At 69.4% G+C, this 56,887-nt stretch carries 50 protein-coding genes (2 of these 50 only partly in view); 22 read left to right on the top strand and 28 right to left on the bottom strand.

Features of this window, described 5'->3' with window-relative positions:
- On the top strand, nt 1-311 hold the final stretch of the coding sequence (locus tag ACUYTF_RS11875; RefSeq protein WP_434143442.1) for a S8 family serine peptidase. 1,006 nt of this gene lie to the left of the window's left edge; the window shows 311 of its 1,317 coding nt (coding positions 1,007-1,317); its start codon lies off the left edge, out of view; the stop codon is at nt 309-311.
- 471 nt (nt 312-782) lie between these two features.
- Here the strand turns inward: ACUYTF_RS11875 and ACUYTF_RS11870 are convergent, their stop codons facing one another.
- The 3 genes from ACUYTF_RS11870 to ACUYTF_RS11860 form a co-directional block, all read right to left on the bottom strand.
- Nucleotides 783-1,541: a hypothetical protein gene (locus ACUYTF_RS11870; RefSeq protein ID WP_449279852.1), complete on the bottom strand. Its 759-nt coding sequence runs from the start codon at nt 1,539-1,541 to the stop codon at nt 783-785.
- Nucleotides 1,538-2,608 carry a DUF1266 domain-containing protein gene (locus ACUYTF_RS11865; RefSeq protein ID WP_434143438.1) on the bottom strand — a complete coding sequence of 357 codons (1,071 nt, stop codon included), beginning with the start codon at nt 2,606-2,608 and terminating at the stop codon, nt 1,538-1,540. Before ACUYTF_RS11865 ends, ACUYTF_RS11870 begins: the two co-directional genes overlap by 4 nt.
- 147 nt (nt 2,609-2,755) lie before the next feature.
- Nucleotides 2,756-3,025, bottom strand: coding sequence for an antitoxin (locus ACUYTF_RS11860; protein ID WP_434143436.1), 270 nt, complete (start codon nt 3,023-3,025; stop codon nt 2,756-2,758).
- Nucleotides 3,026-3,091: 66 nt separating this feature from the next.
- Here ACUYTF_RS11860 and ACUYTF_RS11855 point away from each other — a divergent pair, with 66 nt between their 5' ends.
- Nucleotides 3,092-3,811, top strand: coding sequence for a DUF1345 domain-containing protein (locus tag ACUYTF_RS11855; RefSeq protein ID WP_434143435.1), 720 nt, complete (start codon nt 3,092-3,094; stop codon nt 3,809-3,811).
- A 47-nt stretch (nt 3,812-3,858) separates the two neighbouring features.
- Here the strand turns inward: ACUYTF_RS11855 and ACUYTF_RS11850 are convergent, their stop codons facing one another.
- The 3 genes from ACUYTF_RS11850 to ACUYTF_RS11840 are packed head-to-tail and all read right to left on the bottom strand — an operon-like array spanning nt 3,859 to nt 6,768.
- Nucleotides 3,859-4,476: a type II toxin-antitoxin system PemK/MazF family toxin gene (locus ACUYTF_RS11850; RefSeq protein WP_434143433.1), complete on the bottom strand. Its 618-nt coding sequence runs from the start codon at nt 4,474-4,476 to the stop codon at nt 3,859-3,861.
- Between the two features lie 2 nt (nt 4,477-4,478).
- The gene (gene zapE, locus ACUYTF_RS11845) at nt 4,479-5,570 is read right to left on the bottom strand and encodes a cell division protein ZapE (RefSeq protein ID WP_434143431.1); all 1,092 of its coding nucleotides are present in this window, start codon (nt 5,568-5,570) and stop codon (nt 4,479-4,481) included.
- A gap of 10 nt (nt 5,571-5,580) precedes the next feature.
- Entirely contained in the window at nt 5,581-6,768 is a 1,188-nt protein-coding gene (locus ACUYTF_RS11840; RefSeq protein ID WP_449279851.1) for an alpha/beta hydrolase family protein, read from the bottom strand.
- A gap of 73 nt (nt 6,769-6,841) precedes the next feature.
- Between ACUYTF_RS11840 and ACUYTF_RS11835 the strand changes: the two genes are divergently transcribed.
- The 4 genes from ACUYTF_RS11835 (at nt 6,842) to ACUYTF_RS11820 (ending at nt 12,105) form a co-directional block, all read left to right on the top strand.
- On the top strand, nt 6,842-7,450 hold the full coding sequence (locus ACUYTF_RS11835) for a DUF3000 domain-containing protein (protein WP_434143427.1): 609 nt from the start codon (nt 6,842-6,844) through the stop codon (nt 7,448-7,450).
- Between the two features lie 6 nt (nt 7,451-7,456).
- Nucleotides 7,457-8,647, top strand: coding sequence for an HRDC domain-containing protein (locus ACUYTF_RS11830; RefSeq protein ID WP_434143425.1), 1,191 nt, complete (start codon nt 7,457-7,459; stop codon nt 8,645-8,647).
- Between the two features lie 121 nt (nt 8,648-8,768).
- Nucleotides 8,769-9,965 carry an acetyl-CoA C-acyltransferase gene (locus tag ACUYTF_RS11825; RefSeq protein WP_434143623.1) on the top strand — a complete coding sequence of 399 codons (1,197 nt, stop codon included), beginning with the start codon at nt 8,769-8,771 and terminating at the stop codon, nt 9,963-9,965.
- A gap of 4 nt (nt 9,966-9,969) precedes the next feature.
- Entirely contained in the window at nt 9,970-12,105 is a 2,136-nt protein-coding gene (locus tag ACUYTF_RS11820) for a 3-hydroxyacyl-CoA dehydrogenase NAD-binding domain-containing protein (protein ID WP_434143423.1), read from the top strand.
- 66 nt (nt 12,106-12,171) lie between these two features.
- On the opposite strand, the gene ACUYTF_RS11815 is transcribed toward ACUYTF_RS11820, so the two are convergent.
- From ACUYTF_RS11815 to ACUYTF_RS11795, 5 genes are all read right to left on the bottom strand, one after another.
- A complete protein-coding gene (locus ACUYTF_RS11815) occupies nt 12,172-14,916 on the bottom strand; it encodes a metallophosphoesterase family protein (protein WP_449279850.1) in 2,745 nt (914 codons plus the stop codon).
- Between the two features lie 116 nt (nt 14,917-15,032).
- A complete protein-coding gene (phnE, locus tag ACUYTF_RS11810; protein WP_434143419.1) occupies nt 15,033-15,917 on the bottom strand; it encodes a phosphonate ABC transporter, permease protein PhnE in 885 nt (294 codons plus the stop codon).
- A 10-nt stretch (nt 15,918-15,927) separates the two neighbouring features.
- Complete coding sequence (locus ACUYTF_RS11805) at nt 15,928-16,722, bottom strand: ATP-binding cassette domain-containing protein (protein ID WP_434143417.1); 795 nt, start codon at nt 16,720-16,722, stop codon at nt 15,928-15,930.
- Entirely contained in the window at nt 16,722-17,645 is a 924-nt protein-coding gene (locus ACUYTF_RS11800) for a phosphate/phosphite/phosphonate ABC transporter substrate-binding protein (protein ID WP_434143415.1), read from the bottom strand. The genes ACUYTF_RS11805 and ACUYTF_RS11800 overlap by 1 nt, the downstream gene beginning before the upstream one ends.
- 54 nt (nt 17,646-17,699) lie before the next feature.
- Nucleotides 17,700-18,827 (bottom strand): TIGR03364 family FAD-dependent oxidoreductase, encoded by a 1,128-nt coding sequence (locus tag ACUYTF_RS11795; RefSeq protein ID WP_434143413.1) that lies wholly within the window; start codon nt 18,825-18,827, stop codon nt 17,700-17,702.
- A 163-nt stretch (nt 18,828-18,990) separates the two neighbouring features.
- Between ACUYTF_RS11795 and ACUYTF_RS11790 the strand changes: the two genes are divergently transcribed.
- Complete coding sequence (locus ACUYTF_RS11790; protein WP_434143411.1) at nt 18,991-19,815, top strand: UTRA domain-containing protein; 825 nt, start codon at nt 18,991-18,993, stop codon at nt 19,813-19,815.
- On the top strand, nt 19,812-20,522 hold the full coding sequence (locus ACUYTF_RS11785; RefSeq protein ID WP_449279849.1) for a phosphonatase-like hydrolase: 711 nt from the start codon (nt 19,812-19,814) through the stop codon (nt 20,520-20,522). Before ACUYTF_RS11790 ends, ACUYTF_RS11785 begins: the two co-directional genes overlap by 4 nt.
- 13 nt (nt 20,523-20,535) lie before the next feature.
- Here the strand turns inward: ACUYTF_RS11785 and ACUYTF_RS11780 are convergent, their stop codons facing one another.
- The 8 genes from ACUYTF_RS11780 to dut all read right to left on the bottom strand — a co-directional run bounded on the left by ACUYTF_RS11780 (nt 20,536) and on the right by dut (nt 31,529).
- Complete coding sequence (locus ACUYTF_RS11780) at nt 20,536-21,747, bottom strand: acyl-CoA dehydrogenase family protein (protein ID WP_434143408.1); 1,212 nt, start codon at nt 21,745-21,747, stop codon at nt 20,536-20,538.
- A complete protein-coding gene (locus tag ACUYTF_RS11775) occupies nt 21,744-23,084 on the bottom strand; it encodes a beta-ketoacyl-ACP synthase II (RefSeq protein WP_434143406.1) in 1,341 nt (446 codons plus the stop codon). Before ACUYTF_RS11775 ends, ACUYTF_RS11780 begins: the two co-directional genes overlap by 4 nt.
- On the bottom strand, nt 23,081-24,652 hold the full coding sequence (locus tag ACUYTF_RS11770; protein WP_434143404.1) for an AMP-binding protein: 1,572 nt from the start codon (nt 24,650-24,652) through the stop codon (nt 23,081-23,083). The genes ACUYTF_RS11775 and ACUYTF_RS11770 overlap by 4 nt, the downstream gene beginning before the upstream one ends.
- A gap of 33 nt (nt 24,653-24,685) precedes the next feature.
- Nucleotides 24,686-26,647, bottom strand: a complete 1,962-nt coding sequence (dxs, locus tag ACUYTF_RS11765) for a 1-deoxy-D-xylulose-5-phosphate synthase (protein ID WP_434143402.1) — start codon at nt 26,645-26,647, stop codon at nt 24,686-24,688.
- A 111-nt stretch (nt 26,648-26,758) separates the two neighbouring features.
- Complete coding sequence (acnA, locus tag ACUYTF_RS11760) at nt 26,759-29,428, bottom strand: aconitate hydratase AcnA (RefSeq protein ID WP_434143400.1); 2,670 nt, start codon at nt 29,426-29,428, stop codon at nt 26,759-26,761.
- 106 nt (nt 29,429-29,534) lie between these two features.
- Nucleotides 29,535-30,359, bottom strand: coding sequence for a DUF3159 domain-containing protein (locus ACUYTF_RS11755; RefSeq protein ID WP_434143398.1), 825 nt, complete (start codon nt 30,357-30,359; stop codon nt 29,535-29,537).
- On the bottom strand, nt 30,356-31,018 hold the full coding sequence (locus ACUYTF_RS11750; protein WP_434143622.1) for a DUF3710 domain-containing protein: 663 nt from the start codon (nt 31,016-31,018) through the stop codon (nt 30,356-30,358). The genes ACUYTF_RS11755 and ACUYTF_RS11750 overlap by 4 nt, the downstream gene beginning before the upstream one ends.
- A 73-nt stretch (nt 31,019-31,091) precedes the next feature.
- Nucleotides 31,092-31,529: a dUTP diphosphatase gene (gene dut / locus ACUYTF_RS11745; RefSeq protein WP_434143396.1), complete on the bottom strand. Its 438-nt coding sequence runs from the start codon at nt 31,527-31,529 to the stop codon at nt 31,092-31,094.
- Between the two features lie 135 nt (nt 31,530-31,664).
- On the opposite strand from dut, the gene ACUYTF_RS11740 reads away from it, so the two are divergent.
- Nucleotides 31,665-32,129 carry a DUF3093 domain-containing protein gene (locus ACUYTF_RS11740; protein WP_434143395.1) on the top strand — a complete coding sequence of 155 codons (465 nt, stop codon included), beginning with the start codon at nt 31,665-31,667 and terminating at the stop codon, nt 32,127-32,129.
- Nucleotides 32,130-32,313: 184 nt separating this feature from the next.
- Here ACUYTF_RS11740 and ACUYTF_RS11735 read toward each other — a convergent pair whose 3' ends face one another.
- Nucleotides 32,314-32,604: a DUF4193 domain-containing protein gene (locus ACUYTF_RS11735; protein WP_434143393.1), complete on the bottom strand. Its 291-nt coding sequence runs from the start codon at nt 32,602-32,604 to the stop codon at nt 32,314-32,316.
- Between the two features lie 350 nt (nt 32,605-32,954).
- Here ACUYTF_RS11735 and sepH point away from each other — a divergent pair, with 350 nt between their 5' ends.
- Nucleotides 32,955-34,331, top strand: coding sequence for a septation protein SepH (gene sepH, locus ACUYTF_RS11730; RefSeq protein ID WP_434143391.1), 1,377 nt, complete (start codon nt 32,955-32,957; stop codon nt 34,329-34,331).
- Here sepH and ACUYTF_RS11725 read toward each other — a convergent pair whose 3' ends face one another.
- Nucleotides 34,332-35,534: an alkaline phosphatase family protein gene (locus ACUYTF_RS11725; protein ID WP_434143390.1), complete on the bottom strand. Its 1,203-nt coding sequence runs from the start codon at nt 35,532-35,534 to the stop codon at nt 34,332-34,334.
- A gap of 10 nt (nt 35,535-35,544) precedes the next feature.
- On the opposite strand from ACUYTF_RS11725, the gene ACUYTF_RS11720 reads away from it, so the two are divergent.
- On the top strand, nt 35,545-38,064 hold the full coding sequence (locus ACUYTF_RS11720; protein WP_449279862.1) for a DNA gyrase/topoisomerase IV subunit A: 2,520 nt from the start codon (nt 35,545-35,547) through the stop codon (nt 38,062-38,064).
- 116 nt (nt 38,065-38,180) lie between these two features.
- On the opposite strand, the gene ACUYTF_RS11715 is transcribed toward ACUYTF_RS11720, so the two are convergent.
- The 3 genes from ACUYTF_RS11715 to ACUYTF_RS11705 form a co-directional block, all read right to left on the bottom strand.
- Nucleotides 38,181-39,167 (bottom strand): hypothetical protein, encoded by a 987-nt coding sequence (locus ACUYTF_RS11715; protein WP_434143388.1) that lies wholly within the window; start codon nt 39,165-39,167, stop codon nt 38,181-38,183.
- A 114-nt stretch (nt 39,168-39,281) separates the two neighbouring features.
- Nucleotides 39,282-40,190 (bottom strand): ankyrin repeat domain-containing protein, encoded by a 909-nt coding sequence (locus ACUYTF_RS11710; RefSeq protein ID WP_434143386.1) that lies wholly within the window; start codon nt 40,188-40,190, stop codon nt 39,282-39,284.
- Nucleotides 40,191-40,328: 138 nt separating this feature from the next.
- Complete coding sequence (locus ACUYTF_RS11705) at nt 40,329-42,422, bottom strand: DNA gyrase subunit B (RefSeq protein WP_434143384.1); 2,094 nt, start codon at nt 42,420-42,422, stop codon at nt 40,329-40,331.
- 215 nt (nt 42,423-42,637) lie between these two features.
- On the opposite strand from ACUYTF_RS11705, the gene ACUYTF_RS11700 reads away from it, so the two are divergent.
- Entirely contained in the window at nt 42,638-42,865 is a 228-nt protein-coding gene (locus ACUYTF_RS11700; protein ID WP_434143382.1) for a DUF7455 domain-containing protein, read from the top strand.
- Between the two features lie 118 nt (nt 42,866-42,983).
- Here the strand turns inward: ACUYTF_RS11700 and ACUYTF_RS11695 are convergent, their stop codons facing one another.
- On the bottom strand, nt 42,984-44,285 hold the full coding sequence (locus ACUYTF_RS11695) for an RNA polymerase sigma factor (RefSeq protein ID WP_434143380.1): 1,302 nt from the start codon (nt 44,283-44,285) through the stop codon (nt 42,984-42,986).
- Nucleotides 44,286-44,510: 225 nt separating this feature from the next.
- Nucleotides 44,511-45,452 (bottom strand): proteasome assembly chaperone family protein, encoded by a 942-nt coding sequence (locus ACUYTF_RS11690; RefSeq protein WP_434143379.1) that lies wholly within the window; start codon nt 45,450-45,452, stop codon nt 44,511-44,513.
- Between the two features lie 173 nt (nt 45,453-45,625).
- On the opposite strand from ACUYTF_RS11690, the gene lpdA reads away from it, so the two are divergent.
- The gene (gene lpdA / locus ACUYTF_RS11685) at nt 45,626-46,999 is read left to right on the top strand and encodes a dihydrolipoyl dehydrogenase (RefSeq protein WP_434143377.1); all 1,374 of its coding nucleotides are present in this window, start codon (nt 45,626-45,628) and stop codon (nt 46,997-46,999) included.
- Nucleotides 47,000-47,039: 40 nt separating this feature from the next.
- Entirely contained in the window at nt 47,040-48,812 is a 1,773-nt protein-coding gene (gene sucB / locus ACUYTF_RS11680) for a 2-oxoglutarate dehydrogenase, E2 component, dihydrolipoamide succinyltransferase (protein ID WP_434143376.1), read from the top strand.
- A gap of 123 nt (nt 48,813-48,935) precedes the next feature.
- On the opposite strand, the gene ACUYTF_RS11675 is transcribed toward sucB, so the two are convergent.
- Nucleotides 48,936-49,445: a hypothetical protein gene (locus ACUYTF_RS11675; RefSeq protein ID WP_434143374.1), complete on the bottom strand. Its 510-nt coding sequence runs from the start codon at nt 49,443-49,445 to the stop codon at nt 48,936-48,938.
- Nucleotides 49,446-49,645: 200 nt separating this feature from the next.
- Between ACUYTF_RS11675 and ACUYTF_RS11670 the strand changes: the two genes are divergently transcribed.
- The 8 genes from ACUYTF_RS11670 (at nt 49,646) to ACUYTF_RS11635 (ending at nt 56,292) form a co-directional block, all read left to right on the top strand.
- Complete coding sequence (locus ACUYTF_RS11670) at nt 49,646-50,332, top strand: DUF4191 domain-containing protein (protein WP_434143373.1); 687 nt, start codon at nt 49,646-49,648, stop codon at nt 50,330-50,332.
- A gap of 5 nt (nt 50,333-50,337) precedes the next feature.
- Nucleotides 50,338-50,769 carry an RDD family protein gene (locus ACUYTF_RS11665; RefSeq protein WP_434143371.1) on the top strand — a complete coding sequence of 144 codons (432 nt, stop codon included), beginning with the start codon at nt 50,338-50,340 and terminating at the stop codon, nt 50,767-50,769.
- Between the two features lie 119 nt (nt 50,770-50,888).
- Nucleotides 50,889-52,313 (top strand): type I glutamate--ammonia ligase, encoded by a 1,425-nt coding sequence (gene glnA, locus ACUYTF_RS11660; RefSeq protein ID WP_434143369.1) that lies wholly within the window; start codon nt 50,889-50,891, stop codon nt 52,311-52,313.
- A 391-nt stretch (nt 52,314-52,704) separates the two neighbouring features.
- Entirely contained in the window at nt 52,705-53,310 is a 606-nt protein-coding gene (locus tag ACUYTF_RS11655) for a cupin domain-containing protein (RefSeq protein WP_434143367.1), read from the top strand.
- A complete protein-coding gene (locus ACUYTF_RS11650) occupies nt 53,303-54,028 on the top strand; it encodes a phenylalanine--tRNA ligase beta subunit-related protein (RefSeq protein ID WP_434143365.1) in 726 nt (241 codons plus the stop codon). The genes ACUYTF_RS11655 and ACUYTF_RS11650 overlap by 8 nt, the downstream gene beginning before the upstream one ends.
- The gene (locus ACUYTF_RS11645; protein WP_434143364.1) at nt 54,025-54,195 is read left to right on the top strand and encodes a hypothetical protein; all 171 of its coding nucleotides are present in this window, start codon (nt 54,025-54,027) and stop codon (nt 54,193-54,195) included. Before ACUYTF_RS11650 ends, ACUYTF_RS11645 begins: the two co-directional genes overlap by 4 nt.
- Nucleotides 54,196-54,385: 190 nt before the next feature.
- Nucleotides 54,386-55,339 carry a MerR family transcriptional regulator gene (locus ACUYTF_RS11640; RefSeq protein ID WP_434143362.1) on the top strand — a complete coding sequence of 318 codons (954 nt, stop codon included), beginning with the start codon at nt 54,386-54,388 and terminating at the stop codon, nt 55,337-55,339.
- Complete coding sequence (locus ACUYTF_RS11635; protein ID WP_434143360.1) at nt 55,336-56,292, top strand: dihydrodipicolinate synthase family protein; 957 nt, start codon at nt 55,336-55,338, stop codon at nt 56,290-56,292. The genes ACUYTF_RS11640 and ACUYTF_RS11635 overlap by 4 nt, the downstream gene beginning before the upstream one ends.
- Nucleotides 56,293-56,614: 322 nt before the next feature.
- Here the strand turns inward: ACUYTF_RS11635 and ACUYTF_RS11630 are convergent, their stop codons facing one another.
- A protein-coding gene (locus ACUYTF_RS11630; protein ID WP_434143620.1) for a bifunctional [glutamine synthetase] adenylyltransferase/[glutamine synthetase]-adenylyl-L-tyrosine phosphorylase crosses the window boundary here: on the bottom strand, nt 56,615-56,887 show its 3' portion. The gene runs 2,763 nt beyond the window's last position; 273 of the gene's 3,036 nt are visible here — the last part of the coding sequence; its start codon lies beyond the right edge, outside the window; it ends in the stop codon at nt 56,615-56,617.

The following is a 56,887-nucleotide window of genomic DNA, read 5'->3' as shown; positions in this document are numbered from 1 at the left end:
ACGACGCTGTCGGGTACGGCGTTATCGATCTGCTGGCGATGATCGCGACGGATCCGTCGCAGTATCCGGATGAGTACCCGCTGTTCCGCGACGATCAAGAGCTCTCCTATGACGAAGTCTTCGCGGAGCCGGAACCAGAGCCTACGCCTTCTTCGGAACCGGCCGCTTCGGGTGCGGATTCCGTGATGTGGATGCTCGCTCCTGTCATCGCGGTTCTCGTGCTCGGTGCGATTCTCGTACTCGCCCTCGTGGTCATCGTCGTCATCGTCGTGATACGTCGACGACGACGGAGAACTGGCGATGGAACGTGATGGTCTGAACGAGACGTGTGCGCAGGTCTGCGTATAGCAGTGGAGTTCTCCATAGAGGACCTCCCATCGGTCGTTGAATCCATGCACCAGAACGCGCTACCAAGGTTCGCGGTGCGAGGGATTGATATCAGTCCAACTCCCACGCCATCACCGCGTCTTTGCCCATACGGTGCCCCGGTGAACACCGAACCGCTTCGCGAGCGTTTTCACGCTGACACCGTGCTCGCGGGCTGTTCGCATAGCGTCCACTTCGGTGCCGGTGAGTCGTGTTCGAGGTCGTTTCTTTGGTTCCGCCGATGCCCCGATCAGTGCGTCGTCAGCCTCGCCTACTGCATCGCCGCCGCGCTGAGACCCTTGATTCCATGCGGAAACAAGCTTCTGAACCCGTTGTCGGCTGTTCCCGCAACGCTCCATTGCTTCCACCGATCAGAAATCCCCCGCTCTCAGAACGGGGGATTTTGTTGTGAGAACTTAGCGCTTTTCGGCGAGCGGCCACTGGACTTCGTGCCACGGGCCACCGGGTGCGTAGAGCATGCGCATGTCGGCCCGGAGATCGAGTGCGCCGCGCGAGCTCGCCCGGGTTTCGGCCTCGATGAGCGCGGTGCCAAAGCCGAGCCAGTCTCCGCAATCCTCTCGCAGCGGTGCGGCAGCAGTCGCGAGTCTACGACGGGCCTGGCCGGCGCTGACGTGCCGCGCGGCGACGCCGAGGCGCAGCAGCATCGCGAGCCTGGCGACCAGCATGGGCCGCGCGTCGACATCCGGCGCGGCTGCCGCAACGCCTGAGGATTCGGCGCTCTGCGTCCGTCCTGCTGCGGACAGGCGGTTCAGCTGCTGCTCGAGAGCGGCGACCGAACCGCGCCATTCGTTCCCGCGCACCGCATCCCAGCTCTGGGCAACGCCGAGCAACCGCCGACGCCAGTCGTCGCCGCAGAACGCAGGCACGAGGCTCCAACGATCATGCAGCAGGCCCGCCTGCTCGACATACAGGGCGGCGAGACCGAGCAGCCATGCCTCATACGGATCGACCACCGTAAACGCCCGGGCCGATCCTCGCAGATCGGCAGGCGAATACCCGTGGGTCTGCGCGACGTTCACAAGCCCCGGCCTCCAATCTCCACGGCGCTCCCTGCGCCGGGACCACCACACGATCGCGAGAAGGATCATTGCAAGAGCGATGATCACGATGACCCACGGCGTCCATTCGCCGCGGGCGAAGCGGACCGGGTTCACGGGCGCTGCTCGAGTCTGGCTGCGACGGCATCGTCGATGAGTACGGCGAGCGCTGTCGCGGAAAAGGGATCGACCTCGAGCGCGCTCTCGTCGAGGAGATCCTCGGCGACCAGCGCATCAGCGATCAGCACCCGACTCGGTGTGATCCGCTGGCTCCAGGGCACGTGCGCCCAGGGCCCGCGCTCGGGGTCGAGCAGCGCCGCCTGGCGGCTTGCGTCGTGCGCGTCCGACTGCTTCGCTTCGAGTCCGGTGACGCCTTCCCAGAACCAGCGGGCGGTCACGAAGTGCTCGCCGAGTTCTTGCCAACTCGAATAGCTCTGCTGCAGCTGCGCCGACACGAGATTGAGGGTATCGACGGCCTCGGCTTCGCTCAGCCATCCGAGCGAATACCCGGCGCGGGTCAGCATGGCAGCGCGCACCAGATCCCACGCTTCGAAGTTCGCATCGCGAATGCCCCGCGCATTGCCGCGCAGCTGCAGCACCCGCCAGCCCTGCTCTTGAGTCCTCTCATTCGAGTCCGCGGCGGCTCTCCGGGAGAACTCCGCAGCTTCCGCGTCGCTGAGGCTTTCGGCCTGCGCGATCTCGAACTCGAACTCGACGCGGTGTCCCTCGCGCAGAATCCAATGCAGACGACTCAGCAGCTGCGGGCGCGATCGAATGCCCCAGGCCTCCTGCAGTCCCGAAGCGGCGTTCTCGAGATCGCGAAATGCCAGGCGATCCCACGGGTCACCGGTGCAGATGCCGAACACGGCTGCGACTGCGAGCGGCCAGTGCAGGTCGTTCGGCGAGAGTGTCGTCGGATCCTCGCTCCATTCGACGCGGTGATGTTCTGCGTAGTCTTCGGGCCGAGTCCAGGTCTTCGACTGTTTCGCTGATGCGCCGGATCTGCCGGGCTTGCCGGGCCTGCGCATGTCGGCCGCGGAAGTGCCCCCGGGTTTCGACCTGCGCAGCATCGCCCAGACGATCGTCGCGAGCAGGAGCGCGAGGACGGCCCAGAAGATGTATGGACCGATTCGTTCGCCGAGCGGTTCGTCGGTGATGGCCAGCAGAGGCGTCATCGCGTTCATGGCACCAACTTAGCCCGACGCGGGCGCAGGCGGTGCGAACGCCGGGCGTGTCAGCGGCAGACGCAAAAGCCCCGCACGATTCACCGTGCGGGGCTCTGCAGCGGATCGCCGACGTTCACCGGCGGCGACCCCTGGACTCTCGAGCCGTTACTCGTTGCCGATCTGGCCGTCGATGTTCTTGCGGACGTCCTCGACCTGGTCGGCGAACTTGCCGCCGGTGACCTTGTTCGCGAGGTCAGCGGCGCCGCCGAGAATCTTGTCGCTGATGCCTTCAGCCTGCTCGCTCTTCAGCGCATCGTTGACCTTGTCCGCGTTGTCCCGCGCCAGGTCCGCGGCCTTCTTGCCCAGATCCTCAATACCCATGTTCTGCGTCCTTTCGAATGAATCGAGACTTGCCGAGCGGTACTGCGTGCTCACTGGTCATTATTCCGGTTCGACGGTGCAACCGGAAGAGCCGGTGCCGCTGACCGTAAAATGTTGACCATGCCTGCTCGCCCTTCTCGCGTCGTTCCGCTGCGCTACGACGACGGCTTCCGCGCCGCGATCACGATGCTCGTCTCGACGCCGCTGCCCTTCGCCGTGCTGCTCATCGCCGTGCTGCAGCGCGGCCTCGAAGGCGCGACGGCGCTCCCCTACGCCTTCGCGGCGATCTGCTTCATGTACTCCGGCTTCTCGGTCATGTACCTGATCTGGACCCACCGCGCCTTCACGCGCACCGATCCCGGCACAGTGAACCGTATCGCGGCGATCCAGCATCGCCGGGGCCCGAGCCGTCTCGCCCGCACCCTCGGGTTCGCGCGCGCCGAGGATTGGGCCGTGTTCGCCGCCAGCACGGCGCTCATCATCTCGATCGGCGCGACGACGGTGAGCGCCGGCACCCGCGGCATCTGGCTGCCCGCGCTCGTGCTCGTCACGGCCGCGACGGCCTGGGCGACGATGGTCTACGCCTTCGCCCTGCGCTACTTCCGTCTGCACGCGGGCGGAGAGGAGATCGTCTTCGACATCAGGGAGACGCCCGAGTTCATCGACTTCGTCTCCATGTCGGTGATGGTCTCATCGGTCGGGGCGCTCTCGGCGGGGTCGCCGCGCACTCGGGCGGGGCTCGCCGTGGTGCGCACGCACACCTTCATCGCCTTCGCCTTCAACGCGCTCGTCGTCGCGATGATCGTGTCGCTCGTGAGCGGCCTCGTCACGGCCGGTTAGGGCCGCGCCCGAAGCCCGGGCCGTGGTCCCGCCTGAAAGACGGCGCGTCAGCCGCGGATGCCGTGCAGCGCCGAGATCGCCGCGACCGCCGCATCGAACGGCCCCCGTGCCAGCACATGCCCCTCGCGCCGCATGCCCTCGTCCGAGATGCGCAGCACGCGCTCGGGCGAGAGGAAGCTCTCGCGCCCCTGCGGGTCCCAGCCGCCCGAACCGATCGGCACGAACCCCCGGTGCTGCTTCGTGCTCAGGTAGCAGCCGGCGGTCGTGTGCGCGTCGAGGCGCGCGATGATGAGCACGGGGCGATCCTTGCCCCGCCCATCGTTCTCGACGTACGGCACCCAGGTCCAGACGATCTCGCCCGGGTCGGGGTTGCCGTCGGGCGCCGGCGCGTAGCTCGGCTTCAGGCCGCGCACCGCCGCGGGATCGAGTTCGCGCGTCGCCGTGCCGCCCGACCGCCCGGGGCTGTCGAGCACTGCGGAGGCGCCGCTCGCTCCCGCGCCTGCCGCGACCGTCTGGGTGCGCAGCCGCGGCTTCGGACCGGACGACCTCGGAGCGGGCTGCGATGCGCTCTTCGTGCTGCGTCGCACCTCGCGCCGCGCCTCTTTCGCGAGACCCGCGACCAGCACCGACACGATCGAGCGGATGATGCCCTGCCCCTTGCCCATGCCTACTGCACTCCGTTCGCGGTGAGCGCGTTCAGGCGCGACATGCATCGCTGATACTTCTTGCGGTAGCCGCCCTCGAGCATGCCTCCGCCGAAGATGGAGGTGAGGGGCGTGCCGGTCGCATAGATCGGGATCTGCGCATCGTAGACGCGGTCGATGAACGCCACGAACCTGAGCGCCGCCGACTGGTCGGTGAGCTCGTGCACATCGCGCAGGCCGATCGCGCGCACGCCCGAGATGAGCCCGATGTAGCTCGAGGGATGCACTGTCGCCAGATGGGCGATGAGTTCGGAGAAGTCGTCGTCGGTCATGCGGTCGCCCGCGGCCGCCACATCCGCGAGCGCGAAGCGGTATGCGTCGTCGGAGAGCGCGACGGCCTCGCCCTCGATGTCGCGCTGGCGGTAGTCGACGCCGTCGATGCGCACGGTCGCGAATCGATCGGACATGGCCTGGATCTCGCGCATGAAGTCGGCCGCGGCGAAGCGGCCCTCGCCGAGGGCGTTCGGGGGCGTGTTCGAGGTCGCCACGAAGCGCGACCCCGATGCCGTGAGCTCGCCGATCAGACGGGTCATGAGCATCGTGTCGCCCGGGTCGTCGAGTTCGAACTCGTCGATGCAGATGAGCTTCGCGCCCTGCAGCACGCCCACGGCGCCGGTGTAGCCGAGCGCGCCGACGAGCGCCGTGAACTGGATGAAGGTGCCGAAGTATTTGCGCCCGGGCGTCGCGTGCCACGTCGCGGCCAGCAGGTGGGTCTTGCCGACGCCGAATCCGCCGTCGAGGTAGATGCCCGGCTTGTCCGTACCGACTGCGGGAGTCTCGGCCTGCTGCTTCCTGCGCCCGAAGCCGAAGAGCCCGCCGCGCGGAGCGGCCGGTGCCGGCTTGCCGAACGCGCGCAGCAGATCGCGGGCCTCGGCCTGCGACGGGTACTGCGGGTCGGGCCGGTACGAATCGAACGAGGCGTGGTCGAACTGCGGCGGCGGCACCAGCGAGGCGACGAGGTCGGCGCCCGAGATGCTGGGCCTCCGATCGACGAGTCGCGACGAGCTGTGCTGCTGGGCTGGGAGCGCTGTGGGTGCGGTGTTGTCTGCGGGCATCAGCGCTATTCTAGCCGCGCCACGCCGGTCTCGAGAGGGATCGCGCGAAGGCCTCGGTCACCCGCTCCCAGGCCTCCGGCTCGGTATTCCACAGCTTGACGTGCTCTCCGGTCGGCTGCAGGCGCACCTGCACGGTGTCGGGCCGCAGCCGCGCGAGCTCGAGCGCGGGGCCGCTCGGCACGAAGGTGTCGTGCTCGCCGGCGTGGATGAGCACGGGAACCGCGAGCTCACGGGCGAACGTCGCCGGCGCGAGGGTCTCGAAAGCCAGGCCCCCGGGTTCGCCTCCGCGCACGTAGCCGCGACCGAGCAGCCCGATGCCGATGTCGGCGAAGGGGCCGGGCATGCGCTTGCCGCCGGCCTGATGGCGCAGGAGCGCGGGCCAGTCGACCGCGGGCGAGTCGAGGATCAGCCCGTCGATCGCCTCGCGGTGCCCGCCCCGCGTCGCCGCGACCAGGCAGGCAGTGCCGCCCATCGACCAGCCGAAGAGCGTGACGCGCTCGCCGCGGCGCGCGAGCGCCTCCGCGATGGCGGCGTCGACGTCGCGGCTCTCGGAGAGGCCCATGCCGTAGCGGCCGTTCTCGCCGGCGGGGGCTCCGGCGTCGTTGCGGTAGCTGATCACGAGGCTCGTGATACCGGCGCGCGCGAGCGGGGCGACACCGCGCAGCGTCTCCTCGGGCCGCGCGCCGCGACCGTGCACGTGCACCGCCCAGCGCTTCTTCCGGGCGACGCGGGGGTGCACGATCCAGGCCTCGGCTGCGCCGAGCTCGGTCTCGTAGGTGATGCGCTCGGTGCGGAAGCCGAGCTCCTCCGGCGAGGTGTACCACCACCCGGTGATGCGACCGCGCGCGCCCGGGCGCAGCTGCCCGCGATCGACGGCGAGCACCGGCCGCGCGACCGAACCGCCGGAGCGCTGGACGATGTCGCCGAGTCGGGCGTGCCCCGATCCCTGGTCGAAGAGCAGCGAATAGCGGCCCGGCAGCGCGACGTCGTCGCCGTGCAGCCATACGAGCGCGCTGCCCTCGCCCCGCTCGACGCGCTCGACCAGCACGGGCTCCTGCGTCCGCTCCGCCGGTGTCACGGCCATCCGCGCGAGCAGGGTGCCGAGCGCCACTGCTCCGACCGCGCCGAGCGCGACCACGGCGGCGGCTCCCCCGGCCGCGCCGAGCGCGGCCGCGCCAGAGATTCGTTTCGCCACCATCGACCTCCCCGATATCGCCTTTCACCGGCGAGCCTACCGGCCGCACCACACAGCAAACTCTAATGTCCGTGGTGTGAGGGACACCACGGCGGGAGCACCCGCGGAATTCACCGAAGCCGTCGAGCAGATCCGCGGCGCGCGGTTGCGCAGCGAATTGAGCGTCCGCGAGATCCCTGCCCCCGAACGCATCGCCCCGCACTCGTTCGCACTGGCCGCGGGCATCGCGAACGGCAGCGATGGCGACGACGACGCCATCGACTCGCCCTTCGGGGCCGGGCGCTTCGTGCTCATGCACGACCCCGCGTCGGCCGACGAATGGGGCGGCCCGTTCCGCATCGTCTGCTTCGCGCAGGCGCCGCTCGAGATGGAGATCGGCGTCGATCCCTTCATCACCGAGGTCACCCGCTCCTGGCTGACCGATGCGCTCGACACCCGCGTCGCCGACTATGATGCTCTCTCGGGCACCGTCACGAAGACGCTGTCGAGCGGCTTCGGCTCGCTCGCGGCGCGCGGCGATGCCGCCCAGATCGAATTGCGCGCATCCTGGACCCCGCACGGACCCGGCTTCGACGCGCATGCGGCCGCATGGTCGGAGCTGCTCTGCATGCTCGCTGGCCTGCCCGCGGAGGGCGTAGACTCGCTCGCCGCGCGCCGCGCACGCAATCCCCTCGCAGGAGCCTGACCCGACATGATTGACCAGACGGACCTCGACACTTCGTGGACGATGATCGAAGACGACGAGGGTCTGCGCCGCGCCGCCGATCGGCTCTCGGCCGGCACGGGACCGATCGGGATCGATGCGGAGCGCGCCTCCGGCTTCACGTACGGCTCCGAGGCCTATCTGGTGCAGGCCTACCGCCGCGGCGGCGGGGAGGCGATGCTCTTCGACCCGACAGGGATCACCGACTTCGCTCCGCTCGCCGAAGCGCTGGCGGGCGAGGAATGGGTGCTGCACGCAGCCAGCCAGGACATCCCGTGCCTGGATCAGCTCGGCCTGCACCCGGACCGTCTGTTCGACACCGAGCTCGCCGCCCGCCTGCTCGGGTTCGAACGCGTCGGGCTCGGCTCGATCGTGGAGTCCCTCCTCGGGGTGCACCTCGAGAAGGCGCATTCGGCGGCGGACTGGTCGCGCCGGCCGCTCCCGGAGTCCTGGCTCGAATACGCCGCGCTCGACGTGACGCTGCTGCCCGATCTGCGCGATGCGGTGCATGCGGAGCTCGTCTCGCAGCAGAAGCTCGATTTCGCGGAGCAGGAGTTCGCCGCGGTGATGAACCGGCCGGCGAAGCCGCCGCGCTCGGAGCCGTGGCGCAAGGTCTCCGGCAGCAGCAAGCTCCGCACTCCCCGACAGGCCGCGATGGTGCGGGAGCTCTGGACGGCCCGCGATGAGCTCGCCCGCGTACGCGATGTCGCCCCGGGGCGGCTCATTCCCGACTCCTCGATCGTCGCCGCCGTCACGGCGAATCCGCGCTCGGCCGACGATCTCGCGCGCCTGCCGAATTTCAAGGGCCGTGCGAGCCGTTCGGAGCTCTCGCGCTGGTGGCGCGCGATCCTGCGCGGGAAGACCACGAGCGAACTGCCCGGCCCGCCCGCGAAGGACCCGGATGCGATTCCGCACCATCGGGGCTGGTCGCAGCGCTACCCCGAGGCCGCGGCGCGCCTCGCCGATGCCCGCGCGGTCGTGGAGGCGGAGGCCGAACGCCAGCGCATGCCGGTGGAGAATCTGCTGACCCCCGACACACTGCGCCGTCTCGTCTGGCGACCGCCGTTGCCCGCCACGACCGCTACAGTTGCACTCCGTCTCACGGAGCTCGGCGCCCGGGAATGGCAGGTTGCGCTTACTGCACCAATCCTCGCGCCCGTTTTTGTAGAGAATAACTAAACGCGTCACGGCGACTGGGGCGCAGTCCCAACGATTTCTTGCAGAGCTACCGTCGCCTGAGACTGAGTCCCTATGATGGGGGCAACGCACGTTCGAAGTCGATGGAGGCGCAGTGGTCGCAATGAGAGAAGTCGTGTTCGTAGACGGGGTTCGCACTCCGTTCGGTCGCGCCGGCGAAAAAGGCATGTACGCCGGCACCCGTTCCGATGATCTAGCCGTGAAGGCGCTGCAGGGGCTCATCGAGCGCAACCCTGCGCTGCCGGTCGAGCAGATCGACGACGTGGGCGTCGCGGCGACCACGCAGCAGGGCGATCAGGGTCTGACACTCGGTCGCACCGTATCGATGCTCGCGGGGCTCCCCGTCACCGTTCCGGGGTTCGCGCTCGATCGCATGTGCGCCGGCGCGATGACCGTCGCCTCGTTCATGGGCGCCGCGATCGGTTCGGGGCAGTACGACCTCGCGATCGCCGGCGGCGTCGAGCACATGGGCCGGCACCCGATCGGCCTCGACGCCGACCCGAACCCCCGCTTCGTCGCGGAGAAGCTCGTCAGCGCGGACGCCCTCAACATGGGCGTCACCGCCGAGCGCCTGCACGACCGGTTCCCGCAGCTCACGAAGGAGCGCGCCGACCGCTTCGGCATGCTCAGCCAGCACAAGGTGCAGGCCGCCTATGACCGCGGAGACATCCAGCACGACCTCATCCCGGTCGCGACCCGCTCCGCCGCCGGCTGGGGTCTCGCCACCGAAGACGAGGGCCGTCGCCCCCAGACCACCATGGAGGGCCTCGCCGGGCTGAAGACCCCCTTCCGCCCCCACGGCCGGGTCACCGCGGGCAACGCGTCGCCCCTCACCGATGGCGCGACGATGTCGATCCTGGCCGGCGCCGACACCGCGGCCGAGCTCGGTCTCGAGGCGAAGATGAAGCTCGTCTCGTTCGGCTACGCCGGCGTGCAGCCCGAGGTGATGGGCCTCGGCCCGGTCCCCTCGACCGAGAAGGCGCTGGAGCGCGCCGGTCTCGATATCTCGGATATCGGGCTGTTCGAACTCAACGAGGCCTTCGCCGTGCAGGTGCTCTCGTTCACCGACCACTTCGGCATCGCCGACGACGACCCCCGGGTGAACCCGTGGGGCGGCGCGATCGCCATCGGCCACCCGCTGGCCGCCACCGGCGTCCGGCTCATGATCCAGCTCGCACGCCAGTTCGCCGAGCGCCCCGACGTGCAGTACGGGGTGACCGCCATGTGCGTCGGCCTCGGCCAGGGCGGCACCATGATCTGGGAGAACCCCCACTTCGACGGCAAGAAGCGCAGGAAGTAGAGCCATGACCGATTACAGCACCATCGATTTCTCGCCGCTGATCGCAGCATCCGCCGACGAGGTCATCACCGAATCGTACGTCCGCGACGTCGCGCTCCCCTCGGGTGGAGTGCTCGCGCTCATCACGCTCGACAACGGACGCGACCACACCCGCCCGAACACACTCGGTCCCCGTACGCTCGAGGCGCTCTCCAACATCCTCGACGCCCAGGCGGCGCGCGCGGCAGCGGGCGAGATCGCCGCGGTCGGCATCACGGGCAAGCCCTTCATCTTCGCCGCCGGCGCCGATCTCTCGAAGGTGTCGACGCTCGCGACCGAGCAGAACGCTCGTCTCATGGCGCAGTACGGGCACTACGTGCTCGGCAAGCTCGGGAGGCTCGGGGTCCCGTCGTTCGCCTTCGTGAACGGCCTCGCCCTCGGCGGCGCCATGGAGATCGCGCTGCACTGCACCTACCGCACCCTCGATTCGTCGGCCGCAGCGCTCGCCTTCCCCGAGGTCTTCCTCGGCATCATCCCGGGCTGGGGCGGCGCGACGATCGTGCCGAACCTCATCGGCATCGAGAAGGCGCTCGAGATCATCGTCTCGAATCCGTTGAAGAACAACCGCATGCTCAAGCCGCAGCAGGCCTACGAGCTCGGACTGTTCGACGCGCTCTTCGGCTCGGCCTCGTACCTCGAGCAGTCGATCGCGTGGGCCGACGGCGTGCTCGCAGGCAGCATCACGGTCGAACGGAGGCACGTGCCGGGCAAGCTGGAGCGCCTCACCAAGTGGCCGGCGGCGATCAAGATCGCCCGCGACCAGCTCAAGGCCCGCATCGGTACCGCTGCGAAATCGCCGTACGTCGCCCTCGACCTGCTCGCAGCGGCGAAGGACGGCGACATCGAACGCGGCTTCGAGCGCGAGGACGAGGCGCTCGCGCAGCTCATTCCGGGCGAGCAGTTCGCCGCCTCCATCTACGCGTTCGATCTCGTGCAGAAGCGCGCCAAGCGACCCGCCGGCGCTCCCGACAAGGCCCTCGCGAAGAAGGTCGAGAAGGTCGGCGTCATCGGGGCCGGCCTCATGGCCAGCCAGTTCGCCCTGCTCTTCGCGCGCAAGCTGCGGGTGCCGGTGCTCATCACCGACCTCGATCAGGCGCGCGTCGACAAGGGCCTCGACTACATCCGCGGCGAGATCGACAAGATGCAGGAGAAGGGCCGCCTCTCGGCAGATGATGCCAACCAGGTGCGCGAGCTCATCAGCGGCACGACCGACAAGGCCCTCTACGCCGACTGCGATTGGGTGATCGAGGCGGTGTTCGAGGAGACCGCGGTGAAGCAGCAGGTCTTCGCCGAGATCGAACCGATCATCTCGGAGAGCGCGATCATCGCGACCAACACCTCCTCGCTCTCGGTCGAGGAGATCGGCGCGAAGCTGCAGCACCCGGAGCGTCTCGTCGGGTTCCACTTCTTCAACCCGGTCGCCATCATGCCGCTCATCGAGGTCGTCAGGACCCCGACGACCGACGACGCGTCGCTCGCGACGGCGATGCAGGTCGCACGGAAGCTCGGCAAGAGCGCCGTCATCACGGCGGACCGCCCCGGATTCGTCGTGAACCGTCTGCTCGCGAAGTTCATGGGCGAGGCCGCGCGCGCGCTCGACGAGGGCACGCCGCTGCCGGTGGTCGAACGCGCCTTCGCTCCCATCGGCTTGCCGATGGGCCCGTTCGAGCTCATCGACCTCGTCGGGTGGAAGGTCGCCGCGCACGTGCAGGACACGATGGTGCGCCACTTCCCCGAGCGCTTCTACGCCTCCGAGAATCTGCACCGGCTCGCAGAAGTCGACGGCCCGCTCTCGAAGAACAAGATCGGCAAGGTCGAGGAGCTGTCGAAGACCGGCCGCAAGGCGATCACCGTCGGCAGCACGCCCTCCACGGAAGCGGAGATCCTGCGCCGTGCCGAGGACACGATGGCAGAGGAGATCCGCATCATGCTCGACGAGGGCGTGGTCGCGGCCGCGGAGGACATCGACCTCTGCATGATCCTCGGAGCCGGCTGGCCGTTCCAGGCCGGCGGCGTCACTCCGTACCTCGATCGCGTCGGCGCCAGCGAACGCGCCACGGGCCGCGCCTTCCACGACCCGAGGATCGCCGGCGCGAAGTAGCCCCTCGATCGCACAGCGATGCCCCGCGCGCCATCACCGGCGCACGGGGCATCGCTGGTTCTGCGCCTATGGCCGCGGTCGTGCGGACGCGCTGCGGCGCCTCATCGTGATCGCAGCGCCCGCGGCGATCAACGCCACCGCAGCAGCTGCGAGGACTCCGGGCGCTGCGGCGCCCGTCATCGCCAGCCCGCCGCCGTTCGCCGCAGTGGCGCCGCCACCCGCACTCGACGCTCCGGCGCCGGCAGCCCCGCCTGCGGCGGCCGCATCCGCGCCGTTCGCCGTGCCTCCGCCGGAGGCGGTCGCGCCCGACTCCGCACCATTCGCATCGGCGTCCGCTCCCACTTCGGCGTCGGCATCCGCCCCGGTGCCGTCGGCGTCGGCACCGTTCGCATCGGCACCGCCCTCGCCCGGATCGGTCGGCTCCGAGGTCGGGAGTGCGATATCGATGCTCTTGATCTCGGTCGGCTGCGCCTCGGCGTCGAAGCCGTAGACGGTCGCGCGCAGGCGATCCTCGTAGAGCGCTACGCGCATCCCCGCCGGATCCGCACCGCCGACCCCGGCCTCGCCCCAGTCGCCGCTGGGGCCGTACTGAGTGGTCACCGCAGCGGTGTTGATGATCGTCGGCGCCTGCTCGGTCGTGGGCACGAAGCGCTGCTCCACGCTCCAGTCGTTGAGCTCCGGGTTCCAATGCGTGTGCGACGACATCACGGTCACGTTCGGGTTGCCCGCGAGCAGGCGCTCGATCCGCTCCTGGTCATCGCCGAACTCGCGCTTGTAGAGATTCGCGTACGACCCCGAAACCGAGTTCTCGAATACGTGGTGAACGCTCAGCAGCACCGGCGTGTTCGTCTCCCGGTAGTGGTCGAGTCGGTCGCGCAGCCAGTTGTACTGCTCGTCCCAGATCTCCACGAACGGCCCCGAGCCTCCGTGGTACTCGTGGCTCTCGCTGCCGATCCACAGCACCGGCAGCCTGCCGTCGACGACGGTCTCGCCCCACAGCCCCCGGTTCGGGGAGCCGGATCCTGCGACGCCGAGGTCGCGCATGCCGGTGCGGTCGAGGAATCGCTCGATATAGGCCGCGGCACCGTCGTAACCATAGAACTCGTGGTTGCCGATCGTCGAGATGCGCGTGCCGTAGTCGGGGCCGCCGCCCGCGTCGTAGGCGTTGAAATAGGCATCGTACTGAGCCGGGGTGCCGTTGCTCGTCAGGTCGCCGTTCGAGATGAGCACGTCGGCACGGCCGCCGGGAAGGTTGCGGAAGCCCGGCAGCACCTGGTTCTGCAGTTTGCCGTTCGCGCCCTGCACGTCGCTGAAGACGTCGACGATGGCCTCGGGCGCTGCCCCGTCGGCGAGCGGCGCGAGCGGACGCACGAACTTCACGTCGTCGATCATCCATGACCCTGCCGCAGCCGGCGCCGCGTAGTCGAAGACGACCCGTGCGGTCGTAGCGCCCTCGGGCACGGTGAAGGAGAGGCGCGGCTGTGCCGATTCCTCTTCGTCGGTCATACGGCGCAGCTCGATCGCTTCTCCTTCGTCGAACTCGACGGTGACGGTGCCGATGTGCTCGCCGCCGCCGCGCACGCGGAAGTGGCTGTCGAAGCGCAGCTCGAGGTCATCCCCCTCGGTCACGGCGGCCGGCGCAGAGGCGAGAGTGCCGTCGAATGCCCCGGCAGCGGTCTCGGCGACCGCGATCTCGCCCGAAGCGCGAGTGAAGGTGTGCCGCCGATCGAGCCCGTATGCGTCGACCGCTTCTGCCCGCGTCATGAACTCCCAGGCGCCGTCGACCGCCCACCCCTCTGCGGTGCCGTCGAAACCGTCCCACCACAGTTGCGGTTCGGTGGTGTTCGCGGCCTCGCCCGGGTCGTTCAGCACGGTCACGGTGAGCGATGTCGGTTCGATGCCCTCGCCCGTGAGGGTCAACGGCAATGTCGCGGGCACCTGGTCGGCGGGGATCGCGACGTCGAAGGCGACCGTGCCGTCGGCCGCAGCCGCCGGCACGCCCGGCACCTCGACCGTCGCTTCGCCCTCACCGAGCCGCGCCACGACCTGCTGTCCCGCGCGCAGACCGCCGAGCGACACGGAGGTGGTCGCCCCCGGGGCGACCACGGGTTTGCGCGGCGAGGTGATCTCGGGGGTCACGACGGCCGGGGCCGATTCCGCGATCTCGACGTTGTCGATCATCCAGAACCAGTTGTTGCTGCTCTGCAGATACGACCAGCCGAACTGAGCCGTCGTCGCGCCCGCAGGCACGTCGACGGTGTAGTGGGCGCTCTCGTTCAGGCGATGGCTATCGAAGTTCGCGACCGGCTGCGCTTCTGCTGCGTCGAAGCGCACGACGAGCTTCGCGTTCTGCGGCGCCTGCCCCTGCTTGTAGTGGCTGGCGAACCTCACGGAGACCGCGTCGGCCCCGTCGAGCGCGTATTCCGGCGCCCAGAGCGTCGAGTCGAAGACGCCCGACTCCGGCCGATTCGTGTCGGAGTGGACGACGGCCGCGATCCCTTCGGCCAGATCGAAGGCGCTCCGGTCGCCTCCGCCGCCGAACTCGTCGATGACCTCATCGGTGGTGTGGAAAGTCCATCCTGCCCAGCCGGCCCGCATTCCGGTGGTGTTCGCGCTCTCGACGGTCCACCCGTCGGGTGCTGCGGCGGGCCCGGCTGCCGTACTGAAATCTTGCGAATACGGCGCTGCGGCCTGCGCGGGGGCCGCGAGGCCCGGTGCCATGGTGAGACCGCCGATGAGCACCGCGAGGGCGCCTCCGGCGAGCAGGCGACCGGCGCGATGGTCGGCGCGTCGACTCGAACAGTGAGACATAGGGGGTGTGCACTCCTTCTGATCAGGGGGGTTCATGCGGGTTGTCTGGGAATCGAGTCTGCACGGCGGCAGCGAAGCACCCCGGATCGTGCGACCCGGGGTGCACCTGCGACGGGCTACTGCAGTCTCTTGCGGATCCAGGCGGATGCCAGATCCACCGCGACGATCACGATCAGGATGATGATCAGGTACGTGAGCATCTCGTCGAACTGGAACGTCTTGATCGACTTGTTGATGAGCAGCCCGATGCCGCCGGCGCCCACGAGGCCGAGCACGAGCGACGAGCGCACATTCACGTCGAAGCGGTACAGGAGCAGGCCGGTGAGCTGCGGCAGCACGCTCGGGATCGTCGCGTTCGCGACGACCTGCCAGCGCGACGCGCCCGCGGTGCGCAGCGCCTGCTCGGGGCCGGGGTCGATATCCTCCATCGCCTCCGACCAGAGCTTGCCCATGACGCCCGTATTGTGGCAGATCAGGGCGAGCACGCCCGCGAAGGGGCCCAGGCCGACCGCGGTCACGAAGATCAGGGCGAACACGATGTCGGGCACCGCGCGGAAGAACGACAGGATCGCGCGGGCGATCTGGTAGACGAAGGTGTTCGGGGCCGTCGTGCGCGCGCCGAACACGGCGAGCAGCAGAGCGGTCGGGATCGACACGGTCGTACCGAGCAGACCGACCCAGAGGGTGGTCAGGGCGCCTGAGACGCCCTTGACGAGCACCTCGGAACTGAGATCGGGCGGGAAGGCCTCGGCGAGGAAGTTCGCCATTCCGTTCGCCCCGGACACGAGCTTCGCGGGATGGAACTCGGTCGCTCCGAAGGCGAGCAGGTGCAGCACGACGAGCACGCCGATGATGACGGCCCAGGAGCCCGCGCGATAGGGAACGCGGGGGTCGCGGGGCACCGCTATGCGGTGCTTCGAGGGCTCGGCGCCCGGCGCGGGCGCGTCCGCGCGGCCGGTGTGCCGGCCGGCGCCGTCGGTGCGGGAGATCGTGTCGGTCATGGTCGGCTCCTCAGAGGTAGAGCGACGCCAGCTCGACGTCATCGAGTTCGGTGGTGGGCGCATCGAAGACGAGGCTGCCGCCGCGCAGTCCGATGATGCGGTGCGAGTACGCACGCGCGAGCTGCGGCTGGTGCAGCACCGCCGCGACACCGAGCCCCTCGTTCACCGCGAGGTCGTAGAGCAGCCGCATCACGTCGTCTGCGGCTTTCGGGTCGAGCGCCGAGACGGGCTCGTCCGCGAGGATCATGCGGGGGCGCTGGCAAAGGGCGCGCGCGATCGCGACGCGCTGCTGCTGCCCGCCCGATAGGCTGCCGGCGCGATCGTGCGCCCGGTCGGCGAGACCGACCCGTTCGAGGCAGGCCATGGCCTCCTCCTTCAGCTCACGGCCGAAGAGCGGAGGGACGGAGCGCCAGGCGGGCAGGCGGGAGAAGCCGCCCGCGCACACGTTCTGCAGTACCGTGCGGCGCTGCACCAGATGGATCTTCTGGAAGACGGTGGCGGCGCTGCGGCGGGCCTCGGCCCGGCGCCCGGCGCTCGCCTCGTTGAGGCGGACCCCGGCGATCGTGATGTCGCCGGAATCCGCCTCGATGAGGCCGTTCACCGCGCGCAGCGTCGTCGACTTCCCGGAGCCGTTGGCCCCGAGGAACGCGACGACCTCGCCCGCGTGCACACGCATGCTCATGTCCCGGAGCACGACGCGGTCGCCGAAGCTCTTGGAGATGGCTCGGACGTCGAGCAGCACTTCGCCCTCGGCCTCGCCGGCCCGATCCGCTGCGGGATCGGTGTGCGCGGTGACGATGCTCATCAGACGTCTTCCTCGCTGAGACCCATGGTCTGCGCGAGATCGAACAGCGGCTGGTAGGTCGAGTTGTCGACCTCGATGAGCGGGCCGGCGGGGTCGACGCCGAGGAACGCGCCGACCTTCTCGACGTCGGCGGTGTCGAGGCTCAGCAGCGCCTCCTTCACGGCGTCCTGGAACTCCTGCGGCATGTTGCCGCGCACGGTCACCGGGTCGTTCGGAATCTCCTCCGACTTCCAGATCTGGCGGAACTTCGCCTGATCGAAGGTTCCTTCGGCGGTCGCCGTCGCGAGCGTCTGCGAGTTGATCTGCGCGGCGTCGACGGTGCCGTTCACGAGCGCCAGCAGCGCCTCGGGGTGGCCGCCCGCGTAGTCCGCCGTGACCTCGTCGGTGATCCCTGCGTCTTCGAGTGCGGAAGCGGGCAGCGCATCGCCCGAGGTCGAGCCCGGGCTGCCGAGCGCGAGGGTGTGGCCCGCGAGGTCGTCGATGGTCTGGATCTTCGAATCGGCCGGCACCCAGATGCCGCCGGTGTAGGTCGTCGGCTTGCCCTCGGCATCGCCGAAGGAGACGAGGGCCGTGGCGTCGGCGCGCTCGTTCGCGAAAACGAAACCGAGCGGGCCGAACTGGGCGATCTCGAGCTGGTCGTTCTCCATCGCGAGCACCTCGGCGGCGTAATCCTCGGTGATCGTCACCTCGACCGGGCAGTCGAGCTTCTCGGAGAGCGCTTCGGCGAGCACCCGGTATGCGGGCTCGAGGGCTTCGGGATCCTCGTAGGGCAGGATGCCGAAGCGGATCTTGCCGTCCGGGCAGGTGATCGCGTCCCCACCGGAGGCGGCGGAGGCGGACTCCTCCCCGGTGCCCGAGCAGGCTGTCAGGCCGAGCCCGAGCAGAGCGACCGCCGAGGCGGCCAGCACGATGTTCTTCTTCACGATTCTCCTTGGTTGTGTTGTTGTGAGAAGGTCTTCAGAGAGAGTTCCGGGCGCCTACAGCGCGGCGATCGTGCGCGCGCCGAGCGCGAGCCCGACCGTCATGCCGACGCCGGTGGTGATACTGACGACGCTCACCCCGGGCATGGGCTGCGCGCGGAGGATGTCCTGCCGGCCGCTCGTCGCGTAGAGTCCCTGCCAGCGCTCGAGCACTTCGAGGCGCGCCGTTCCGAGCAGCGCGGCGATCTCGTCGATCAGTATCCGCGACCAGCGCTCGTCCATGAACGGCGGCGCCGTGTCGTGCACAGCGTGCGAATCGCCGACGAGCAGCGTGCCGTCGGCCTGCTGCGTGAGCATGACGTTCGCGTCGATCTCGAGCAGTTCGGGTCGATCGCGTGCGATCTCGGCCCGCAGCGCATCGGCCGCGGGGCCGGCGAAGGCGCCGTAGCGCAGCATCGACGTGCCCGTCAGCACTGCGGGGCCGAGCCCCATCGGGTGCGGCGCGCGCACGCGCGCCATCTGCAGAGCGCACTGGCGCACCTCTGCGTCGTCGGCGAGGTCGGCGAACAGCTCTCCGACGAGATGTCCCGCGGCGACCACGATGTGATCGGCCGCGAAGCGCCCGCGATTGGTGTCGACGGCCCCTGTCTCGATGCCGCGCACGTTCGCCCCGAAGCGCACCTCGCCCCGCTCGTGGGCGTGCACCCATGCGGCGAGGCGCGCGACGACCGTGCGCGGGTTCGCCGTGAGGTCTGCGGGCAGCATCGCCCCGACGAAGATCGGCGCGGCCTGCGTCGAATCCAGCCCGAGCAGTTCGGCCGTCTCGGCGATCGAGACGAGGCGGGCGCCCTCGGGGGCCCGCTCGTCGATGAGTTCGTGCAGCACCGCTTCTTCGGCGTGCGATCGGGCGACCGCGAGCGTGCCTGACCTGCGGGCTTCGACTCCCGCGCGCTCGACGAGCGAGCGCCAGATCGGCAACGCCTCCTGTGCGAGCTCGGCGAGCTCGCCGCTCTGGACCGATGCGCCCACGTGGCCGAAGTTGCGGATGCTCGCGAGCGATGCGGCGGCGTCGCGTTCGAGCACGGTCACACGGTAACCGGCATCGAGCGCGGCCACGGCGTGGGCCAGGCCGATGATGCCGGCGCCGACGACGACGATGCGCGGTGCATGGGGAGAAGAGGTCATGCTTCGATCCTGCGGTCCGAAAAGTAGTCAGTACAACTTTCTCGAGCACTGTTCGTCGACCGTTCACCGGAGTCACCGAACGCACGTACTTCTTCAGAGATCGTTCACCTGGCGGCCATGAGAACAACTCTCGAGTAATCAAGACAACTTATAGGCTGTGGCCATGAACGAGAACTCGCCGCTGCATGCGCAGCTGTATGCCGAGATGGTGCGCCGCATCCGCACCGGCGTGTGGCAGCCCGGGCAGAAGGTGCCGAGCGAGAAGTCGCTCGTCGCCGAGTTCGGCACCTCGCGCGGCCCCGTGCGCCAGGCGCTCGCCGCCCTGCGCGCGGAGGGGATGATCATCGGCGGCCGCGGGGCGCCCCCGCGGGTGCAGCGCACGACGCCGACGCAGTCGTTCGACACCTTCCTCTCGTTCACGGAGTGGGCCCGGGAGCTCGGGTTCGTGCCCGGCCAGCGCGTCATCGAGGTGAGTCGCAGGCCCGCGACCGAGACCGTCGCGCAAGAGCTCCAGATCGCACCCGACTCCCCCGTGGTCGAGATTCTGCGCGTACGCCTGCTCGACGAGAAGCCCGCCATGCTCGAACGCTCGATGATGCCCTTCGAGATCGGCCGGCACCTGCTCACGGCGAACCTCGACGGCAACAGCATCTACCACGTGCTCCGCAGCGTCGGCATCGTCCCCGTGCGCGCCCGGCACGTCATCAGCGCCATCTCGGCCCACCCGCTCGAGATCGAACAGCTGGGCGTCGCACCCGGGTCGCCGCTGCTGCGCGTGCGGCGCCTCGCCTACAGCGACCTCGGCACCGTGATCGAGACCGCCGATGACCGCTATCTGCCGACGATGGCGTCGTTCGTCATCGAGAACAGCGCCGAGCACTCGGCGAGCAGCTTCAAGCGCGACAGCACGTCGCCCGAGGCGAGCACCCCGTTCCCACCCCAACCGGTCGGCTCCCCCGACCACGACCTCGTACAGGAGCACGCATGATCTCCCTCGCCGTATTCGACATGGCCGGCACCACCATCGACGACGGAGGCGCCGTCTACGAAGCCCTGCGGCGCGCGGTCGAGGAGACCGGAGTCTCCGTGGCCGATGAGGATCTGCAGACGTGGATGGGCGCCGAGAAGCGCGCCGCCATCACCGCGCTCATCGAGCTCGGAGGCGGCGAGCCGGCGCAGCCCGCGCATCGGGTCGACGATGCGTTCGCCCGTTTCCGCGAGATCCTCGCCGAGCTCTACACCGCGACCCCGCCCATGCCGATCGCCGGAGTGCCCGAGGCGATCGCGGCGCTGCAGCAGCAGGGAGTCAAGGTGGCGCTCACCACCGGGTTCTCGCGCGACATCGCCGAGCCGATCCTGCGCAGCCTCGGATGGGCGGTCGCGGGCGAGCCCGAAGCCGCCGCCGCGAATCTGGTCGTCGATGCGCTGAGCTGCGGCGACGAGGTCGCGCAGGGGCGCCCCGCGCCGTTCATGATCCACCGGGTCATGGAGCGCACGGGCGTCATCGACACCGGCGCGGTGCTCGTCGCCGGCGACACGGTCGTCGACGTGCAGGCCGGCGCGAACTCGGGCGCCGCGATCACGATCGGCGTGCTCTCGGGCAAACTCGGAAGCGACGCCTTCACGGGCCAGCCGCACACGACGCTGCTCGGCTCGGTCGCGGAGATTCCGGCCTATCTCGGTTCGCCGGCGTAGCGCCGGCACCCCGCTAATCGTCGAGCAGGGCGGCGGCGAACATCGGGCGGGCCGCATCCGCGCTCGGCGGATGGAAGAGCGACGCCGTAGCATCGCGCATCAGCCGGCTCGCCTCGTGGGAGTTGCTGTAGCCCGCGCCTCCCGCGCAGGCCAGCGCGGTCTCGGCGCATGCGCGGGCGACGCGGCCGGCGTGCAGGCGCGCGCTCACGAGGCGCAGCGGCCAGCCGGCTCCGTGGTCGACGAGCTCGTCGAGGTCTCGCGAATAGCTGTCGAGCTGCGCGGGCACCGGAAGGTAGTCGAAGTGCGCATCGGCCAGGCGGGTTCGATGCTCGGGCACGTCGGCGAGGGTCGTCCCGGCCTTCTCCGAACGCCGACGGTGCAGCCCCTCCGCCGCGATATCGAGGGCGCGCGCGGCGACGCCCGCGTACACGGAGCCGACGAGCAGCTGGAAATTGCTCGTGATCGCGAAGACCAGCAGATCGGGGTGGCGGCCGGGCGGCAGGCGGCGCACGACCCGATCGGCGCGCAGGCGGGCCTCCTCGAGCACGGTCGCCCGGCTGTGCGAGGCGCGCATGCCGAGCACGTCCCACTCGCCCGCGGTCGAGATGCCGTTCCCGGAGCCTTCCGCACCCTGAGGCCCCTCGCCGGAGACGCCGTCGCGCTCGAGGAAGCCGTAGACGAGCTGCGGCTCGTCGCCGTTCGAGACATCGAGGCCGTGCACGATGAGGCGCGTCCACACGGGCGACAGCGAGGTGAAGATCTTGACGCCGGAGAGCAGGTAGTCGCCGTTCGGCTGCGGCACGGCGGCCGTGCCCGATCCCTGCAGCACCCAGTCGTTGCCGGGCTCGCTGATGCCGAAGGCGAAGACTTCGCCGGCCATCGCCTCGGTGAAGACCCGTTCGAGCGACCGGTCGCCGCGCAGGTGCAGGGTGCGGGCGACGCCGACGCACAGCAGATGCATGTTGATCGCGAGCGCCGTGGCCGGGGCCGCGCCCGCGAGCCGCTGCTGGAGCCGCTGCACCTGATTCAGCGTCAGGCCCGGCCCGCCGAAATCTTCGGGCACGAGGGTCGTCAGATAGCCGTGCTCGCGCAGCTCGGCCAGATCGGCATCGAAGAAGGCGTTCTCGCGGTCGCTGGCCGCGGCGCGATCGCGCAGGCGCTCGAGCAGTTCGTCGGGCAGGTAGCGGGCCGCGATCTCGGCGTGCAGTGCTTCGCGGTCGGTCATGGGTGCTCCTTCGTCGGTGCGGGCCGGGGGTGCGTCTCGGGCGAGTCCATCGGTGCGGTCGGGCCGGCCTCGAGCGGCGTTCTCAGCAGCACGGCGCCGTTGTGCCCGCCGAAGCCGAACGAGGTCGACAGTACGGCGCGCAGACGCGCGGGCCGCGCAGCGCCCGAGACGAAGTCCCAGCCCGCGAACTCGGGGTCGTCGAGATTCAACGTCGGCGGCACGATGCCATCGCGCATCGACATCACGGCGAGGATCGCCTCGACGATGCCCGCCGCGCCCAGCAGATGACCGGTGCTCGACTTCGTCGCCGTGATCGGCACCCGGCGCGCACGGTCTCCGAGGGCGGTTTCGAGCGCGCGCAGCTCGACCGGGTCGCCGGCGGGAGTGCCGGTGCCGTGCGCGTTGATGTGGTCGATGTCGGCAGGGACCGCTCCGGCATCGGCGAGGCATGCGCCGACCGCTTCGGCCGCACCGCGGCCGTCAGGATGCGGCGCGGTCGCGTGGAAGGCATCGCTCGACGCCCCGAAACCGGCGAGCTCGGCGAGAGCGGTCGCGCCGCGCCGACGGGCGCTCTCTGCCGATTCGACGATGACGGCCGCCGCGCCCTGGGACATCACGAACCCGGCGCGTGCGCGGTCGAAGGGGCGGCTGGCCGCGGTCGGTTCGCTCTCGTACCCGGCTGCCAGGGATCGCAGGTTCGCGTTCGCCGAGAGGTTGATCTCGTTCAGGCAGTCCTCCATGCCGACGACGATGACGGCATCGACGTAGCCGTGCCGCACCCGTCTGAGCGCCTCGCCGAGTGCGATGGCGCCGCTCGCGCAGGTCGCGGAGACGGCCTGGGCCGGTCCGTGCACGCCGTACCGCTGGCTCATCAGGGCCGCTGCGGCATCGGGTGCCCCGTAGACGGAGAGGCTCAGCGGCACGGCCCGGGAGCCGCGCTCATCGAACGCGCGGGTCGCGCGCTGCTGGGCGTCGACCGGGCCGGATCCGCTCGCGACGATCACGGAGGTGCGATGCGCGGGCCACGGCAGCGGCTGTCCGTTCGAGGCGGCGTCCGGGCGTGCGACGCCGGCCTGCGCGAGCGCCTCGTCGGCGGCGGCGATCGCCCAGTGCTGCACGGGGCTCAGGCGGCGCGCGAGCGCGGCGGGCAGCACCCGCTCGACATCGAAGCCGCGCACCCGGCCGCCGATGCGCACCGGGAGCTGTGCGAACTCGGGCCCGTCGAGTACGTCGATCGCGCTTCGGCCGTCGCGTACCGCACGCCAGAGCGATCGCACGTCGAGACCGCTCGGAACGATGGCCCCGAGACCTGTGATGACCGCCCGCCCGGAAGTCACAGCCGCACCGCTTCTCCGGATCCGACGGCGGCGGCGGTCTCGCTGCGACGGATCTTGCCGCCGACCGTGCGCGGCAGCCGATCCATGCGGTACCAGCGCGTCGGCACGAACTGCGGGGCGAGCCGCTCCGATGCGAGGCGCTTCAGCCGCGATTTGTCGAGCGCGGCGCCCCCAGCGTTGTCGCTGTTCGACGCGCCATCGGCGGCTGCCTCGACGACCAGCGCGATCACGGTGCCGAGCCGCGGGTGCGGCAGTGCGACCGCGCATACCGCGGCGATGCCCGTCGCCCCGTCGAAGGCGCGCTCGACCTCGGGGAGCGCGACCTTGTGCCCGCCGGTGATGGCGATATCGCCCTCGCGGCCGAGCAGCTGCAGTCGGCCGCCGACGAGGCGCGCCTGGTCGCCGACGCTCGCCCAGCCGTCGGGGCCGCGCAGCACGGCATCGGTCGTGCCCGCGACGTAGCCGTCCGAGCAGGCGGCCGCGCGCGCCCAGAGCGTTCCGGGTTCACCTTCGGGCACCTCGGCGCCCGCATCGTCGCGCACGCTGACGCCGATCGTCGGGTAGACGTCGAGCAGCGTGCCGTCGCCACCGCGGCTGTCTCCGATGAAGCCGATCTCGGCAGCGCCGTAGTAGCTGATGAGCCGCACCTGCGGCAGCGCCTCGGCGAGGCCGTCGCGCAACGATGCGGGCAGGTTCGCGCCGCCGGTGACGACGAGCCCGAGGGTCGCGAGACGTGCGGGGTCGCGACGCGCGGCATCGATCAGGGCCTGCACCACGGCCGGCACCGCGACCAGGCGGGTGATGCGCTCCTCGGCGACCCGGCGCGCCATCTCGACGGCGGAGAAGCCGTCGCCGAGGTGCGCGGAGCCGCCGGTCGCAAGGCACTCGATGAGCGCGTAGAGCGTGAGGCTGTACGACAGCGGCCCGGGCGCGAGCGTCGCGACCCCGGGGAGGGGTTCGAGATGGGCGCTCGATACCGCCACGTTCTCGCGGTACTGCTGCCGCGTCTTCACGAAGGCTTTGGGATCGCTCGTCGTGCCGGACGAGAAGAGCAGCAGGAACGCTTCCGCGCCGTCGCGCACCGCGGGGGCGGGCGCCGGCACGAGATCGGCGCCGTGCTCGAGGGCGATGAAGTCGGCGAGGCCGATAACCGTGCCCGTCCAACCGCGCGATCCGAGCTCGCGCGCGAGCGCGCGATCGTCGCTGATGAGCAGGCCGATGCCCGTGACGAGCACGACACGGGCGCGATGCGCGAGCGGCCAGTGCGGATCCATCGTCGCGGAGACGGCGCGGTATCCGCCGAGCCCGGCGACGATGCGGGCCGCATGGTAGGCCGACTCGACGCTCACAGCGGTGATCGGAATGCCTCCGGTCTCGGCCGCCGGCCGCGGCGCCGAGCGCTGCGCTCGGTGCAGCCGGTCCACGACCGCGAACATGCGGCGCGAATCCTCGACCAGCTCCGCGTAGCTCAGACTCGGAGCTTCCGTCGCCTCTGCACCGCTGCCGACGATCGCGAGCTGTTCGGGGTCGGCGGCGGCCGTAGCGAGCACCGCAGATGTGAACGGCATGTCACTCCGAATCGTGTTGATGGATCGGGTCGATTATATCGTTTCGGGCTCGTGATCGGTCGGTCGGGCGACGGGGATGCGGGTGCCCCGCACCTGCTCCCCCACTTGCTGGGCGATGAGCTCCGCGGTGAGCCCGGCGTCCTCGAGCAGCTCCTCGCGCGTCGCGTGATCGGGGAACTCGTCGGGCGCCCCGAGCTCGCGTACCGCCGTGTCCACCCCGGCATCGCGCAGCGCCTGCCTGATCCGGGTGCCGATACCGCCCACGCGGATGCCGTCTTCGATGCTGATGAGCAACCGGTGCCCCCGCGCGGCATCGGTCACCGATCGAGCAACCGGCACCACCCAGCGCGGGTCGACGACGGTCGAGGTGATGCCCTGCGCCTCGAGCATGGCGGCGGCATCGAGCGCGATCTGCGCCATGGGGCCGACCGTCACGAAGAGCACATCGGCCTGAGGCAGGGCCGCGGCATCCTGCCCGGAAGCCTCGTGCAGCACGTCGACGCCATCGGCGGTGCGCCGCAGTGCGGGTATCTCGGCTCCGATCGCGCCCTTCGGGTAGCGGATCACAGTCGGGGCGTCGTCGACGGACACCGCCTCCGCGAGCTGTTCGCGCAGCGACGCCGCGTCGCGGGGCGCGGCGATGCGGATGCCGGGCACGACCTGCAGCGTCGCGAGATCCCAGACGCCGTTGTGGCTCGGCCCGTCGGGCCCCGTGATGCCCGCCCGGTCGAGCACGAACGTGACCCCCGCGCGGTGCAGCGCGACATCCATCAGCAGCTGGTCGAACGCCCGGTTCATGAAGGTCGCGTAGATCGCGACGACGGGATGCAGGCCGCCGTAGGCGAGGCCCGCGGCGCTGGTCACCGCATGCTGCTCCGCGATGCCGACATCGAACACGCGCTCGGGAAAGCGCTCGGCGAGGCCGTCGAGGCCGGTCGGGGCGAGCATCGCGGCGGTGATGCCGACGATGCGCTCGTCTCTCTCGGCGAGCTCCACGAGGCGTGCGCGGAAGACGCCCGTCCAGCCGAGCACCGACGGTGCCTGGACGGGGCGGCCGCTGCCGGGGTCGATCTTGCCGATGGCGTGGAACTGATCGGCGATGTCGTTCTCGGCGGGTGCGTACCCGCGCCCCTTCTCGGTGATGACGTGCACGAGCGTCGGGCGCACGTATCCCTTCGCCTGGCGCAGCGCGTGCTCGACGGCTTCGAGGTCGTGGCCGTCGATCGGACCGATGTATTTGATGTCGAGGTTCGAGTAGAGATCCTGGTTGCCCGATGCCCGGCTGACGAACCCGCGCATCGCGCCGCGGGTCGCCCGGTAGACGGTGCGACCGGGGGCGCCGAATGCGGAGAAGAGCTTCTCGCTGCCCTCCTGCAGGTCGCGGTACCCCGACGAGACGCGCACACTGTTCAGGAAGCGCGCCATGCCCCCGATCGTCGGCGCGTACGAGCGCCCGTTGTCGTTGACGACGATGACGAGGTTGCGATCGTTGTCGTCGGTGATGTTGTTGAGCGCCTCCCACGTCATCCCGCCCGTGAGCGCACCGTCGCCGACCACGGCGACCACGTGCCGGTCGCGCTGCGCCGGGTCGCTCTGGGCGCGACGCGCGAACGCCCGGGAGATGCCGTCGGCCCAGCTCAGCGAACTCGAGGCGTGCGAACTCTCGACGATGTCGTGCTCGGATTCCGAACGCTGGGGGTAGCCGGCGAGGCCGCCGCGCTGCCGCAAACCCGAGAAGTCGCGTCGCCCCGTCAGGATCTTGTGCACGTAGCTCTGGTGGCCGGTGTCGAACACGATCGGATCCCTGGGCGAATCGAACACGCGGTGCAGCGCGATCGTCAGCTCCACTACTCCGAGGTTCGGCCCCAGATGCCCGCCCGTTTTCGCGACCTCGGCGATGAGGAACTCGCGGATCTCCGCGGCCAGCTGCGCGCACTCCTCGACGCTGAGCGCATCGAGGTCCCGGGGCTGCTCGATTCTCTCCAGGATCGTCACGCAGGCACCTCGATTCTCGGCCCGGCCGGTCTGCCCGGGCATCTCTCCATACTAGTGAGACGACGACGGGCCCGGCCGCCGAAGCGACCGGGCCCGTCGTGCCGACCGGTACTAGACCAGCGAACGCAGCACGTACTGCAGGATGCCGCCGTTGCGGTAGTAGTCCGCTTCGCCCGGGGTGTCGATGCGCACGACGGCGTCGAACTCGACGATCGAGCCGTCGGCCTTCGTCGCCTGCACCGCGACCGTCTTCGGCGTGGTGCCCGCGTTGAGCTGCTCGACGCCCGAGATGTCGAAGCTCTCGGTGCCGTCGAGGCCCAGCGAGTCGGCGCTCTCGCCGGCGGGGAACTGCAGCGGCAGTACTCCCATGCCGATGAGGTTCGAGCGGTGGATGCGCTCGAAGCTCTCGGCGATGACCGCCTTGACGCCGAGGAGGCTGGTGCCCTTCGCCGCCCAGTCGCGCGACGAGCCCGAGCCGTACTCCTTGCCGCCGAGCACGACGAGCGGAACACCGTTCGCGATGTAGTTCTGCGCCGCGTCGTAGACGTACGCCTGGGGGCCGCCCTCCTGCGTGAAGTCGCGGGTGAAGCCGCCCTCGACGTTGTCGAGCAGCTGGTTGCGGATGCGGATGTTCGCGAAGGTACCGCGGATCATGACCTCGTGGTTGCCGCGGCGCGAGCCGTAGGTGTTGAAGTCCTTCGGCGCGATGCCGTTGGCGACGAGGTACTGGCCGGCCGGGGTCTCGGCCTTGAAGCTGCCCGCCGGGCTGATGTGGTCGGTGGTGACCGAATCGCCGAGCTTCAGCAGCACGCGGGCGCCGGTGATGTCGGAGACCGGCGAGGTCTCGAGCGACATGCCATCGAAGTAGGGGGCCTTCCGCACGTAGGTCGACTGCTCGTCCCACGCGAAGGTGTTGCCCTCGGGCACCGGAAGCGAGGTCCAGTGCTCATCGCCGTCGAACACCGTCGCGTACTTCTCGCGGAACATGTCGGAGTCGATCGACTCGTTCGCGATCTTCTCGACCTCGGTCGGGTCCGGCCAGATGTCCTTGAGGAACACGTCGTTGCCCTCGGAATCCTGGCCGAGCGCCTGGTTCTCGAAGTCGAAGTCCATGCTGCCGGCGAGGGAGTACGCCACCACGAGCGGCGGGCTCGCGAGGTAGTTCATCTTGATGTCGGGGTTGATGCGACCCTCGAAGTTGCGGTTGCCCGAGAGCACCGCAGTGACCGCGAGGTCGTTATCGTTGACCGCCTGCGAGATCTCGTCGTTCAGCGGGCCGGAGTTGCCGATGCAGGTCATGCAGCCGTAACCGACCAGGAAGAAGCCGAGCGCCTCGAGGTCGCCGGTGAGCCCGGACTTCTCGTAGTAGTCGGTGACGACCTTCGAGCCGGGCGCGAGGGTGGTCTTCACCCACGGCTTCGCCTTCAGACCCTTCGCCACGGCGTTGCGCGCGAGGACACCGGCCGCGAGCATCACGGAGGGGTTCGAGGTGTTCGTGCAGGAGGTGATCGAGGCGAGGGTCACCGCGCCGTGATCGAGCTCGAACTCGTTTCCCGCCTGATCCTTGACCTTCGCAGGGTTGGAGGCCTGCGCGTAGTTCTTCAAGTCGGTCTCGAACTGGTTCTTCGCGTTCGTGAGCTCGATGCGGTCCTGCGGGCGCTTCGGGCCCGCGATCGAGGAGACCACGGTGCCGAGGTCGAGCTCGAGGTACTCCGAGAACTCGGGCTCGCGCGCCGGATCGTGCCACATGCCCTGGGTCTGCGTGTAGGCCTTGACCAGCTCGACCTGCTCGTCGCTGCGGCCGGTGAGGCGCATGTAGTCGAGCGTGACATCGTCGACCGGGAACATGGCAGCGGTGGAGCCGAACTCGGGGCTCATGTTGCCGATGGTGGCGCGGTTCGCGAGCGGCACCGAGCCGACGCCCTCGCCGTAGAATTCGACGAACTTGCCGACGACGCCGTGCTTGCGGAGCATCTGGGTGATGGTGAGCACCACATCGGTCGCGGTGACGCCGGCCGGGATCTGGCCCGAGAGCTTGAAGCCGACGACGCGCGGGATGAGCATCGAGATGGGCTGACCGAGCATCGCGGCCTCCGCCTCGATACCGCCGACGCCCCAGCCGAGCACGCCGAGGCCGTTCTGCATCGTGGTGTGCGAGTCGGTGCCGACGGAGGTGTCGGGGTACGCGAGAGTCTTGCCGTCGACCTCGCGGGTGAAGGTGACGCGAGCGAGGTGCTCGATGTTCACCTGGTGCACGATGCCGGTCCCCGGGGGGACGACCTTGAAGTCCGCGAAGGCTCCCTGACCCCAGCGGAGGAACTGGTAGCGCTCGCCGTTGCGCTGGTACTCGATCTCGACGTTCTTCTGCAGCGCGTTGGCCGCTCCGTAGACGTCGGAGATGACCGAGTGGTCGATCACGAGCTCCGCCGGAGCCAGCGGGTTGATCTTCGAAGGGTCGCCGCCGAGGTCGGTGACGGCCTCGCGCATGGTGGCGAGGTCGACGACGCAGGGCACGCCGGTGAAGTCCTGCATGATGACGCGGGCCGGGGTGAACTGGATCTCGGTGTCGGGCTCCGCGCTCGGATCCCAGCCGCCGAGGGCCTTGATGTGCTCCTGGGTGACGTTCGCGCCGTCCTCCGTGCGAAGCAGGTTCTCGAGCAGCACCTTCAGGCTGTAAGGGAGGCGCTCATGGCCTTCGACCTGATCGATCCTGAAGATCTCGTACTCGTTGTCTCCCACCGCAAGGGTGCTCTTCGCACCAAAGCTGTTGACCGCGGCCATAGCAGTTCCTCCACTCGTCGCCCAGCGGGACACACTGACATCTCCGCCGAGCAGGCACTTGTCTCGATGTCGAGATAATTCTACACGTTTCGAACGGTCGGGGCACTCAGGCGGAAGGGTCGTTCTCCCCAGTGCTGGCAACGTTTTCGCCCGGCGTATCATCAGATGAAGGTGCGGCGTCGCCCGCGGTGTCGCCGTCGGCGTTATGGGAGTTCGCCTCGTCGACCGCGCTCGCGACACGGCTCAGCACCACCCAGGTGAAGAGAACCGCCAGCGCGAAGAGCGGAATGCCCATGAACAGCCGGGCGAGTCCCAGCGCATCGACCGCCGCTTCGTCGCCTCCGCGCGCCGCGAAGAAGAGCGGAAGCTGCACCGCCAGACGCGCGCCGAACACGGCGATCCAGACGAAGGTGCACGCTCGTGCGGCCACGCGCAGCGCGCGCTCCTTGCGCCACTCCGTCAACGAGCCGCGCAGGAAGCCGAGCAGCAGCCCGATGATCGGCCAGCCCACGATCAGCGAGACGGCGTGGGCGAGCACCCAGGCGCCGTTGATCCAGAAGCCCGGCAGGTAGTAGTCCTCGCCCCGACCGGTGAACAGCGTCACCGCGACGCACACGACGGCGCCGAGCAGACCGGCGAGCGCCGACTGCACGGTCTGCCGGCGCAGCAGACGCAGGGCGAAGAAGACGAGCGCCACCGCGAGGGGGGCGATCGCCGACATCCGCGCATCGCGCGTGACGAGGTACATGCCGAGGTAGAGCGTCGCCGGCACGAAGGTCTCGACGACGCCCCACCAGCCGCCGATCGCGGCGAGCACGCCTCGGGCCGATACGGCTTCGCCGCTGAGACCGGCCTCGACCACGCCGCCGAGACCCGCACGGGTCTTCGGGGCGGCTTCGTCGGGAGCGCTCTCGGAGTTCGACTCGCTCACGCCTGGGTCGTGCCCTGCCCCTGCGCGCCCTGCTGCTGCACGCCGGCGGGCACCCGCAACGGCAGCAGCTCGCTCGGCGGCATCGGCTGCTCGCCGCGCACGACGACCAGCTCGCGGAACAGGTCGTTCACGCCCGCGCGCGCCTCCGCATCGGTCGCGGCCTTGCCCATGATGACGCCGCGCAGCATCCAGCGCGGGCCGTCCACTGCGATGAATCGGGCCACGCGCGCCCCGCCGCCCTGCTCGGCAGGGACCTGCGTGGTCACGACGAGCTCGGGGCCGAAGGCGCCGTCCTCCTCCGCGACCTGCGCGCCCTGGGCCTGCATCTGCTGCTGGATGTCGTGGCGCACGCCGTGCCAGAGACCGGTCGACTTCGGCGCCGAGAACGCCTGCACCTGCAGCAGCGATCCCTGATAATCGAGCGAGACCGCGACGACCCGCTTCGAGCGGTCGTCGACTTCGAGACGCAGCTGCAGCCCCTCGCGCGGCGCCACCTTGATGCCGCCCATATCCACGTACGGGCGCATCGTCGGCACCTCGGCCGCGTCGAACGGACCAGCCGTCGCCCGGTCCTCGGGCGCCGACTTCGCATCGTCGATCGGAGCCTCGGCCCCGTCGTGCACCTCAACCGCGTCGGCGCTCTGCGCGTCCTCGCTCATCTCCACCATCCCCTTCATCAATTCTTCAGCTGTGCCGCGGCCGCGAATCGGCCGGAGCGCATGTCGCGGGGCGTCAGCCCCGCACGCCCGTCGATCCGAACCCGCCGGTTCCGCGGGTGCTGTCGGGCAGCACGTCCACGGGCACGAACACGGCGCGGGACACGGGCATCACGATCATCTGCGCAATGCGATCGCCCGGCTCGATGCTGAACGAGTTCTCGGAGTCCGTATTGAGCAGGGACACCTTGATCTCGCCGCGGTACCCCGCATCGACGGTGCCGGGCGAGTTCACCACGGTGATGCCGTGCTTGGCGGCGAGGCCGCTGCGCGGCACGACGAAGGCCGCGTAGCCCTCGGGCAGCGCGATCGACACGCCCGTACCCACGAGGGCGCGCTCGCCGGGAGCGAGCTCCACGGCATCGGTCGAACGCAGATCGGCGCCCGCATCATCATCATGCGCATACACCGGCAGGGCGCCGGCGAGCGCGGGAATCTCTACGACATCAGTCACCCGGACAGGCTACCGGATCAATCCGGCAACCCCCACCCGGCGGCCGCGCGCATCCCCCTCCCATCGCGCCGCCCGCCGAGCCGCCGCGGCGACGCTCCACGCGACCTCCAAGGAGCGGCACGGGATAATGAGGGTATGAACACCGCTGCCGCCGCGACCGCCTACCGTGAACGACTCGTGCCGGGCGTCGGCCTCTTCGCCGCCGTGCTGCTCGTGGCTCCGGCCGTCGCGATGGTGCTCGTGCCGATCGCAATCGAGGCCTCCATCCCCGCAGGGATCATCGCCTACCTCGTCATCGCCGGATTCCTCTTCGCGACGAGCCCCACGATCAGGGTCGCCGATGGCCGTCTGCACGCGGGGCGCGCGCAGATCGCGCTCGAGCACTTGGGAGCGGTCGAGCTGCTCGGCTCCGAAGCGCTCCGGCGCGCCATCGGCCCCGAGCTCGACGCGCGCAACTACCTCCTGGTGCGCGGCTGGGTGCGCACCGGCGTGCGCATCGCGAACATCGACCCCGCAGACCCTGCGCCGTACTGGATCATCACGACGCGCCGACCGCAGGCGCTCGCCGATGCGATCGCCGGAGCCCGCGCGAACGGCTGAGCCCGGCCCGCGGGCTCCATGACTCGCACGAGCTCGAACAGGCTCGAAAGGCGAGATATCGGGCGATCCCGCGGCGGCGGCCGCAAAGTTTCGCCCTTCGACGGCAAGGCTCGGCGCAGGGCGCCGAGCTCACTGAGCAGCCGCCGTGGGCGGCTCCGCGGAGTGCTAAAAATCGCGATGCGATTTACGCAGCGCACTCCGCGCAGATCGGGCCGAGATCGGTCTGGTGGTCCATCTGCGAGCGGTGGCGCACAAGGAAGCAGCTCACGCAGGTGAACTCGTCGTCCTGCTGCGGCAGCACGACGACGTCGAGCTCGACATCGGACAGATCGGAACCGCCGATGTTGAAACTCGGGTTGTCGGCGTCCTCCGAGTCGATCGAGGAGGCACCCTTCGCCGAACCGCGTTCCTTCAGAGCCTCGATCGACTCTGCTTCTTCATCAGACTTACGCGGTGCGTCGTAATCGGTAGCCATGCGCTTGTGAGTCCCCTTGCGATTCGGTGCTCCGACGAGCACCTGAGTTTCCTGCGAGCGGCCATAGTCTGCCCTACGATTCCCCCCTGATGCAAACCGGGGCGTTCAGAGTTCTCTGAGCGCGGAACGAACGGCCCGGGCAGCTCCTGCCCGGAGCGCCGCTTCCCCGACGTGTCGGGCAGATACGGCGATCTTCGAGAGGCCCCGCGTCCCGAGACCGCTACGCCGTCGGGCACTGGTTTTCATACGCGCCCGGCTCAATGCGCGCGCGAACGCACCGACTGTGCCACCCTAGGATGCGCAAGCCGGGTTACGGATGGATGACGGTGCGGAGAGAAGGAAGCAGCAGTATGGACGAATTGCGCTTTGTGCGCCGCGAAGAGGCCGCCCTGATCGTCGCGACCGACTCCGGCACCGAGTTCAGGCTGATCGTCGACGACACCGTGCTCGGGGAGCTCCGGCATATCGGCCGCCGCGAGCGCGACGGCGTGAAGATCCGTCCGCGCGAGATCCAGTCGCTGATCCGTTCGGGCAAGAACCGCGCCCAGGTCGCGAAGATCACCGGGCTCGACGAAGTCGACATCGAACGCTACGAGGAGCCGGTGCTCGCCGAACGCCGCTACATCCTCGAGCGCGCGCATGCCGTCGCCGTGCAGGCCGACGCCCACGACGAGGACGATCAGAACTTCGGCTCCGTCATCGGTGCGCGTCTCGTCTCTCTCGGCGCCGAGGCCCCCGAGTGGACCGCCTGGAAGGAAGACGAGGGCGGCTGGATGGTCGGCCTCGAGTTCATCTCGCACGACACCGCGCACCGCGCCGTGTGGTCGTTCGAGCACCGCAAGGGCGCCCTCGCCCCGATCACTCCGGACGCCACCAACCTCTCGAAGCAGGGCGAGGTCGGCGACCGTCTGATCCCGAAGCTCCGCGCGGTCGACGACGGGGATCGCCGCGGCCGTTTCGACTCCGGCGCCTTCGATCGCGAGCAGATCGCAGACGGCATCGCCGTCGGCGTGACGGGCGAGCAGCCCGCTGTCGATGCCGCCGAGCCCGCCGCCTCGTCGCCCGAGACGCAGGCCGGGCCTGCGAGCACGACCGCACCGCGCACCGCGGAGCAGCGCCAGGAGGACGACGCGGACTCCGACGCCGAGTACGAGCGCCGCCGCGAGATCGACCAGCGCGCCGTAAAGACCACCGCGCAGCCCGGAGCCGACCTCAGCCAGACCGCAGATCTGCTCGACGCGCTGCGCAAGCGACGGGGCGAACGCGAACGCTCCTCGCAGGCGGCCGCCCCGGCCGCGCCCGAGTCCACGGCCTCGGAGACCTCCCCGAACGTCGATGACAGCGCGCCGACCGCGCCGCACCCGACGCTGCCCGCCGCGCCTCCGGCGGCGCCGCAGACCTCGGATCCGCTGCCTCCCGTCGATCGGAACGCCCCGGTCGACGATACGGAGACCGCGCCGCGGCCCCGCAGCATCTGGGCGGCCGGCGGCGTCTCCCGTGAAGCCGGGGCGCCGAAGAAGCGCGGCATCCCGAGCTTCCTCCGCGAGGCCGGCGACGAGGTCGGCGATGATGCGACGGATGCGCCGCGCCCCGATGCGGATCCTGCTCCGAAGCCGGGACCGAAACCCGCCCCGAAGCCGGAGGCTCGCAAGGGGCGCGCGTCGATCCCGAGCTGGGACGACATCCTCTTCGGCACCCGCAGCGACGAGGACCCGTCGGGGCGCTAGTCAGAGCGCGCCGGCGACGCCCGCGGCCGTCTCCGCCACGGCGGCAGCGAATGCGGTCCCCGCGAGGGCGCCCGCGAGTACCAGGGGCACGCCCCGCTCGTCCTCGCTGAACGAGCCGTGCTGCCCGACCATGTCGAGCGACCGCGGGTCGTCCGAGCCGCTGTAGTAGGCGACCTGCTTGCGCGCCGCGATGACGACGTCGCCGAGCCGCGGCGCGACTTCCGGCGCGACGGCGCCGAACAGTCCGCTGGCGATCGCCTCGTCTCGGGTCGCCACCCAGGCCCGCGCCCCCTCGGCCTCGGCCCAGGCGCGCGCCGTCGCGGTCGCATCGACGCCGTCGTCGAGGTAGAGCGAGCGGAATCGGGGCTCTCCCCCGATCTCGGCGACTCCCTCGAGCATCGCCGGGTCGGCATCGAGCATGATCCGCTGGTGGGCGCCGACGTCGACCATGCCGTGGTCGGCCGTCACGACGACGCCGACATCGCCCGGCAGTGTGCGCAGGAAATCGGTCAGCGCGGCGTCGAAGCGCTCGAGCCGCTCGGCCCAGGCCTCGCTCTGCCAGCCCGACGCGTGCGCGGCGCGGTCGAGCTCGTCGACGTAGAGGTAGGCGACGACCGGGTCCCCTTCGCGGAGCAGCCTCGATGCGACGGCGAAGCGATCCTCGATGCGCTGCCCGGAGCGGTACTCGGCGCCGTTGAGGATCGCCTCGGTCAGCCCGCCGACGGCGTGCGCGGGCCGCCCGATCGCGACCGGACGGGCGCCGATTCCGGCGGCGGCGCCGAACAGCGGCTCGGCGCGCTGCCATGCGCGGCGGTCGGCGATGCCCGACCACTCGCTCAGCGTCGTCACGAGCCCGAGCTCGGGGTGGCGGATGCGGTAGCCGATGAGCCCGTGCTCCCCCGGCAGCGCCCCCGTCGTCAGCGTCGTCAGCGCCGCTCCCGTCGTCGACGGCGCGACCGTCTCGATGCGCTTGCGGGGCAGCCGCGCGAGCGTCGGCGCATGCCCCTTCCTCGCCCCGAGGTTCGCATGCCCGAGCCCGTCGACCACGATCATCACGAACGAGCGGATCGCGGGCAGGCCCGCGGAGGCCGCATGGGAGATGGCCGGCGGCACGGCCGCGCCGATCCCTGCCGCGACCGCGGCGATGCCGCTTGGCAGAAGTGCGGCAAGCCTCGCACCGTTGTCGGCGGCAATCGGTAGCATGAGGTCCATTATGACCGATGCGCCCAGTGCCTCTGCGAACAGCGATTCCTCCGAGCTCGAGACCGCGCCGGATTCACCGGTGCTCGCCCATGAGATCGCCGGCGAGAAGATCGACGATGTCGACATCTCGAGCGAGATGGAGGGCTCGTTCCTCGAGTACGCCTACTCGGTGATCTACTCGCGCGCACTGCCCGATGCCCGTGACGGCCTGAAGCCTGTGCAGCGCCGCATCCTCTACATGATGCAGGACATGGGGCTGCGCCCGGAGAAGGGCCATGTGAAGTCGGCGCGCGTCGTCGGCGAGGTCATGGGCAAGCTGCACCCGCACGGCGACTCGTCGATCTACGACGCGCTCGTGCGCCTCGCGCAGGGCTTCGCGATGCGCCTGCCGCTCGTCGACGGCCACGGCAACTTCGGCTCGCTCGACGACGGCCCCGCCGCCTCCCGCTACACCGAGGCCCGTCTCGCCGGCGCCGCGCTCGCGATGACCGAATCGCTCGACGAAGACGTCGTCGACTTCGTGCCGAACTACGACAATCAGATCATGCAGCCCGCCGTGCTGCCCTCCGCCGTGCCGAACCTGCTCGTGAACGGCGCGAGCGGCATCGCCGTCGGCATGGCCACGAATCTCGCCCCGCACAACCTCCTCGAGGTGGTCGAGGGCGCCAAGCACCTGCTGCACCACCCCGAGGCGACCGTCGACGAGCTCATGGAGTTCATCCCGGGCCCCGACCTGCCGGGCGGCGGCATCATCGTCGGCCTCGACGGTGTGAAGGATGCCTATCGATCGGGCCGCGGCGCCTTCCGCACCCGCGCGAAGGTGTCGGTCGAGCAGCTCGGCCCGCGCCGCACCGGCCTCGTCGTCACCGAACTGCCGCATCTCATCGGCCCCGAGCGCGTCATCGAGAAGATCAAGCAGGGCGTCGACGCAAAGAAGATCTCCGGCATCACCGATGTCGTCGATCTCACGGACCGCAAGAACGGTCTGAAGCTCGTCGTCAGTCTCAAGACCGGCTTCTCGCCCGAGGCGGTGCTCGAGCAGCTCTACCGGGCGACCCCGCTCGAGGATTCGTTCAGCATCAACTCGGTCGCGCTCGTCGACGGCCAGCCGCAGACGCTCGGCCTGCGCGAGATGCTGCGCGTCTTCCTCGACCACCGCCTGTCTGTCGTCACGCGCCGTTCCGAGTACCGTCTGCGCAAGCGCCGCGAACGCCTGCACCTCGTCGAGGGCCTGCTCATCGCGATCCTCGACATCGATGAGGTCATCCAGCTGATCCGCACGAGCGACGATGCCGAGTCGGCCCGCGCCCGCCTGATGCAGGTCTTCGACCTCTCCGAAGCGCAGGCCGAGTACATCCTCGAGCTGCGGCTGCGCCGCCTCACGAAGTTCTCGCGGGTCGAGCTCGAGGCCGAGCGCGACGAACTGCAGGCCGAGATCGAGCGTCTGCTCGAGATCCTCGGCAGCGAGGAGCGTCTGCGCGAGGTCGTCTCGACCGAGATGGACGCGGCCGCAGAAGCCTACGGCACGCCGCGCCGCACCGTGCTCACCGGCGCGGTCGTGCGCCCCAGTCGGGCGGCTGCGGCCTCGGCATCGCTCGAGGTCGCCGACACCCCGTGCACGGTGCTGCTCTCGGTCACGGGCCGGGCCCTGCGCCTCGACAGGGATCCCGCAGCCCCCGAATCCCCCCGCGGTTCGTCGCGCGCGACAAAGCACGGCGCGCTGCTCTCGAGCGTCGACGGGACCGTGCGCGGCGAGTTCGGCGCCATCCTCACCGACGGCACGCTGCACCGCTTCACCCCGGTCGATCTGCCGATCGTGCCGGCCGCGTCGATCGCGTTCTCTGCGGGCGTGAAGCTGCTCGACTACATCGGCGTCACCGACAAGAAGCTCGGCATCGTCGGCATCGTGCCGCTCGGCGACGAAGCCGGGTCGGTCGAGACCCCGGTCGGCCTCTTCACCCGGCTGGGCGTGGTGAAGCGCGTCGTGCTCACGGATCTGCCGTCGCGCCCCTCGTTCGAGGTCATCGGGCTGAAGGCCGGCGACGCGCTCGTCGCCGCATTCCCGGCACCCGACGAGTCGGAGTTCGCGGTCGTCACGAGCGATGCGCAGCTGCTGCGCTTCGCCGCATCGTCGGTGCGGCCGCAGGGCCGGCCGGCCGGCGGCATGGCCGGCATCAGGCTCGGGGCCGAGGCGCGCGTCGTCTTCGCGGGCGCCGTGCCCGTGGGGGCCGAGGCGCGCGTCGTCACGGTCGCCGACAGCTCCATCACGCTGCCCGGCACCGACGTCGCGACGGCGAAGGTCAGCGACTGGGCCGAGATTCCCGCGAAGGGCCGCGCCACGGGCGGTGTGCGCGTGCAGCGGTTCCTCAAGTGGGAGGATCAGATCGCCTGCGCCTGGGTCGGCGTCGGCGCCCCGCGGGCGCTCGCGGCGGACGGCGCGGCGCGTCGGCTGCCGGCCGAGCTCGGCAAGCGCGATGGGTCGGGCACTCCGATCGACGGTGCCGCGGCCTTCGTCGGCCTCGCCCCGTAATCTCCCCGCCCCGCACCGCACCGTGGAGGGGAACTTCTCGAGAGCGGGATGGGTTTGGTGCACTATCGCGCGACCATAGTGCACCAAACCCATCCCGCTCCGCGGTGCATCGGCTGCTACCCCGTCCACCCGCGCCGGCGCAGCGCCTCGAAGATCTGGGCGCGCAGTTCGTGCGGGCGGCGGTACAGCAGTTCGGCGGTCACGCGGATGACCTCCCACCCGAGCTGCGCATAGCGGCGGTACTTCTCGATGTCGCGGTTCCACTGCCGTGCGTCGGTGAGATGGTGACGGCCCTCGTACTCGAGCGCGAGCCCGAACTCCACGAAGGCGAACTCGCTGCACCCGACCAGGTGCCCCTGCTCATCGAGCACATCGAAGTCGAGCTCGAACTGCGGTACGCCCCACTCCGTCAGGCGCAGGCGCAGGTGGCTCTCGGGCGGCGATGCGCTGTGCGGCGAGAGCAGTTGTACGAGGGATCTCAATCGCGGCCCGCCCGAGCGGCCGGCGGCGTTCGCAGCCGCGCTCAGATCCGCGATACCCGCTAGCGGAGGCCGTTCCAGGCGCCGGGTTCCCGGGATGCGGTTCTGCCTGATCGCCGCATCGCCGAGGGCGACCGCGTCGTCGCGCACGAGCAGGGCGGCGAGCAGCGCCCAGGTCGATGCGGGATCCGTCACGCTCAGAGCATTCCTCTGCACGGTCTGCGCATACGATGCCTGCACCCGGTGCCCGATCACGCCGCCGCGCTTCACCGCGTGACGGGGCAGATGCACTGCGACATCCAGCCCGTGCCGTGCGCATGGACGCTCTGGCACCGGCAGATGCCAGATGGCGGCGGCCGTGTAGTGGCTGTAGAAGGCTCCCTCCGGGAGGAACCGCATGAGCGCCGCTGCGTTCTCCCGCTGCATCATGCGCCACGTCTCAGCGGCTACCGCACCTCCCGGCGGCAGCGCTCTACCGGCGCCGACGCGCCGGTAGACGCCCCGTGCGATGCGCTCGACATCGGGCTGGGACAGGCGCCGCGACCCGACGCCGGCGGCGCGGGCGTGCGCGGCCGTGAAGACCTCGCCGAGGGCGGCGGGCAACGGGAGCGGAGGACGGGGCATGCGGCCAGCATTGCAAGATCGGGCGGGCCGGGCGAGGGCGATCCCTGCGGAGTGAACAAGTCGACCCGAATCGGTAGGAGCCGTGTCCTGTGGAGGAAGGATGCGAGCGCGGAGCTATCCTCCGAGCGCACGCAGGATGCCCGCCGACACGGGGTGGTTGCCGGCCTCGGCGACTTCGAGCGCGGTACGCCCCGCGGCGTCGCGCGCATCGAGCGGCGCACCGGCGCGCAGCGCGATCGTCACCGCGTTCGGGTCGCCGGCCTCGGCGGCCGCGAACAGCGCCGCGGTCGGATCCGCGGGCGCCGGGGCCGTGGTCAGCGCCTCGAGCAGCGCCGCCTGCTGCGGGTATCCCTTCCAGGTGGCCATCTGCACCGGGGTCAGGCCCTCCGATCCCGAGGGCGTCGCGACATCCGCCCCGCCGGCGACGAGCACGCGTACGGTCTGGTGGTAGCTCTCGTCGTCGCGCCCGAAGATGACGGCCTCGTGGATCGCCTGGTAGCCGACGCGGTTCACGTGATCGAGCGGTACGCCCGCCCGAATGAGCGCGCCGACGACCTCCCAGTGGCCGCGTTCGGCGGCGCGGATGAGGCCGGTGCCGACCCAGCTGTCGAGGTCGTTCACGTCGGCGCCGTGGGCGAGGGTCAGGCGCAGCAGCTCGAGATGCCCCTCGCTCGTCGCGATGAGATACGCCGATCGCACGGTGTCGTCTTTCGCGTTGACGTTCGCGCCCCAGGCGATCAGACGCTCCGCCATGTCGACGTCGTTCGACCATGCCGCCGAACGCAGGTGCGCATCGAGCTCCGCCTGATCGTACCCGGGGTTCGGCGGGACCTCGGAGGCCTGCGGAGTCCCGATGGGCGCATCCTCAGCCACAGGTGCAGGGGCCCGCGTTTCGGCGGTCTCCGCCGGTGCTGGGGCCGGCTTCGCACCCGGCTCGGCGGCGCATCCGCTCAGCAGCAGCGCGAGCGGCACCAGCAGAGCCAGTGCCCGTGCGGCAGCGCGCCCGGTCGATGGTCGAATCATGAGGGCTCCCGCCGCGATCGGATCAGTGACGCATCCGAGCGTATGCGGCACCGCGGCGCCCGGCATCAACCGATCGGTTGAACGCGCGGCATGCACCGCGATGACGCACAGCCCGCACGGCCCGCGCGGGAACCGCGCCTAGGCGTCGATGCGCTCGCGATCGAGGTCGTCGGCGTTCTCGATGATGAACTCCTTGCGGGGCGCGACGTCATTGCCCATCAGCAGCTCGAAGATCTGCGAAGCGGCGTGCGCGTCGGCGACCCGCACGCGGCGCAGCGCACGCTGCCCGCGATCCATCGTCGTCTCGGCGAGCTGATCGGCATCCATCTCGCCGAGGCCCTTGTAGCGCTGGATCGGATCCTGGTACTTCTTGCCGCGGCGACGCAGATCGGCCAGGAGCGTGTTCAGCTCCTTCTCGCTGTACGTGTAGATGATGTCGTTCGGCTTGCGCCCGGCGTTCTGCACGACCACCCGGTGCAGCGGCGGCACGGCGGCGTACACGCGACCGGCCTCGAGCATCGGGCGCATGTAGCGGAAGAACAGAGTGAGCAGCAGCGTGCGGATGTGGGCGCCGTCGACGTCGGCGTCGCTCATGAGGATGACCTTGCCGTAGCGCGCGGAGTCGAGGTCGAAGTCGCGGCCCGAGCCGGCGCCGATCACCTTGATGATGGCGCCGCATTCGGCGTTGTTCAGCATCTCGGCGACCGAGGCCTTCTGCACGTTCAAGATCTTGCCGCGGATCGGCAGCAGCGCCTGGAACTCGCTGTCGCGCGCGGGGCGGGCCGTGCCGAGGGCGCTGTCGCCCTCGACGATGAAGAGCTCGGTCTCGGCCACGTTCTTCGACCGGCAGTCGATGAGCTTCGCCGGCAGCGACGAGTTCTCGAGCGAGCTCTTGCGCCGGGCGGTGTCGCGCTGCGCGCGCAGCGCGATGCGCGACTTCATCTCGGCGACCATCTTCTCGAGCAGCGCGCCGGTCTGGGTCTTATCGGCCTTCTTGCTCGACTCGTAGCGCTCGGTCAGACCCGCGACGATCGCCTTCGAGACGATCTGGCGCACGGCGGCGGTGCCGAGCACCTCCTTCGTCTGGCCCTCGAACTGCGGTTCGGGCACGCGCACGGTGACGACCGCGGTGAGGCCGGTCAGGATGTCGTCCTTGTCGGGCTTGTCCGATCCCGCTTTGAGCTTGCGGGCGTTCTGCTCGATCTGCTTGCGGAAGAACTTCGACAGGCCCTGTTCGAATCCGCTCATATGGGTGCCGCCCTTGGGCGTCGCGATGATGTTCACGAAGCTCTGCACTTCGGTGTCGTAACCGGTGCCCCAGCGCATCGCGATGTCGACCTCGCAGCGGCGCGAGACCTCGCGGGAGACGAGGTGCCCGGTCTGCTCGTCCATCACGGGCACGGTCTCGGTGAACTCGGCCTCATCGGTCGTGCGCCAGACGTCGGTGATCGGGGCGTCGACCGCGAGGAACTCGACGAACTCGGAGATGCCGCCCTCGTAGGCGAAGCGATGGGTGGTCGGCGCGCCGTCCTCCGTGAGCGATTCGGGCCGCTCGTCGGTGATCTCGATCGCGAGCCCGGGCACGAGGAATGCGGTCTGCCGCGCGCGGGAGACGAGCGACTCGGGCTCGAATCGCGCGGTCGCGAGGAAGATCTGCGGGTCGGCCCAGTAGCGCACGCGGGTGCCGGTCTTGGCCTTCGCGACCTTCGCCACTGCGCGCAGCTCGGAGGCGTCCTCGAACGGCGTGAACGGACTGTCGGGTCCGTCGCCCGAGAACACGCCCGGCTCGCCGTGCCTGAACGACATGGCCCAGGTCTTGCCGTTGCGGTCGACCTCGACATCGAGCCGCGACGAGAGGGCGTTGACGACCGACGCGCCGACGCCGTGCAGACCGCCCGAGCTCGAATAGCCTCCGCCGCCGAACTTGCCGCCGGCATGGAGCTTCGTGAAGACGAGCTCGACACCGGAGAGCCCGCTCTTGGGCTCGATGTCGACCGGCACGCCGCGGCCGGTGTCGCTCACGGTGACGCTGCCGTCGCCGTGGAGGGTGATGCCGATCTCGTCGCCGTAGCCGGCGAGCGCCTCGTCGACGGAATTGTCGATGATCTCCCAGAGGCAATGCATGAGACCGCGGGAATCGGTCGTGCCGATATACATTCCCGGTCGCTTGCGCACGGCCTCGAGACCCTCGAGGACGGTGAGATGCCGCGCGGAATAACTCGCCTCTGCCACTGCTGGACACTCCTTCGCCTGATGACCGTTCAAGCGTAGAGCACGCCCGCGACATCGGCCGCGAGGCGGGACGGCGAGTACGGAAGCCGGCAAGGATAGCCGCACGGCGCGGCCGTGCGGCTACGCGTACAGCGAACCGGTGGCGCCCCGATGCGGTTTTCACGGCTCGGCGTGCTTGGATGGAGGCGAAGCCAAGGAGAACAGGGGAGGCAGCCATGAACACGCTGGAGCACGAACGCACCGAGACCGGTGAGGCGGCGGACCGCCCGATGAATGCTCTCGACCGCTGCGACAGCTGCGGCGCGCAGGCGTACGTTCGCGTGATGCTGAACGGCAGCGAGCTGCTCTTCTGCGGGCACCACGCCAAGAAGCACGAGGCGAAGCTGCGTCCGATCGCAGAGGTGTGGCATGACGAGAGCCATCGTCTGACCGCCACCGCGTAGGCGAACGGCGTCAGACGCGAAAACCCCCGGTTCCTCGGAGCCGGGGGTTTTCGCGTCGCAGCAGCGCGACGATGCCGTCGGGCCCGCCCCGCGTGCAGCAGGGCGGGCCCCGCGGCTCCTACTCGAGGTAGTCGCGCAGCTGCTGCGACCGCGAGGGGTGGCGCAGCTTCGCCATGGTCTTCGACTCGATCTGGCGGATGCGCTCGCGCGTCACGCCGAAGGTGTCGCCGATCTGGTCCAAAGTCTTCGGCATGCCATCGCCCAGGCCGAAGCGCATGCGGATGACACCGGCCTCGCGCTCGGAGAGGGAGTCGAGCAGCTGCTCGAGCTGCTGCTGCAGCATCGTGAAGCCCACCGCGTCGGCCGGCACGACCGCCTCGGTGTCCTCGATGAGGTCGCCGAACTCGCTATCGCCGTCTTCGCCCAGCGGGGTGTGCAGGGAGATCGGCTCGCGGCCGTACTTCTGCACCTCGACGACCTTCTCGGGCGTCATGTCGAGCTCGCGCGAGAGCTCCTCGGGCGTCGGTTCGCGGCCGAGATCCTGCAGCATCTGGCGCTGCACGCGTGCGAGCTTGTTGATGACCTCGACCATGTGCACCGGGATACGGATGGTGCGCGCCTGGTCGGCCATGGCGCGGGTGATCGCCTGGCGGATCCACCACGTCGCATAGGTCGAGAATTTGAAGCCCTTGGTGTAATCGAACTTCTCGACGGCGCGGATGAGGCCGAGATTGCCCTCCTGGATGAGATCCAGGAACTGCATGCCGCGGCCGGTGTAGCGCTTCGCGAGCGAGACGACGAGGCGCAGGTTCGCGCCGAGCAGATGGCTCTTCGCCCGCTGGCCGTCGCGCGCCACCCACTTCAGCTCGCGGGTGAGCTTCTTCGGCAGGCCCTTCTCCGTCGCGAGCTTCTCCTCTGCGAAGAGGCCGGCCTCGATGCGCATCGCCAGCTCGACCTCTTCGGCAGCGTTCAGCAGCGCGACCTTGCCGATCTGCTTCAGGTAGTCCTTGACCGGGTCGGCAGTGGCACCGGGGATCGCCGTGGTGACGGTCGGCACATCGACCTCGTCCGAGGCCTTCAGCACGATCGCACCGGTCGGAAGCGGCTCGTCGGCGGCGCGCGTCGACTTCTCTTCCTTCTCCTCCTCGATCGGCTCATCGGCGGAATTGACGATCTCGGCGATCTCGTCGGCGACCTTCTTCGCGCCCGTGCGCTTCTTCGCCGGCGCCTTCGCCGCCGCCGTCTTCGCGGTCGACGCCTTGGCAGTCGTCGTCTTCTTCGCAGCCGCCTTCTTCGGCGCAGCGGCCTTCTTCTGAGCGGGGGCCTTATCGCCCGACTTCGCCGTCGTGGCCTCCTCCGGCTCCGAAGCCTCAGCCTTCTTGGTCGTCGCTCGAGTTGTGGTCGTGGTTGCAGTTGCCACGCATCCGCCTCTCCGTAGTCGGGTCGCACCGCGGCCTCGAAAGGTCGGCCGAGTGCTCACAGCAGTAAAACCCACGTCAAGTCCGGAATATTCCTGCTCGCGAAGAAACAATCAGTGGACTGAATGGGCTACCTCATCTATTATTGCACGCCGCGACCTGCGAGTTCGACCGGAGCGGGCTCCGGGCGATCCCTGGCGCCGCGCCGCGCGCACCGGCCCCGACTTTCAGAAGCCGGCGTCGCCTGGCTCGCCCTCGCCCGACCCCGATCGATGCTGCTCGGCCAGGTAGCGCTCGAGCTCGCTCGCGATCTGCTCGGCCGTCGGGATGGTCCCGTCCTCGCTGATCAGCGGGGACTGCGCGCCTCGGTCCTCCATATACGCGTCGTAGCGCTTCTCGAGCGTGCGCACCATCTCGAAAGACTCCTCGTTCTCGGCGATCTGCTCGTCGACGCGCGCGATGAACTCCGTCTCGGCGTCGCGCACCTCGTCGGTGGCGAAGATCAGCCCCGTGGCCGCCATGATGCCCTCGAGCGCTGCGCGCAGAGCACTCGGGTATTCGGCGTTGGCGAGATAGTGCGGGATCAGCAGCGCGAAGCCCACGACCTCCTCCCCCAGGCTGTGCAGGCGGTACTCGATGACGTGGGAGGCGGAGGCCGGCAGGCGCGTCGTCGGGCGCCATACCGAACGAGCGTCGATCAGATCCTCCCGCGATCCGCTCACGGTCGCAGCGATCGGCCGCGTATGCGGCACGGGCATCGGCAGCGCGTGCGACCACACCGTCGTCGTCACCTCGAACTCGTGCACGAGCAGCAGTACGGTGTCGACGAACAGCTCCCAGCGGAAGTCGGGCTCGTATCCGCTCAGGAGCAGGAAGGGCGACCCGAGCTCGTCCTTCGCGAGGGAGAGCGCGAGCTCCTCCGGAGAGAAGTCGGTGAGGTGGTCCTCGGAGAACGTGATCATCGGCCTGCGGGCACGGTAGTCGAACAGCATGTCCGCGTTGAAGCGCACGATTTCTTCGGGAGAAGCGCGTTCCCAGAAATATCCTTCGAGCTGCGAGATCGTGCTCCCGGCGTCGTTGAAGCCCTGCAGCGCCACGATCAACGGCAGGCCGCGCGGTACCGCAGCGCGCCGTTCGGCATGCTCCGCGGAGAAAATGGACTCGTTCACACTTCCATCCTACGAAGACCGCGGCGCCGACCGGCCCGATCCGGTCACGCCGATAGCGAACCGCGTTCCGCTGTGATCCGCGGTCGAAGTAGTAGGCTTGTGGGCAGTGCGACCGCTCATCATATGGACGCCTCCGAAAATTCCCATGCGAACGACCCAAGGGAGATCCCACTTTGGCTGATCAGCAGTTTGACATCGTCGTCCTCGGCGGCGGTAGCGCCGGGTACGCGACGGCGATCCGCGCCAAGCAACTCGGCTTCAGTGCAGTTGTCATCGAGAAGGACAAGCTCGGCGGCACCTGCCTCCACCGCGGCTGCGTTCCCACGAAAGCACTGCTCCATTCCGCCGAGATCGCCGATGTCGCGAGCACGGGCGACAAGTACGGCATCCTTTCGAGCGTCGCGGGCGTCGACATGGCGGGTGTCAACGGCTTCCGCGAGAAGCTCGTCGACGGCAAGCACAAGGGCCTGCAGGGCCTGCTGAAGGCCAACGACATCACGGTCATCGAGGGCGCCGGCCGTCTCGTGTCGCCGAACACCGTGCAGGTCGGCGACGACCGCATCGTCGGGCGGCACGTCGTGCTCGCCACCGGCTCGTACTCGCGCTCGCTGCCGGGCCTCGAGATCGAGGGCCGCGTCATCACGAGCGAGCAGGCGCTCGAGCTGACCGAGGTGCCGCAGAAGGTCATCATCCTCGGCGGAGGCGTCATCGGCGTCGAGTTCGCCAGCGTCTGGCGCTCGTTCGGCGCCGACGTCACGATCATCGAGGGTCTGCCTCACCTCGTCCCCAACGAGGAGGAGTCGATCTCGAAGCAGCTCGAGCGCGCCTTCCGTAAGCGCAAGATCGCGTTCAAGCTCGGCGTCCGCTTCCAGGGCGTCACGCAGGATGCGTCGAGCGTCACGGTCACACTCGAGGACGGCACCGAGCTCTCCGCCGACTACCTCCTCGTCGCGGTGGGACGCGGCCCCGCGACAGCGAACAACGGTTTCGAAGAGGTCGGCATCGAGATGGATCGCGGCTTCGTGCTCACCAACGAGCGCCTCGCCACCAACGTCGCGGGCGTCTACGCCGTCGGCGACATCGTTCCCGGCCTGCAGCTCGCGCACCGCGGCTACCAGCAGGGCATCTTCGTCGCCGAAGAGATCGCGGGTCTGAACCCGATCATCGTCGAGGACGTCAACATTCCGAAGGTCACCTACTGCGACCCCGAGGTCGCCTCGGTCGGCCTGACCGAGGCCAAGGCGAAGGCCCAGTACGGCGACGACAAGGTCACCTCGTACGAGTACAACCTCGCGGGCAACGCGAAGAGCTCGATCCTCGGCACCGCAGGCTCGGTGAAGGCCGTGCAGGTCGTCGACGGCCCGATCGTCGGTGTGCACATGATCGGCGCACGCGTCGGCGAACTCGTCGGCGAGGCGCAACTCATCGTGAACTGGGAGGCGACGCCCGAGGACATCGCACCGTTCGTCCACGGCCACCCCACCCAGAACGAGACCATCGGCGAGACCATGCTGAAGCTCGCCGGCAAGCCGCTGCACGCCATCTGAGCGCCCGCGCGAACATCACGAACGAAACAGGAGAAACACGATGAGTGAATCGGTAGTGCTCCCCGCACTGGGCGAGAGTGTCACCGAGGGCACGGTCACCCGCTGGCTGAAGAACGTCGGCGACTCGGTCGAGGTCGACGAGCCGCTGCTCGAGGTCTCGACCGACAAGGTCGACACCGAGATCCCGTCGCCCTTCGCAGGTGTGCTCGAAGAGATCCTCGTGCAGGAGGACGACACCGCCGAAGTCGGCGCCGTGCTCGCCCGCATCGGCGACGGCAGCGGCAGCGGTGCCGCTCCGGCCGCACCCGCTGCGGAGCCCGCCGCTGCGGAGCCGACTCCTGCGCCCGCTGCCGCGCCGGCCCCCGAAGCCGCACCCGAGCCCGCTGCTGAGACGCCCGCCGCTCCCGCCGCGTCCGGCGACGCGACCACGGTGACGCTCCCGTCGCTGGGCGAGAGCATCACCGAGGGCACCGTCACTCGCTGGCTGAAGAACGTCGGCGACTCGGTCGAGGTCGACGAGCCGCTGCTCGAGGTCTCGACCGACAAGGTCGACACCGAGGTTCCGTCGCCCGTCGCGGGAGTGCTGCAGGAGACCCTGGTGCAGGAGGACGAGACCGTCGAGGTCGGCGGCGCCCTGGCCCGTATCGGTAGTGGCGCTCCGGCGGCTCCCGCAGCTCCCGAGCCCGCAGCACCGGCTCCCGCGGCTGCACCGGCTCCCGCGGCTGCACCGGCTCCCGCGGCTGCACCGGCTCCCGCGGCTGCACCGGCTCCGGCCGCTGCGCCTGCGGAGCCGGCCCCGGCCGCACCCGCAGCCCCCGCTCCGACTCCGGCTGCTCCCGCAGCCCCGGCGCCGGCCCCTGCAGCGGCGGCAGCGCCCGCGGCCCCGGCCGCACCGGCATCGCAGCCCGGCTACGTCACCCCGATCGTGCGCAAGCTCGCAGCCGACTCCGGCGTCGACCTGGCGACCATCACCGGCACCGGCGTCGGAGGGCGCATCCGCAAGGAGGACGTGGTCGCCGCGGCTGCCGCGAAGCCCGCCGCTGCGGCTCCGGCCGCGGCGACCGCTGCGGCCCCCGCGCCGGCTCCTGAGGTCTCACCCCTGCGCGGCACCTCGCAGAAGATGAGCCGTCTGCGCAAGGTCATCGCCGAGCGCGCCGTCGCGTCGCTGCAGCAGTCCGCTCAGCTCACGACGGTCGTCGAGGTCGATGTGACCCGCGTGGCTCAGCTGCGCCAGGCGAAGAAGGACGAGTTCCTGCAGAAGACCGGCTCGAAGCTCTCCTTCATGCCGTTCTTCGCGCTGGCCGCGGCCGAGGCGCTCCGCACCTACCCCGTCATCAACTCGACGCTCGACGGCGACACGATCACCTACCCGGCGACCGAGAACATCAGCATCGCCGTCGACTCCGAGCGCGGGCTCCTCACCCCGGTGCTGCGCGATGCCGGCGACAAGAATCTCGCCGAGATCGCTGCGGGCATCGCCGATCTCGCGGAGCGCACCCGCAGCAACAAGCTGACACCCGACGAGCTCGCCGGCGGCACGTTCACCCTCACGAACACCGGATCGCGCGGCGCGCTCTTCGACACGCCCCTCGTCTTCATGCCGCAGAGCGCCATTCTCGGCACCGGCGCGGTCGTGAAGAAGCCCGGCGTCGTCTCGGGCCCGGACGGCGATGCGATCGCGATCCGCTCGACCGTATACCTCGCGCTGTCGTACGATCACCGCACCATCGACGGAGCCGACGCGGCGCGGTTCCTCACGCAGGTGAAGGCGCGTCTCGAGGCCGGCGATTTCGAGGGCAACCTCGGCATCTGATTCGGTCACTGCACCGGTGCATGACGGGCCGGGCGCTTCCTCCAGGGGGCGCCCGGCCCGCTGCGTTGCGCGGACGCGTCACCGGCCCGGCGGTCAGCCGGCACTGCGCGCGGCCCCCGCGGGCTACCGACGCGGCGTGATGCGCATGCCGATGGCATGGGTGATCGCCTCGCCCGCCGCGACCGGCGACCATGCCCCGCGCTGCGCGTCGAGCACGAGCTCCGCGACGGCCGCGTCGAACGCCTCGAGCAGCAGATCGCGCACGCCGTCCCCCTCCCATACGGCGAGCATCTGCCCGACGAACCGGCGCGACACCCCGAGAGCGGCGCATGCGTCGTCGTGACCGCCGCGCAGGTGCGCGCGATGGCGGCGCAGCGCTCCCGGTCGCGCGGCACGGGCGAGACCCGAAGCGGTGAACACGACCCCGTGCGCGCCCACCGAGATGTCGCGCGCATGCGGAGCGCCCGCGCACCACCCGCCGGCGCGGAAGGCGATCGTCGCATCGCAGAGGGTCAGCAATCGTCCGGCTGCCTCCCCAGCGGTGAGGGCGCTTCGGGATCCGCGGCGCCGTCGCTTCGCCGCGTTCGCACGCCCGCCCGCCGTCCGGCTCTCCGCCGGCACGTTCCGCTCCACGCTCGCTCCTCTCACGTCCCTCCCCCGGTTCTCGGCCCGATCTCGGGCTCCTGAGTGCGTGCTCGGCAACGATTCTGCGGCAGTTCCCCGCGATGCGCATCCCGGAAACCGCGATTCTGGAGAGAAAGCCGGCGAAACAGGACTCGCGGAGGCTGTGGAGGAGGAAGAAGCACCCCTCCGGACGCGATACCCTAGAAGGTATGGCAGAAAAAGCGAAGCGCACCGGTCGCATCCGGCAGATGATCGATGTCTACAAGACGACGAAGGTCCACGACCGCAATCTGACCGCGATCCTCATCCTGTGCTTCATCGTGCCCGTGCTCGTCTTCGTCGGCCTCGCCGCGATCTTCTCGACCGCATGGTTCGGGTGGATCGTGTGGCCGCTCACCGGCGTGCTCGTGGGCATCCTGGTCGTCATGATCGTGCTCGGCCGTCGCGCGGAGCGCACGGCGTACCGTCAGATCGAAGGCCGCCCGGGTGCGGTCGGCGCCGTGGTGCAGGGCGCTCTGCGCCGGTCGTGGCGCGGCTCCGAGGTTCCGGTCGCGGTCACGCGCAATCAGGACGCGGTGTACCGCGTGGTCGGTCGCGGCGGCGTCGTGCTCATCTCGGAGGGCTCGCTGCAGCGCACCCGCCGCCTCGCCTCCGATGAAGAGCGCAAGGTGAAGCGCGCACTGCGCAACGTGCCCGTCGTACACCTGTACGTCGGGCCCGACGAGGGCGGCGTGCCTCTCGAGAAGCTCTCGCGCACGCTCGTCAAGCTGAAGGCCGTGCTGAGGCGCCCCGAGGTCGACGCGGTCTACAACCGCCTGTCGTCGCTGCAGGGCACCCCGATCGGCATCCCGAAGGGCATCGACCCGAATCGGGCCCGTTCACAGCGCCCGCGCTGATCCGCATGCCCGCACCGAAGTCCCCGCAACCTTTCGGCGACCTCGCCCCGAGCGAGTGGCCGGGCGAGCGCCTGGGGCTGCCCGAAAGCGGCCCCGGTTCCGTCGGCCGCCCGGGGCGGCGCATCCTCGCGATCGCCATCGACTGGGCGCTCGCGGCGATCCCCGCCTATCTGCTGATCGGCGGCAACACCCCCGAGCTCTGGAACATCGCATGCTTCGCGCTGCTCCAGATCGTGTTCATCCCCACCATCGGCGGGTCGCTCGGGCATCGCCTGTGCGGCATGCGCGTCGTGCCGCTCCCGGGGGGCTGGGTCGGCCTCTGGCGCCCGGTCGTGCGCACCGTGCTGCTGTGCCTCGTGATCCCTGTCGCCGTCTGGGATTCCGACCAGCGCGGCTTCCATGACAAGATCGCGGGCACGGTGCTCATCCGTGCCTGAGGGCGCACCGCATTCTGTAACAGGCACGAAACACGAGTCGCATTTTTCTGAAATTTGACTCCCCTAAGCTGGTAACGAGCGAACGGTACGATTGCCGTACCACAGACATGAGGAGCACAATGTTCACGAGTCCGCAGGAAGTCATCGATTTCATCTCGGAGACGGACGTCAAGTTCGTCGATATCCGCTTCACCGACCTCCCGGGCGTGCAGCAGCACTTCAACATTCCCGCGTCGACCGTGGATCTCGATTTCTTCGAGGTCGGCCAGATGTTCGACGGCTCGTCGATCCGCGGCTTCGTCGGCATCGCCGACTCCGATATGCAGCTGATCCCCGATGTCACCACCTGCTACGTCGACCAGTTCCGCATCGAGCGCACGCTCATCATCGTCTGCGACATCTTCAACCCGCGCACCGGCGAGATCTTCGCGAAGGACCCGCGCCAGGTCGCGAAGAAGGCCGAGCAGTACCTGGTCTCGACAGGGATCGCCGACACCGCGTTCTTCGCTCCGGAGGCCGAGTTCTACATCCTCGATTCGGTGCGCTACGAGACCACCCCCCGCCGCACCTTCTTCGAGATCGACTCCGAGGAGGCGCATTGGAACTCGGCGCGCAAGCGCGACGGTGCGAACCTCGGCAACACCACGTCCGAGAAGGGCGGCTACTTCCCCGTCTCGCCCGTCGACAAGCAGGCCGACCTGCGCGATGACATCTCGCTGCGCCTCATCGAAGCGGGGCTCAAGCTCGAGCGCGCCCACCACGAGGTCGGAGCCCCCGGCCAGGCCGAGATCAACTACCGCTTCGACACCATGGTGCAGGCCGCCGACGACGTGCTGAAGTTCAAGTACATCGTCAAGAACACTGCCGAGATCTGGGGCAAGACCGCCACCTTCATGCCGAAGCCCGTCTTCGGCGACAACGGTTCGGGCATGCACACCCACATGTCGCTGTGGAAGAACGGCGACCCCCTGTTCTACGACGAGAACGGCTACGCGCAGCTCTCGGACACCGCCCGCTGGTTCATCGGCGGCATCCTGCACCACGCGCCGGCCCTGCTCGCCTTCACGAACCCGACCATCAACAGCTACCGCCGCCTGGTCAAGGGCTACGAGGCCCCCGTCAACCTGGCGTACTCGGCGGGCAACCGCTCCGCCGCCGTGCGCATCCCGCTCACGGGTTCGAACCCGAAGGCGAAGCGCATCGAGTTCCGCGCCCCCGACGCCTCGGGCAACCCGTACCTCGCGTTCGCCGCGCAGCTGCTCGCCGGGATCGACGGCATCCGTGGCCGCATCGAACCGATGGAGCCGATCGACAAGGATCTGTACGAGCTGCCCCCCGAGGAGGCGAAGAACATCCCCCAGGTGCCCGCCTCGCTCGAAGAGGCGCTGCAGGCGCTCGAGGCCGACCACGAGTTCCTGCTCGAGGGCGGCGTATTCAGCAGGGATCTCATCGACACATGGATCGCGCTGAAGCGCGAAACCGAGATCGCTCCGATGGCGCTGCGCCCGCACCCGTACGAGTTCGAGCTGTACTACGGGGTGTGAGAACCGGGATCTCGGGAGTGTCGCGCGGACCTGGGGTTTCCCTCTCGGTCCCAGTCGTAGCCTCGACTATCACGGATACTTGACCTGCATCTGGCTACACGGAAGTACATCAGAGTTCGTTCTCGTCACGTCCAGGGCACGTCCAGGATCCGCTCACGAAACGCCCCTCATCGCATTTCGCGGCGAGGGGCGTTTCGCTGTTCGTCCGAAGCGCTGTTCGTTGCTCACCTGCACCCTGTCGAGCGTCACATCGGCGAGAGCCGGCTCCGAGGCTTCCGGCCGAGCTCCTGCTCGATGCCAGGACGGCTGTCATCGGAGTCCTGAGCCATCGTGCTGGCGCGGTGGCGGTGCAAGATGGACACTGCCCCATAGGTGCACTATGCTGCACTGCATGGAGGCGAGTGCGGAGTCGTTGGCGCGTGCAATCGGTGCGCGGGTGAAGCTGCAGCGGAAGGATCGGGGGTGGACTCTGGATCAGCTCGCGGAGTTCGCCGGGGTGAGCCGCCGCATGCTCGTCAATGTGGAGCAAGGCGCGGTGAACCCGAGCGTGGGTACGCTGTTGCGGCTTTCGGACGCGCTCGGGGTCGGGCTGCCGGCCCTGGTGGAGCCTCCGGCATCGCGCGCGGTGAAGTTCACCGGCCACGGGGAAGGCGCTGTCCTGTGGACCGGAGATGGTGGCGGCCGAGGTGTGCTCGTCGCCGGCACCGAGCCCCCGGACGTGGTCGAGCTGTGGGATTGGATCCTCGCGCCCGGTGAGCGCCACGATAGCGGCGCACACAGCGATGGCACTCGTGAGCTGCTGCACATGCATGAGGGCTCGATCACAGTCGAGGTCGACGGCGACCGCTACGACCTCGCACCCGGTGACGCGCTGTCATTCCACGGCGATGCCACCCACGCCTACATCAACTCGACCGATGCGTCTGCCCGGTTCTCGCTGACGGTGTTCGAGCCGGGCGTGGGAGCCGCACACCGAACGGAGACCCCTGATGCCTGAGACCACAACCCCCGAACAGTTCCTGGACGCGTGCACCGTGGATGAGGCGGTGTTCGAGTTGCGCCCGGACTACCGCGCCCTGCTGCTGGTGGTCGATGGCCTCGCCCCGGCAGAGTCCGGGGAGGGCAGCGATACTGTCGACGAGCTCATCGCCCGGGCCGAGGCTCGTGCGCGCGACCTCTTGGAAGGGTCGCCCGTGGATGAGCTGCCGCATATCGCGTCGTGGCGGGAGGCGTACCGAGCGTTCGGAGCGAAGCCGCAGCGCACCCGTAACAGTCTCGAAGCCCTGACCCGCCGAGCCGAACAGGGACTGCCGCGGGTGAACGCGCTCACCGACATCTACAACTCGATTTCAGTGCTGCACCAGATCCCCCTCGGCGGTGAGGACGTCGACCGTTACGACGGACCGGCTCGCCTGATCCGCGCCACCGGTGCAGAGCCGTTCGACACGAGCGCGAACGGGGAGAACGTGATCGAGCATCCCGAGCCCGGTGAGGTCGTCTGGTGCGATGCTGCCGGGGTGACGTGCCGACGGTGGAACTGGCGGCAGGGCCGGCGCACTGGACTCACCGACACGACCCGGGCCGCGTTCTTCATCCTCGACACCCTCGCGCCCGTCACCGACGAGGAGCTCGACGCCGCGGGCGATGCGCTGGTCGTGGCTCTGACGGGTCTGGGCGAGCACGTGCGGGTCGCGAGACGGTTGGTGAGCGCGTGATTCGGCGACGCTCGACAGGGATCCCGCCGTGGTCGCTGGCGGTCGCGGCGATGCTGGCGGTGCAGTTCTCGAACGCCCTGTCAGTGCCGGTGATCAACCAGATCGGTGCTGCCGGTACCGCGTGGCTGCGCATGCGCTTCAGCCGCGTGCTCCTGACCGAGCCCTAGCACGGGAACATGGACTTCGCGGGCGTCGGGTTCGCTCTCGCCGCGGGCGCCTGCTGGGGCCGGTACAACGTGTTCATGCAGCGCGGCGGACGTCGGCGCCCTGAGCAGGAGGACGAATCGGCGGAACGAGTGCCATCGACTTGACTCCGCCCCTAAGGGCAGGGTCTATCGTTTCGGCGAGGAGGATGATATGCGCATTGGCGAGCTTATGGCCCGCACCGGGGCATCGGTGAAGGCGATCCGCTACTACGAACGACTGGGGCTCATCGCGCCGGCTCGAACCGGAAACGGCTATCGCATGTTCGATGAGCATGATGTGCGGGCGGTCACCGAGATCCGGGAACTCGCACTGGTCGGGATCTCTCCGCAGCAGGCTGCACCCTTCCTCGAGTGCTTGGGGCTCGGGCATCAGCGAGGCGATGACTGCGTGAGTTCCCTGAGCGTCTACCGCGACACGATCGCCGAACTCGACCGGATGATCGGATCGCTGTCCACTCGCCGTACGAAACTGCAGCATCTGCTCGATGAGAGCGCGGGACGCACATTCGCGAAGGAGGAGCCGGTGACCGATTTCACGACCTTGCCCGAGGGCCTGCCCGTCCCCGAGGACGACGGCGCGGCCGACCACCTGCCTGGCATGCGGATGCCGGATCTGACGCTCTCCACGAGCGACGGAAACACGGCGTCACTGACCGGGCTCGGGACAGGACGCACCGTCATCTATCTGTATCCCCTCACAGGAAGACCGGGTGTCGATCTTCCCGACGGATGGGACGCTATCCCCGGGGCACGAGGCTGCTCAACGGAAGCCTGCGACTTCAGCAACCACTTCGACCAGCTCCGCCAGGCCGGGGCGGAGCGCGTGTACGGCATGTCGAGCCAGGACTCCGCCTATCAGGATGAGGTGGTCCAGCGCCTCCGGCTGCCGTTCACGATGATCTCGGATCCCGCTCTCACCCTTGCCGACGCTTTGCGCCTGCCGACATTCTCTGCACCCGGTCATGACCGGCTCTACTCGCGCCTCACCCTCATCGTGCGCGACAGCATGATCGAGCATGTCTTCTATCCGATCTTTCCACCCAACATGCACGCCCAGCAGGTGCTCGACTGGTTCGAGAGCCACCCCGAACAGGAGCAGTCATGAGCAGCAGCATCCTCACCGGCCTCTCTGCGTTCCCCCTCACCCCGCTCCAGGACGACCACGTCGACGAGGACGCTTTCGCAGGCCTGATCGAACGACTCGCCTCGGCAGGGGTGGACTCGATCACTGCGCTCGGGTCGACCGGCTCTTACGCCTACCTCGCCCCGGCTGAACGAGCCCGCGTCGCGAAGCTCGCAGTAGAGCACGCCGGGTCAACGCCGGTGTTCGTGGGCGTCGGAGGCCTGCGCACCTCGCACGTCCTCGCCCATGTCGAGGCCGCGGAGTATGCGGAGGCGGCGGGGGTGCTGTTGGCCCCGATGACCTATCAGGCACTCACCGTCGATGACGTGTTCGAGCTGTACCGCACCGTCACCGAGCACACGGAGCTGCCGGTGATCGTCTACGACAACCCGGGCACCACCCACTTCGCCTTCACCACCGAGCTGTACGCCCGCATCGCGGAGTTGCCGGGGATCGCGTCGATCAAGATCCCAGGCGTCCCCACGAACCCCGCGGAGGCCGCCAAGCACGTGGCAGGGATTCGCGCGGCGGTGCCCGAGCACGTCACCATCGGAGTTTCCGGTGACGCGTTCGCCGCGACCGGCTTAAACGCGGGCTGCGACGCCTGGTACTCCGTCATCGGCGGCACTCTCCCCGAGCCCGCTCTCGCGATCACTCGTGCTGCGCAAGAAGGCCGAGCCACGGACGCGGTGGCGGAGTCGGAGCGGCTCGCGCCCTTGTGGGCGTTGTTCGCCGAGTTCGGAGGGAGCCTGCGCGTGACCGCCGCGATCGCCGAATACCTCGGCCTGGCACCGCATCAGTGCCTGCCGCTGCCGCTGCAGGGCCTCACCGCGTCACAACGAGACGAAGTAGCCCGGGTGATCAACTTGCTGGGGAGTTCGGGCCGGCTCGTGAATCCTGACAACCATGTGAAGTTCGTTCGGAGGACGACTTGACTGCTGCGACACACCTGCGCATCGACGCTGATCGGTGGTGGTGAACCCTTCGGCGCGCTCGAGTACGAGAACGCCCCCGGCGGTCCGTATCGGATCTCCGGGGGCGTTCTCGCTTTCTGAACGACTTCATCGTCGCTCGATCAGGAATCTAGGAGTCGAGCTCGTCTTCAAGCTCGGTCCCGTCTTCGGCGAGTAGGGCCTCGAGGAATGACTGTAAGTACTGCATAACGATCAGGTTACGCTTCCATAACGAAATGGACAAGGGTTCTTTCGTAGCGTGTCGGTGAACGGCTCGTGACGGGCCGGTCGACGTGCGGTCCGCCTAGAAGAAGCGGTAGTGCTCCTCTTCCTCATAGCCGAAGAACTCGCGTTCGAACACGGCCCGCGCGCGCCGAGCGACGGCGAACCACCGTTCCTCGAGCTCGGACACGAGCTCGCCGGGGAGGTCGAGCACTCCGGCGATGCCGGCGAGATCGGCCCAGTTCGTCGGCAGCACGTCGGACGCCTTGCCCGACCACAGTTTCGCCGCGGAGCGCACCTCGCTCGCGAAGCGCCAGGAGTCTTCGAGGTGCTCGGCCTCGGTTGCGGTGAGGTA

The sequence above is a fragment of the Leucobacter sp. GX0328 genome (assembly GCF_053567315.1).
This window is presented reverse-complemented; position numbering and strand designations above follow the sequence as displayed.

What these genes read in the sequence shown, in the direction of transcription:
- phnE (WP_434143419.1), bottom strand. Translation starts at nt 15,917, where the DNA reads ATGACCGACACGATCTCCCGCACCGACGGCGCCGGCCGGCACACCGGC.
- acnA (WP_434143400.1), bottom strand. Translation starts at nt 29,428, where the DNA reads ATGGCCGCGGTCAACAGCTTTGGTGCGAAGAGCACCCTTGCGGTGGGA.
- ACUYTF_RS11670 (WP_434143373.1), top strand. Translation starts at nt 49,646, where the DNA reads ATGGCAGAAAAAGCGAAGCGCACCGGTCGCATCCGGCAGATGATCGAT.
- ACUYTF_RS11805 (WP_434143417.1), bottom strand. Translation starts at nt 16,722, where the DNA reads ATGAGCATCGTCACCGCGCACACCGATCCCGCAGCGGATCGGGCCGGC.
- ACUYTF_RS11650 (WP_434143365.1), top strand. Translation starts at nt 53,303, where the DNA reads ATGCCTGAGACCACAACCCCCGAACAGTTCCTGGACGCGTGCACCGTG.
- ACUYTF_RS11830 (WP_434143425.1), top strand. Translation starts at nt 7,457, where the DNA reads ATGATTGACCAGACGGACCTCGACACTTCGTGGACGATGATCGAAGAC.
- ACUYTF_RS11815 (WP_449279850.1), bottom strand. Translation starts at nt 14,916, where the DNA reads ATGTCTCACTGTTCGAGTCGACGCGCCGACCATCGCGCCGGTCGCCTG.
- zapE (WP_434143431.1), bottom strand. Translation starts at nt 5,570, where the DNA reads ATGCCCGCAGACAACACCGCACCCACAGCGCTCCCAGCCCAGCAGCAC.
- ACUYTF_RS11720 (WP_449279862.1), top strand. Translation starts at nt 35,545, where the DNA reads ATGACCGATGCGCCCAGTGCCTCTGCGAACAGCGATTCCTCCGAGCTC.
- ACUYTF_RS11840 (WP_449279851.1), bottom strand. Translation starts at nt 6,768, where the DNA reads ATGGTGGCGAAACGAATCTCTGGCGCGGCCGCGCTCGGCGCGGCCGGG.
- ACUYTF_RS11735 (WP_434143393.1), bottom strand. Translation starts at nt 32,604, where the DNA reads ATGGCTACCGATTACGACGCACCGCGTAAGTCTGATGAAGAAGCAGAG.
- ACUYTF_RS11655 (WP_434143367.1), top strand. Translation starts at nt 52,705, where the DNA reads ATGGAGGCGAGTGCGGAGTCGTTGGCGCGTGCAATCGGTGCGCGGGTG.
- ACUYTF_RS11740 (WP_434143395.1), top strand. Translation starts at nt 31,665, where the DNA reads ATGAACACCGCTGCCGCCGCGACCGCCTACCGTGAACGACTCGTGCCG.
- ACUYTF_RS11750 (WP_434143622.1), bottom strand. Translation starts at nt 31,018, where the DNA reads ATGAGCGAGGACGCGCAGAGCGCCGACGCGGTTGAGGTGCACGACGGG.
- ACUYTF_RS11665 (WP_434143371.1), top strand. Translation starts at nt 50,338, where the DNA reads ATGCCCGCACCGAAGTCCCCGCAACCTTTCGGCGACCTCGCCCCGAGC.
- sucB (WP_434143376.1), top strand. Translation starts at nt 47,040, where the DNA reads ATGAGTGAATCGGTAGTGCTCCCCGCACTGGGCGAGAGTGTCACCGAG.
- ACUYTF_RS11820 (WP_434143423.1), top strand. Translation starts at nt 9,970, where the DNA reads ATGACCGATTACAGCACCATCGATTTCTCGCCGCTGATCGCAGCATCC.
- ACUYTF_RS11715 (WP_434143388.1), bottom strand. Translation starts at nt 39,167, where the DNA reads ATGCCCCGTCCTCCGCTCCCGTTGCCCGCCGCCCTCGGCGAGGTCTTC.
- ACUYTF_RS11700 (WP_434143382.1), top strand. Translation starts at nt 42,638, where the DNA reads ATGAACACGCTGGAGCACGAACGCACCGAGACCGGTGAGGCGGCGGAC.
- ACUYTF_RS11850 (WP_434143433.1), bottom strand. Translation starts at nt 4,476, where the DNA reads ATGGGCAAGGGGCAGGGCATCATCCGCTCGATCGTGTCGGTGCTGGTC.
- ACUYTF_RS11825 (WP_434143623.1), top strand. Translation starts at nt 8,769, where the DNA reads ATGAGAGAAGTCGTGTTCGTAGACGGGGTTCGCACTCCGTTCGGTCGC.
- ACUYTF_RS11635 (WP_434143360.1), top strand. Translation starts at nt 55,336, where the DNA reads ATGAGCAGCAGCATCCTCACCGGCCTCTCTGCGTTCCCCCTCACCCCG.
- ACUYTF_RS11770 (WP_434143404.1), bottom strand. Translation starts at nt 24,652, where the DNA reads ATGCCGTTCACATCTGCGGTGCTCGCTACGGCCGCCGCCGACCCCGAA.
- ACUYTF_RS11865 (WP_434143438.1), bottom strand. Translation starts at nt 2,608, where the DNA reads ATGAACGCGATGACGCCTCTGCTGGCCATCACCGACGAACCGCTCGGC.
- ACUYTF_RS11855 (WP_434143435.1), top strand. Translation starts at nt 3,092, where the DNA reads ATGCCTGCTCGCCCTTCTCGCGTCGTTCCGCTGCGCTACGACGACGGC.
- glnA (WP_434143369.1), top strand. Translation starts at nt 50,889, where the DNA reads ATGTTCACGAGTCCGCAGGAAGTCATCGATTTCATCTCGGAGACGGAC.
- ACUYTF_RS11785 (WP_449279849.1), top strand. Translation starts at nt 19,812, where the DNA reads ATGATCTCCCTCGCCGTATTCGACATGGCCGGCACCACCATCGACGAC.
- ACUYTF_RS11790 (WP_434143411.1), top strand. Translation starts at nt 18,991, where the DNA reads ATGAACGAGAACTCGCCGCTGCATGCGCAGCTGTATGCCGAGATGGTG.
- ACUYTF_RS11710 (WP_434143386.1), bottom strand. Translation starts at nt 40,190, where the DNA reads ATGATTCGACCATCGACCGGGCGCGCTGCCGCACGGGCACTGGCTCTG.
- ACUYTF_RS11725 (WP_434143390.1), bottom strand. Translation starts at nt 35,534, where the DNA reads ATGCTACCGATTGCCGCCGACAACGGTGCGAGGCTTGCCGCACTTCTG.
- ACUYTF_RS11795 (WP_434143413.1), bottom strand. Translation starts at nt 18,827, where the DNA reads ATGACCTCTTCTCCCCATGCACCGCGCATCGTCGTCGTCGGCGCCGGC.
- ACUYTF_RS11640 (WP_434143362.1), top strand. Translation starts at nt 54,386, where the DNA reads ATGCGCATTGGCGAGCTTATGGCCCGCACCGGGGCATCGGTGAAGGCG.
- sepH (WP_434143391.1), top strand. Translation starts at nt 32,955, where the DNA reads ATGGACGAATTGCGCTTTGTGCGCCGCGAAGAGGCCGCCCTGATCGTC.
- ACUYTF_RS11780 (WP_434143408.1), bottom strand. Translation starts at nt 21,747, where the DNA reads ATGACCGACCGCGAAGCACTGCACGCCGAGATCGCGGCCCGCTACCTG.